Source organism: Allobosea sp. LjRoot9 (assembly GCF_964252745.1).
GTDB lineage: Bacteria > Pseudomonadota > Alphaproteobacteria > Rhizobiales > Beijerinckiaceae > Allobosea.
The window spans coordinates 1-56,802 of record NZ_CAXUPC020000007.1; the positions used below are offsets into that span (position 1 = coordinate 1).

The window sequence follows — 56,802 nt, forward strand, 5'->3', positions numbered from 1 at the left end:
GCGTAGCGCCGGATGAGGGGGCGCAGTGTCCTTTCCGGCTAGCCTTCTAAGGCAAACCAGCAATCGTCGAGCGCCCCCTCATCCGTCTCGGCTTCGCCGAGCCACCTTCTCCCGCTAGGGGAGAAGGGAAGAAAACCCACCTCCTCATCCCGGCTCCGGGCCGACATAGCGGGCGCGGGGGCGGATCAGGCGTCCGGTCTGGAACTGTTCGAGCGCATGGGCGATCCAGCCGGTGCAGCGCGCCGTTGCGAAGATCTGGAACGGCGCATCCTCTGGAAGCGCCAGCACGGAAGCCAGGGCCGTGAGCGCGAAATCGATATTCGGCAGCGCGCCGGTGATAGTCTCGATGGCGAGGCGGACCTCCTCATAGTGAGCCGGCAGGGCGAAAACCGCCATCAGCGCCCGCGCCCGCGGGTCGCCCTCCGGATAGATCGGATGCCCGAAGCCCGGGATCGGCACGCCGAGCGCGAGACGCGCGCGGATCGCGGGCTCGATGCCGTCGCGCCGGCATTCCCCAAGCAAAGCGCGAACGCGCGGCGCCATGCCGCCATGCAAGGGGCCCGACAGCGCCGATAATCCAGCCAAAGCGCAGGCGGCGAGCGAGGCATGCGTCGAGGCGGTGACGCGGACGGCGAAGGTCGAGGCGTTCAGCTCATGGTCGGCGAGCAGGACGAGGCAGCGGCGAATGAGATCGGCGCCGGTCGCGTCGCAGGTCCAGGCCGCCGCGAGGCGCTCATGGATCGGCCCATTGCCCGAGCCGCCGGCGACGGCGTCGACAAGCGCATCGAGGACGGCTGCCGCCTCGAAATAGAGCGATTTCAAGGTTCGGCCACCAATCACCGGATCGGTGGCGGCGCGGGCCGCGATCGCGGCAAACATGCGCTGATTGCCGCTGCCGGGCGCGATCGCATTGCATTGCGTCGGGAAGCGCGCATTGCCGCAGGCCCAGAGCAGGCGCGCGACATCCTCGAGCCGCGCCGTTTGCGCCAGGGCCTCGGCATCCTGCCCGCGATACCAGAGGCGGCCATGGGCGATCGTCGTGATGCTCGAGGCCAGGACGGGCTCGCCCCAGGCGATCGTGTCCTCCGCGATCGCCGCGTTGCGCCGGCCGCGCGCCTTGCGATGCTCCAGGCGCGAGACATCCGCCGCCCGGTAGAGGCTGCGTCGCGCCTCCTCAGGATCCGCCTTCGCTTCGATGCGGCCGCGGCTGACATAGGCGTAGAGCGTCTGCGGCTTGAGCCGCAAACGGGTCATCACCTCCTGCGCCGTCAGCCAGTCATTCATCTCGATACATCGCATCTCGATATATTGATTATATTGTTCAAGATTGATTATGCTGCATCGCAGCGCGATCCTCAAGGCCTTGTTGAGGGAGGATCCGATGTCGGATGGACTTGATGATGTTGTCGCTGCGGAGACGATTCTGTCGGATGTCGACGGGGCTGCCGGCCGCCTGATCATTCGTGGCCATCTCCTCGACGACCTTGCCGGCCGCACCAGCTTCGCTGAGGCCGCCGAGCTTCTGCTGGACGGCTTCTTCGAGGATTTGCCGCGTGGCGCGGCCTTCGCGGCGGCGCTCGGCCAGAGCAGGCTGGAGGTCTTCCGCGAGGTTGCGGGTCTCGATGCCGGGCTCGTGCAGGCAAGCCCTGTCGAGGCGATGCGGGCGCTGACGGCGCGGTTGGCGGATGGCGACGATGTCGCGACTGCGCTGCGATTGATGGCGGCGCCGGCGGTCTTCACGCCCGCCGTCATCCGGATGCAGCGCCATCTGGCGCCGGTCGCGCCCGATCCGGCGCTGCCCCATGCCGCCGATATCCTGCGGATGATGCGCGGCGAGGCCGCCGATCCGGCGCAGGCCGCCGCGCTCGATACCTATCTCGTGACGGTCTGCGATCATGGCCTCAACGCCTCGACCTTCGCGGCGCGCGTCGTGGCCTCGACGCGGGCCGGTTTGACCTCCGCCGTTCTGGCGGGGGTGAGCGCCCTGAAGGGGCCGCTGCATGGCGGCGCGCCGGGGCCGGTCATCGAGATGCTCGACGAGATCGGGGAGGCTGCCAACGCCCGGGCCTGGTTGGAGGCGGCGCTGCAGCGCGGCGACCGATTGATGGGCTTCGGCCATCGCATCTACCGCGTGCGCGATCCCCGTGCCGACGCGCTGAAGCGCGCGATCCGCCGGCTCGATCCGAATTCGGGCCGCCTCGCCTATGCCGAGGCCGTCGAAGCCGCGGCTCTCGCGATCCTGCGCGAGCGCAAGCCTGCTCGCTCGCTGCAGACCAATGTCGAGTTCTACACGGCGCTCCTGCTCGAGGCCTTGGCCTTCCCCCCGGAGAGTTTCACTTGCGTCTTCGCGATGGGCCGCGTCATCGGCTGGATCGCCCATGCGCAGGAGCAGCTCGCGGGAGGACGGCTCATCCGCCCGAAATCGACCTATATCGGCCCCGAGCCGAGGCAGGCTGCTTGAGGGTGGGGAGGGCGCCTTCCCTTCTCCCCTCGCGGGAGAAGGTGGCGCGCAGCGCCGGATGAGGGGGCGCCGTGCGCTGTCCGGTTAGCGTCGCAAGGCAAAACGGCAATCGTCGAGAGCCCCCTCATCCGTCTCGGCTGCGCCGAGCCACCTTCTCCCGCCAGGGGAGAAGGGAGGGCGCCCTTCTCGTCATGCGTGGCACAGCCAATCACGAGCCGGCCCCCCACTCACTCCACTTGCAGGCTCGCCCACAACTCGTCGGCGGCGTCGTTGCGGCAGTCGGGGCTGCGGAAGAGCCGGATCTCGATGGGGATGTCGAAGCGCTCCGGCCCGGCCCGGACCAGGCGGGCGCGGGCGAGGTCCTCTTCCGCCAGGGTGAGCGGTAGCCAGGCGATGCCATGCCCGTCCCGCGCCATGGTCAGCAAGGTCGCGGCCAGATGCGAGGTGAAGACGGTCGTCATCCCGGCAGCGCCCCGCGCCAGCGCCGTGTCCTGCGCGAGCGCCATCTGGACCGAGAGGATGCGGCCAAGCCCGGAAGCCTGGCTATAGGCGAGGAGCCGCGCCGGCCGCTCGCTCGTTCCCGGAAGCGGCCACAGTGGTCGACCCTCGGCATCCGGCGCGCAGAGCAGCACCAGCACGTCGTCTCCGACTCGGATGCTCTGGAAGCGCTCGGCTTCAAAACGCGTCGGCGCCTGCGCATGATGGTGGCAGAGCAGGAAATGTACTTCGCCGCCCAGCATGATCTGCTCGCAGGCTTCCAGGCTGTCCGAGATCAGGTTGAGCGTGCCGAGCGCCTCGAAGCGCATGTGTCGGCGTATCCAGCCCGGGAAGAAGGTGAAGGAGAGTGCATGCGTCGCCGCGATCGACAGCGCGCCCTTTTCGCGCTCGCCGACGGCTCTGGTCTCGCGCTGCAGGTGCTGCAGGTTGCGCAGCAGGTCCTGGGCGAGGGGCTGGAAATAGGCGCCGGCCGGGGTCAGCGTCGCGCCCTGGGCGCTGCGCAGGAAAAGCGCCACGCCGATCCAGTCCTCAAGCGCGCGGATGCGACGGCTGAAGGCCGGCTGCGTGACGTTTCGAATCTCGGCCGCGCGCGAAAAGCTCTTCTGCTCGGCCAGCGCCAGGAAATCTTTCAGCCAGTCCAGATCCATGATGCCGCTCGCGCATGGGGTGAACCGATCTTGGCATTGGCCGACCGGCAGGCGCCAGACATACAGGACAGGATATCGCCAGCCAGCACCGCAGGGAGACCGCCATGCGCATCGTCGATGTCCGCGAGATCACCAAGCCGATCGCCTCGCCGATCCGCAACGCCTATATCGACTTCTCCAAGATGACGGCGAGCCTCGTGGCGGTGGTGACCGATGTGGTCCGCGACGGGCGGCGCGTGGTCGGCTACGGCTTCAACTCGAACGGTCGCTACGGCCAGGGCGGCCTCATCCGCGAGCGCTTTCGCGGCCGCATCCTCGATGCGGTTCCCGAGAGCCTGATCAATCAGAGCGGCGACAATCTCGATCCCTACAAGATCTGGGCGACGATGATGACGAATGAGAAGCCCGGCGGCCATGGCGAGCGTTCGGTGGCGGTCGGCACGCTCGACATGGCCGTCTGGGACGCCGTCGCCAAGATCGCGGGCAAGCCGCTGTTCCGCCTGCTGGCGGATGGGAAGGGCCGGGAGGCCGATCCCCGGGTCTTCGTCTATGCGGCGGGCGGGTACTATTATCCCGGCAAGGATGACGGCGCCCTGCGGGCCGAGATGCGCGGCTATCTCGACCGCGGCTACACCGTCGTGAAGATGAAGATCGGCGGCGCCGGCATCGCTGAGGATCAGCGTCGCATCGAGGCGGTGCTGACCGAGATCGGCTCGCAGGCTCAGCTTGCTGTCGATGCCAATGGGCGCTTCGACCTGGAGACCGGCATCGCCTACGCCAAGATGCTGCGCCACTATCCGCTGTTCTGGTACGAGGAGGTCGGCGATCCCCTCGACTATGCCCTGCAGGCGGCGCTTTCGGAGTTCTATCCCGGCCCGATGGCGACGGGCGAGAACCTGTTCTCGCATCAGGATGCGCGCAATCTCCTGCGCTATGGCGGGATGCGGCCCGATCGCGACTGGCTGCAATTCGACTGCGCCCTGTCCTATGGCCTCGTCGAATATCTGCGGACGCTCGATGTGCTCGCGCAGTTCGGCTGGTCGCCGTCGCGCTGCGTCCCGCATGGCGGCCACCAGATGTCGCTCAACATCGCGGCCGGCCTCGGGCTCGGCGGCAATGAGAGCTATCCCGACCTGTTCCAGCCCTATGGCGGGTTTCCCGACAGCGTTCGCGTCGAGAACGGCCATATCGTGATGCCCGAGCTTCCCGGCATCGGTTTTGAGGGCAAGTCCGACCTGATCAAGGTCATGCGCGAATTGGCGGAGTGAGGTAGCGGGGTGGGCGGGCGAGCTGGGGCTGGTAAGGACTCACTGGAACCACACCGTCATTCCGGGTCAGGCCGTAGGCCTGAGCCCGGAACCCAGAACCGATGCGCCCGACATTTGAGGCTCGCCATGCGAGCGCCTCATGGAGAACCCGCATCGGCTCTGGGTTCCAGGCTCGATCCTTCGGATCGCCCCGGAATGACGGCGGTGTCTCCACGATCAATCCTTGCTGACGACGGTTGGACTTGGAGGCGGAGCCGCGACTTTCGGCACCGACCAGGAGCTCGTCCAGGTCTCCGTCAGGGTGCGGGATCGCGATTTCAGGAAGATGCGCAGTTCGGCGGTTTCGCCGGCGGGCAATGTCGCGTCGACGATGGCGCGGAAGCCTTTCGCTGCCGGGTTCGCGTCGACGATCGTCGCGGCGATCGTTCCGGCCGTGGTCGATGCGACGATTTCGACGCGCTTGGGGTCGGACAGATAATATTCGAGATCGCCGTCGGTGAAGTCGACGATGAAACGCTTCTTGCCGACGTCGTTGGCTTCGCCATTCTCGGTGTTCGAGCCATCGAAGCTGTTCCGGACCTGCCCGTAAGGATGCAGAGCCTTCGTCGTCGAGAGAGCCGAGATGCGATAACTGAACTGGCTGGCTTTCCTGGGCTCGAGCGGCGTGCTCGGCGTCCAGCAGGCGACGATGTTGTCGAAGGCTTCGCCGGTCGTCGGAATCTCGATGAGATCGATGCGCCCTTCGCCCCAGTCGCCGGCGGGCTCGACCCAATATCCCGGCCGGGCGTGATACTGCGCTTCGAGATCCTGATAGTGGCCGAATTCACGGTCGCGCTGCATCAGGCCGAAGCCGCGCGGATTGTTGTCGCCAAAGCTCGAAATCCGCAGCGATTTCGGATTCCGGATCGGCCGCCAGACCCACTCGCCGCCACCGGTTTTGAGCATCAGCCCGTCGGAATCATGGATCTCGGGCCGGAAATCGGTGCGCTGGCCGAGGTCGCCTTCGCCCGCGAGGAACATCGAGGTGAGGGGGGCGATGCCGATGCGGGGGATTTTTACGCGCGGGATGATCGTTGCCGTCACGGCAACGCTGGTCTGCTGCCCCGGCGTGACGATAAATCGATACGCGCCGGCGACGGAGGGCGAATCCAGCAGGGCATAGATCACGAGATCAGCGCTGTCGCGCGTCGGCTCTTCCAGCCAGAGCGCCCTGAAGAACGGAAACTCCTCCGGCTGCTCTCCGCCGACATCCAGCGCCAGCCCACGCGCCGACAGGCCATAGCGATGGCCGCGCCCGATCAGGCGAAAATAGCTCGCGCCGAGAAAGGCGATCAGCTCGTCTTGTACATTCGGGGCATTCAGCGTCGTCGTCACGGCAAAACCGGCGAAGCCCAGCGCAGGCGAAAGCTGCTTGGGAACGGGAACCTTGCCGTACTCGAACAGTCCCGTCGTGAAGGCGAGCGGGATGGCGCTACCGTCCTTGATGACGTGCAATTGCACCGGCTTGTCGTGAAGAAATCCGAGATGGAAGGGATGGAGCCGGAAGTCGGAACCGCCATCCCGCCAGAACGCCTTTTCCCTGCGGAAGCGGATTTCCCGGTAGCTGTCATAGGTCAGCTTCGAGAGTTCCGGCGGGATCGTCAGCCCCTCGGCATCGAAGGCGCGCTCTCCCAGCGCCCGAGCCTGTTCGACAACGTCGTCATAGCTGAACGGCCCGCCGCGCGGCGATGCCGGCGGCGCCGCGGAGCCGGGCCTGGCTGTGGCGAACAGGGCTGATGATGCGAGCATGGCCAGGGCCGTGCGGCGCGAATGGAGCCGCCCGGCGGGTTGATCGGAAACCATGGCGTGCACGCTTTTCGCAGCCATCGACGCGTCTCTCGGTTGGGTCATCGCGTGCAGGGGGACGGCGCGATTGCGCGCATCTTGCCCATGGCGACCGTCATCGCCACCGGCGCTCCAGCACATCTCATTCGCGTTTTCATTGTCGATCCGCCCAGTGATGCCTTGTGCATCGTGAACCGGTCAGCGTCGCTAATGTTCCTCTGCCCGGGGCGGTCAGGGGTGTCGGAGTCGGTAATTGCGAGGGGCCGTTTCGATCCATTGCAGACGTGGCGGTTCGCCACTGCAGCCTTCTCGGACGCCCAAGGCCCTTCTCGGACGCCCAAGGGGCTCCAACCGTCGGCGACATGACAACCTGCCGCTGGTCGCGCTGCCGGGAAAAGCAATTAGTCCCGGTTTCAGAGAACTCTTGTCGATGCGCTTGGCGACGGTATGCCCAGCGTTAATGGTGTGGACCTAGGCCTCGAGGAACAGCCGCGCCGATCGCTGCAGCCGTCTCGACCCCGTTACTTTTCCGCGCGCCGCCGCGGATGGTGTCGATCACGGCGCGGAGCGGCGGCGCCATCTGCCGCTGGGCCGGATAGCATAGATAGTAGCCGGGGAAGGGGGCGGACCAGGTCTCGAGCAGCACGACGAGGCGACCCTCAGCGATATGAGACGCGATTAGCTGCTGGCTGGCGAATGCAACGCCGACCCCATCGACTGCCGCCTGCACCCCGAAGTCCTTTATGTTGGAGATCAGGGGGCCGTCGATGGCGACCTCGAACCACTTACCGTTCTCCATGAACTCCCATTTGTACGGCGTCTTCTGCCCCGGCCATCGCCAGCCGATGCAGTGATGGGCGAGAAGGTCGCGTGGATGGGCCGGCGTCCCGTGTCGGGCGAGATAGTCGGGCGAGGCGACCACGGTCTGGCGCAGGTCCGGGCCGAGCTTCACCGCAATGAGGTCCTTGTCGATCACCTCCCCGAGGCGGATGGCGACGTCATAGCCCTCGGCCACGATGTTCACGACGGCGTCGTCGAGGGTGACGTCGAGTACGACCCGCGGATAGGCGTCGCTGAAGTCACGGAGGATCGGCGTCAGGTAGAGGTCCGCGGCCGCCCGGAAGCAGTGCACCCGCACGGTCCCGGCGGGATGGCCGCGGCGCTCGCGGGTCTCGCCCAGCGCCTCCGCCAGCTCCTCAACGGCGGGCTGTACCCGTTCGAACAGCTTGGCCCCTGCCTCGGTCAGGGAGACGCTGCGGGTGGTGCGGTTGAACAAGCTGACTCCGACCCGCTCCTCGAGCGCTCGGACCATCTGGCTGAGCGCCGAGGATGACACACCGAGGTTTTCGGCCGCCCGGCTGAAGTTCAGCGAACCGGCGACGGCCACGAAGGCGCGGAGCTGGTTGAAGTCTCCGGCAGACAGAAGGGAAGATTTCATGATCGCCTTCGATTGCTTAGCTCAGCTTACAAGGCTGATTAGCGTGCTCGGATTAAACATGCGCGCTCATCCTTATACTCTGATGGACGATAAATTTGAAAAGGAACCACCATGACACAGCAGCACACGTCCTCAACGGTAAACATAGATGGATTGGTCGCCTTGGCGAAAACCTACTTCGACGCCGCCTACGCGATGGACGCTGACGAGTTCGCGACCATCTTCGACCCCGCCGCCCTGGTCACCCGACGCGGCGATGGCAACAGCGTGGTGGTTACCCCTGTCGCCGCCTGGCTCGATGCGGTCCGGAGCCTAACCTCGCCGCAGGATACCGGCGGCGTGCGCGCCGACCAGATCCTCTCCATCGCCATTACCCGCGATATGGCGCTGCTCAAGCTCCGCCTGCGGATCCCGCCCCGCGAGGTGACCGACCTGCTGTCGTGCTTTTACCTCAACGGGCGCTGGCAGGTCGTCCAGAAGGTGTTCGCCGCCGAGGCGCTGGCCTGAAAGCTCTGCCATCGATCCCCGTCCCGCCAAGCCGGAAAACGAATGCTCGGCCCGCGCTCAGTTGCGGCGACTTAAGGCGATGGATGGGAATGTCAGCTCACCACTCACAGCCACCATCGCACGCAATCCGCCTGAGTGGTCAGGTCGGCCCAAAGCCAACGCCTGATCTCACACCCCGAACTGCGTCCGCCAGGCGGCGATGTCCTCCAGCGCGACATTCGAGCCGCAGAGCACGAGGCCGACGCGCTCGCCCGGCTTGAACTTGTCCTTGCTCGCGATTGCGGCGGCGACGACGCAGGCCGCCGCCGGCTCGAGCAGGACACGCCCGTTCTGCAGCACCCAGATGAGCTCGCGCACCGCCTCGATATCGGGCACGACGACGATGTCCTCCAGGAATTGCCGCGCGGCCGCCATCGTCCGTTCGGTCGCGAAGGGGGCGTTCAGCGTGCGGGCGATCGATGTCGCGCGCAGCGGCACCGGCTTTCCCGCGGCAAGCGCCTGCGTCATCGTCGTGGCGCCTTCGGTCTCGACGCCATGGATGCGCACGGCCGGGTCGAGTCCTTTCAGCGCCGCGCCGACGCCGGCCGAGAAGCCGCCGCCGCCGATCGAGATGAAGACATGGTCGAGCCGCCCGCTGGCGTCGCTGGCGAGTTCGAGTCCGAGCGAGCCATGGCCGGCGATGATGGCGGGATCGTCGAAGGAATGGATGTTGGTCATGCCCTGCGCGGCATAGTCCGCAGCCTTGCCGAAGGCTTCGATTGCGTCCTCGCAGAGCTCGACCTCGCCGCCGGCGCTCCTGGTCAGCGCGATGTTCAGCGGTGCAACATCCTTCGGCATCAGCACGAGCGCGCGTGCGCCCATCGCGCTGGCGACCATCGAGACGGCGATGGCGTGGTTGCCGCCCGAGACCGTGACGACGCCGCGTGCGAGCTCCGCCTCGCTCATGCCCATCAGCTTGTTGAAGCAGCCGCGCACCTTGAACGAGCCGCCAAGCTGCAGCGCCTCGACCTTGACCACGGTCTCGACCCCGAGCCGGGCCGACAAGCCCGCGCTGTGATAAGTCGGGGTGCGCCTGATCTTGCCGGCGATCCGGGTCGCTGCGGCCTGGATGTCTGCGAGGGTGACGTCGAAATTCATGGGCATCCGCCTTTTTGCTGGGCTGCTGCCGTTATAGGCGATCAGCGGCTGCGGGCGAGGGGGCATTTGCAGGTCGCTCACGCATCACGCGACTGAGCCGGCGCGTGGCCGGCTTGCCGCGAGCAGCCACACCCCAAGCCATGCAAAGATCGCGGGTGGCTCCGATTCGGCCAGGATGGTCAGAGGCCGCGGAATAGAACCGGAATTCGGGGAAAACCATGTCTCGGCGCGCTTTTATCATCGGTGGAACCGGCCAGATCGGCCGCGCGGTTGCCGATGAGCTGCTCGCGCATGGCTGGGAGGTGGTCCTGTCCCATCGCGGCCACCGCTTGCTTCCCGAGGAGATGGCGGCGAGGGGGGCGAAGCTGGCTGTGCTCGATCGCGATGAGCCGGGCGCCCTGGCGCGCGCGCTCGCAGCGGGTGCGGATGCGGTCATCGATACGATTGCCTATAGCGACGTGCATGCCGACCAATTGCTCGAGATCGAGCGAGCTACAGGCGCCTTCGTCGTCATCTCGTCCTGCAGCGTCTATCGCGACGCGGCCGGCCGGACACTCGACGAGGCCCGCACAGGCGGCTTTCCGGATCTGCCCTTGGCCATGTCGGAAGACCAGCCGACGGTCGATCCCGGTCCAAAAACCTATTCGACCCGCAAGGTCGCGCTGGAGCGCCGCCTGCTCGACCATGCCAGGCGGCCGGTGACGGTCCTGCGGCCATGCGCCATCCATGGCCGGCATTCCGTGCATCCGCGCGAATGGTGGTTCGTCAAGCGCATGCTCGATGGGCGAGACGTGATCCCGCTGGCCTATCGCGGCGAGAGCCGATTTCACACTTCGGCTGTCGTCAACATCGCCGCTTTGGTCCGCAGGGTGCTGGAGGTTCCCGGCACGCGCATCCTCAACGCGGCGGATCCCTCGACCCCGAGCGTCGCGGAGATCGCGGCGACGATCGCGAGCCATCTCGATTATCGAGGGAGGTTGCTGCCCGTGGATGACGACAGCTATCCGCCGCTGATCGGAGCGACGCCATGGTCGGTTCCCGCGCCGTTCACGCTCGACACCGGTGCCGCTCTCGCCTTGGGCTACAGGCCCGTCGCGACCTATCGGGAGGCGAGCAAGACCGCCTGCGACTGGCTGGTGAAAACCGCGCCCTCCAATTGGCGGGAGGCATTTCCCGTTCTGGCCAGCTATTCGCGCGATCTCTTCGATTATGCCGGCGAGGACGCCTATTTCGAGCGGGTCGCGCAGGGCAGACCCTGATCCCTGCGTTGGGCTCGGCCCCGCCCGTCACGGCGCGCGATTGACCCGGCGCTCCAGCGGCGTAGCCTGCCGGCACGAAACCTGCCTCTCGCCCGACCTTTGGAGACTGTGACCCGTGACCCTGACGCCTAAGGAGATGCTCGCCAAACTGGTTTCGTTCAACACGGAATCGCAGCGCAGCAATCTCGAGCTGATCCATTTCTGCCGCGACTATCTCACCGCGCTCGGTGTCGAGAGCACGCTGGTGCCGAGCGACGACGGGGAGAAGGCCAATCTCTATGCGACGGTCGGGCCGAAAGTTGAAGGTGGCGTCGTGTTGTCGGGCCATACCGATGTCGTGCCGGTCGCAGGCCAGGACTGGACCTCCGATCCCTGGACGCTGACCGAGCGCGACGGCAAGCTCTATGGCCGCGGCGCCTGCGACATGAAGGGGTTCGATGCCATCGCGCTAGCCCTCGTGCCGGAGATGCTGAAGGCGCCGCTGAAGCGCCCGGTCCATATCGCCTTGTCCTATGACGAGGAGGTCGGCTGCCTCGGCGCGCGCATCCTAGTCGAGGCGATGGCGGCGGCCGGCATCAAGCCCGCGGCGGTGATCGTCGGCGAGCCCTCGATGATGCAGGTCGTCACCGGCCACAAGGGCGGCACCCGGATGCGCACCACGGTCAAGGGCCACGCCGTTCATTCCAGCCGCGTCGATGTCGGCGTGCCGGCCGTGATGATCGCGGGCAAGCTGATCGAGTGGCACAACCAGACCATGGCGGAGAACAAGGCGCGAGCGAGCAACGAGAACCCCTTCGAGCCGCCCTACAGCACCTTGCATGTCGGCGTCGTTCAGGGCGGCACGGCGGTCAATATCACCGCCGAGCATTGCGTGTTCAGCCATGAGGTTCGTGTCGTGCCGGGCGATGAGGGCGTCGATTTCGTCGGGCGCTACAAGGCCAGGGTCGCCGAGATCGAAGCCGAGATGAAGGCGATCGCGCCCGAGACGGGCATCACCGTCGAGATCACCTCCGCCACGCCGCCGCTCGGCCCGGAGAAGGACGGCGCGGCCGAAGCGCTGTCGCGCCGCCTGACCGGCGATAATGGCAGCCATGTCGTCGCCTACGGCACCGAGGGTGGCCTGTTCCAGGGCGCGGGCTGGTCGACCGTGGTCTGCGGCCCCGGCGACATCGCCCAGGCGCATCAGCCCGACGAGTTCATCACAGTCGCCCAGCTCGAGGCGGGCACGGCTTTCGTGCGTGGCCTGATCGCCGATCTCTCGCGCTGATTGTAGTCGCGCCGACCCAAGGCACGGCGATTGCATCGCTGGTGACACTAGGATGGTGGCCGGGGCGCTCAGATAAAAGTTCAATATGGAACGAAAAGGCGGCGTCAGGCTGGACGCCGCCGCCAGAGCGTCTCTAAGCTGCTATCTTCTTCGATTGTCTGCCAACGCATGTGGACGGTCGGAAACCGCTCCCGGGAGGGGTGGGCGTCTTGGAGCTCCGGTTCCATTCGGAGCTCTCAACCAAAGGGGAGCAACCGGTCATGTCGTTCAAGACGAATTGCCTTGCCGCCGTGGCGGGCCTGGCGCTGATGTGCGGCGCGGTCCAGGCGCAGACCTTGCGTTACGCCAACCAGGGCGAGCTCAAATCGCTCGATCCCTACACCGTCAACGAGACGACGACGCATGCCCATCTCGGCCACCCCTATGAGGGGCTGATCCGGCGCGGCAAGAACCTCGAGATCCTGCCCGGCCTCGCCGAGAAATGGGAGGTCTCGACTGACGGCCTGACGTGGCGCTTCTTCCTGCGCAAGGGCGTGAAGTTCCATGGCGGCGAGGATTTCACTGCCGACGACGTGGTGTTCTCGGCCGATCGTTCGCGCGCGCCGGGCTCCAACGTCCAGACCCGCGTCCCCACCGGCGCCAAGGTCGTCAAGATCGACGACTACACCGTCGACTTCCAACTGCCCTCGCCCAACCCGATCCTGCATTACCAGTGGGACACCTGGTACATCATGTCGAAGAAATGGGCCGAGGCGAACAACTCGACCCAGCCGACGCCGGCCAACGCCACCACCCCGACCTTCGCCTCGCTCAACGCCAATGGCACCGGCGCCTTCAAGGTCGAGAGCCATCAGCCCGGCGTCAAGACCGTCTACAAGGTCAACGAGAACTGGTGGAACAAGAGCCCGGAACACAATCTCAAGGAGATCATCTTCACGCCGATCGCCTCGGACGCCACGCGCGTCGCGGCGCTGCTGTCCGGCGAGGTCGACGTGATCGAGCCGGTGCCGATCCAGGACATCCAGCGCGTCAACGCCTCGGGCAGCGCCCAGGTGCTGACAGGGCCGGAACTGCGCACGATCTTCCTCGGCATGGACCAGGCCCGTGACGAATTGCTGGAGTCCAGCGTCAAGGGCAAGAACCCGTTCAAGGATGTCAGGGTCCGCCAGGCCTTCTATCAGGCGATCGACATCGAGACGATCAAGAGCCGCGTCATGCGCGGCCTCTCGACACCATCGCCCCTGATGATCGCGCCGGAGCTCTTCCCCAGCACCGGCTTCACCCGCGCCAAGTTCGACAGTGCCGCCGCCAAGAAGCTGCTGGTCGATGCGGGCTATCCCGACGGTTTCGAGCTCGGCATGGATTGCCCCAATGATCGCTACGTCAATGACGGCGCGATCTGCCAGGCGGTCGTCGGCATGCTCGCTCGCATCGGCGTCAAGGTGAACCTCAACGCCCAGCCCAAGGGCCAGTATTTCGGCAAGGTGCTGAAGCCCGGCGGCTACAAGACCTCGTTCTATCTGCTCGGCTGGACGCCCGGCACCAGCGACGCCCACAACGTGCTCTTCGACATCATGGGCTGCCGCGACAATCCGGCTTCCTCGCGTGGCGAGTCCAATGTCGGGGGGTACTGCAACAAGAAGCTCGACGCGCTGACCGACAAGATCCTGGTCGAGGTGGACAAGGCCAAGCGCGACGCGATGATCCGCGAGGCGTTCCAGCTCTCGATCGACGATTTCGGCTACATCCCGCTGCACCAGCAGGCGCTGGCCTGGGGCGTGTCGAAGAAGGTCAAGCTGCCGCAGCGCGCCGACAATGCGGTGAATTTCCAATACGCCGTCAAGGAGTGAGCGGGAGCGCAGTGTTCGAGCTGCGCATCTTGCCCGTCCGGTTACCCCACGCGATCGTCATCCCGGACAAGCCGCGCAGCGGCGCTGATCCGGGATCCATCCTAGAGCTCGGACGCCCTTCGATGGATCCCGGATCTCCGCTTCGCTCCGTCCGGGATGACGCGGAGGTTCGGTTGCGAACCATCAAACCTTAGACGTTCAAGGCGTTCATGCTCGCTTTCATCCTGCGCCGGCTCTTCCAGTCGCTCATCGTCATGCTGAGCGTGGCGCTGATCGCCTTTGCGATGTTCCGCTTCGTCGGCGACCCGGTGAACCAGATCGTCTCGATCGACACGCCGCAGGCCCAGGTCGCCGAGATCAGGCGCTCGCTTGGGCTCGACGATCCCTTCCTCGTCCAGTTCGGCCGCTACATCTACAATGCGGCGCGGCTCGAATTCGGCGTGTCCTACCAGTTCCGCCTGCCGGTGATCTCGCTTCTGGGCGAGCGCGGCCCGGCGACGCTGGAGCTTGCCTTCTGCTCGGCGCTGTTTTCGCTCGCGGTCGGCATTCCGATGGGCGTCTATACGGCGCTGAGGCGCGAAAGCCCGCTCGCCAAGTTCTTCCAGGCGATCTCGCTTATCGGCATCAGCCTGCCGACCTTCCTGATCGGTATCCTGCTGATCTATCTGTTCTCGGTGACTTTGGGCTGGCTGCCCTCCTTCGGGCGCGGCGAGGTCGTCAAGATCGGCTCCTGGTGGACGACCGGGCTCTTGACCGGCTCGGGGCTGAAGGCGCTGATCCTGCCCTCGATCACGCTGGGCCTGTTCCAGATGACGCTGATCATGCGGCTCGTCCGGGCCGAGATGCTGGAGGTGCTACGCACCGACTACATCAAATTCGCCCGAGCGCGGGGCTTGAAGACCCGCGCCATCCATTTCGGCCATGCCCTGAAGAACACGCTGGTGCCGGTCATCACCATCGCCGGCCTGCAGCTCGGCTCGATCATTGCTTTCGCCATCATCACCGAGACCGTGTTCCAGTGGCCGGGCATGGGCCAGCTCTTCCTGCGCTCGGTGCAGAACGTCGATATCCCGATCATGGCGGCCTATCTGATGCTGATCTCCTTCCTCTTTGTCAGCATCAATCTCGCGGTCGACCTGCTCTATGCGCTGGTCGATCCGCGCCTGCGCGCCACGGTCGGCGCGTGAGGAACGGGGAGGGGAGCATGTCCAACTGTCCGACGGAGCTTTTGGAATGATGACGCCCACACCGTCATGGTCGGGCTTGTCCCGACCATCCACGTCTTCCCTGGCCGGGCGCGGTGTTCAAGACGTGGATGCTCGCCACAGGGGCGAGCATGACGGTGTGGCAGCTTGCGGAGCGAGGCGATGAGCGCGGCCATGCCCGAAAAGGCCCCCTCGCGCTGGAGCCGCTTCCGCGACAGCGACATCCTGGCGAGCTTCCTGAAATCGAAGGTGACGATGGTCGCAGGCCTCGTCGTGCTGCTGCTCTTCCTCGGCGCGGCCTTCTCTCCCTGGCTCGCGCCGACCAATCCGTTCGATCCTGCGACCGTCTTCCTGGCGGATTCGATGATCCCGCCCGCCTGGCAGGATGGCGGCGAGGCGCGCTTCATTCTCGGCACTGACGACCAGGGCCGCGATCTCTATTCCGCGATCCTCTACGGCATGCGCGTCTCGCTGATCGTCGGCGGGCTCGGCTGCCTCCTGGCTGCCTCGATCGGCATCACGCTGGGACTGCTCGCGGGCTATCTTGGCGGCCGCACCGATGCGTTCATCATGCGCATCGCCGATGTCCAGCTCACCTTCCCGGCAATCCTGATCGCGCTTCTGATCGACGGCGTCGTCCGCGGCGTCTTCCCCAAGGCCTCGCGCGAGGACACCGCGATCTATGTGCTGGTGATCTCGATCGGCCTGAGTTTCTGGGTGCAATATGCCCGCACCATTCGCGGTTCGACGCTGATCGAGCGCAACAAGGACTATGTCATGGCGGCCCGCCTCGTGGGGCTGCCGGCGCCCTTGATCATGCTGCGCCATGTCCTGCCCAATGTCATCGGGCCGGTGCTGGTCATCCTGACGATCAACCTGGCGCTTGCCGTGATCACCGAGGCGACCCTGTCCTTCCTCGGCGTCGGCCTGCCGGCGACGCAGCCCTCGCTCGGCACGCTGATCTCGATCGGCAACAAATACCTGTTCTCGGGCGATTGGTGGATCGTGACCTTTCCCAGCGTGACGCTGGCGGCGCTGGTGCTGGCGGTCAACCTGCTCGGCGACTGGCTGCGCGACGCCCTCAATCCAAGGCTGAGGTGATCATGGCCCCATGCAGCCGCTCGCGTCCGGAGGCCCGATGAGCGTCCCCGTCCTCTCCGTCCGCGACCTCACCGTCGAATTCATGGCGCGGCGCGGCACGCTGCGTGCGCTCGACGCCATCTCCTTCGACATCGCGCGCGGCGAGGTCCTCGGCGTCGTCGGCGAATCCGGCGCCGGTAAGTCGGTCACCGGCTCAGCCATCATCGGCCTGATCGACCCACCCGGCCGCATCGCCGGCGGCGAGGTGGTTCTGTCGGGCGAGCGCATCGACAATCTGCCGCCCGACGCCATGCGCAAGGTCCGGGGCAAGCGCATCGGCATGATCTTCCAGGACCCGCTGACGAGCCTGAACCCGCTCTACCGCATCAGTGAGCAATTGATCGAGACGATCCGCACCCATACCGATCTCAACGCGGCGGACGCCCGCAAGCGCGCCATCGCCTTGCTCGACGAGGTCGGCATTCCCGCGCCCGAGCGGCGCATCGACGGCTATCCGCATGAGTTCTCCGGCGGCATGCGCCAGCGCGTGGTGATCGCTCTGGCGCTCTGCGCCGAACCCGAATTCATCATCGCCGACGAGCCGACGACGGCGCTCGACGTCTCCGTGCAGGCGCAGATCATCGCGCTGATCAAGCGGCTCTGTAAGGAGCGCGGCACTTCGGTGATGCTCGTCACCCACGATATGGGCGTCATCGCCGAGACCGCCGACCGGGTCGCGGTGATGTATGCCGGGCGCATCGTCGAGATCGGCCCGGTGCGCGACGTCGTCAAGCAGCCGCTACACCCCTACGCCAAGGGGCTGATGGGCGCGATACCCTCGCTCGAAGGCGATGCCGAGCGCCTGGTTCAGATCCCGGGCACGATGCCGCGGCTTTCGGCGATCCCGCCGGGTTGCGCCTTCAACCCGCGTTGCGAGAAGGCGTTCGCGCGATGCCATGTCGAGCGGCCGGAGCTGGTCCAGCTCGGCGATCGCAAGGTCGCCTGCCATCTCTACGACCAGCCGCAAGCCTCGCGGGACGAGGCGGGGATCGCAGCATGAGCCAAGGTCCCCCTGAGCGCCCCTTCGTCCAGGTTCGCGACCTGCGCCGTATTTTCGACGTCTCGAAACCATGGCTCAACCGCGTGCTGGAGCGCGCGCCGCGCCAATATCTCAAGGCAGTCGATGGCGTCTCCTTCGACATTCGCCGGGGCGAGACCTTTGCCTTGGTCGGCGAGTCCGGCTCGGGAAAATCGACCGTCGCGCGCATGGTCGTAGGCCTGCTGCCACCCTCGGACGGCACGGTCTCGATCGCCGGCATCTCGATGAACGACGTCAATGTGGCGCAGGAGCGCCAGCGCCTGCGCCGGCGCATCCAGATGATCTTCCAGGACCCCTATGCCAGCCTCAACCCGCGCTGGCGCGTCGGGCGGATCATCGCCGAGCCGATCCGCGCCTTCGGCATCGTCCATGGCGAGGCGGACATCACCGGTCGCGTCGGCGAGTTGCTGACGCTGGTCGGCCTGCATCCCGACGATGCCGGGAAATTCCCGCATGAATTCTCCGGCGGCCAGCGCCAGCGCATCGCGATCGCCCGCGCGCTCGCCTCCAATGCCGAGTTCATCGTCTGCGACGAGCCGACATCGGCGCTCGACGTCTCGGTCCAGGCCCAGATCCTCAACCTGATGCGCGATCTGCAGCAGAGATTCGGACTGACCTATCTGTTCATCTCGCACAACCTCGCGGTCGTCAGGCACATGGCGACGCGCATCGGCGTGATGTATCTCGGCCGTCTCGTCGAGGTCTCGGAGGGCAAGCAGCTCTTCTCGCATCCGCGCCATCCCTATACGCGCATGCTGCTCGACGCGGTGCCCGACCTCGCCATGGTCGGCAAGGCGCGTGAGGGCGTGAAGGGCGAGATCCCGAATCCGATCAGCCCGCCCTCGGGCTGCACCTTTCATCCGCGCTGCCCCCTGGTCTTCGAGCGCTGCCGCATCGAGAACCCTCCGGTGATCGACGGGGTGGCCTGCCACGCGGTCAATCAGGGCCGCGTCGCGGCGGCTTGAGGCTAGATCTTCCGCGCGATCTCACCCGTCATTGTGAGCGCCGCGAAGCAATCCAGGAGGGCTCGCGCAAGCCTCTGGGTTGCTTCGCTGAAGCCTGTCCTCGGGCTTGCCGAAGGCAAGACACGGGTGCTCGCAATGACGATTAAAGCCGGCTCACTTCTCGGCGGCCGGCGCCAGCGGCCTGTCGTTCTTGCGCCGGTTCTGCACGTCGGCCGGCAAGGGCGCGACCGGCCGCTCGGTGCGGTATTGCCCGCGCGCGATCGCCGCAAACAGCAGGACCACTGCCGCCAGCGTCATCAGCCACCAAGGCTGCAGCGTCGCAAAGCCGAGCGCGGTCAGCGCGAAGGCGGTCGTGTAGGCGGCGACGCCACCCGCCGCCAGCGCGACGGGCATGTGCCGGGCGGCGCGGATGGCGAAATACAGGCAGGCCGCTGCCGCGGCAGCTCCGACGATGCCGAGCTCGTACCAGGTCTCGAAGAGCAGCGTCGTCGGCGTCGTCATCGGCAGGGCGCCGGTCACGCGGCCGCGCAGAACCGTGTCGAGCCCGTGGCCGGTGATCAACTGGACCGGCTCGCGGCCGACGACATCGGCCCAGACGCCGAGCGCCTGCACGAAGTCGCTGGTGCTTTCGGGAAAGCGCGAGACGATCGGGATCAGCAGGAAGGGCAGGATCGGCGCGAGCAGCATGACGCCGCCGATCAGCGCGGCGATGATCGGGATAGCCTTCTCGCGATTGGCGCTGACGGCGCCGAAGGCGACCGCGCCGCAGATCATCGCGACGGCCTCGCCATCCTCGAAGCGCGTCAGCGCGAGCAGGCCGACGACGAGGGCAAGCCCGAGCGCGCTCAAGCCCCGTGCGCGCGACAAAAGCCAGGCCAGCGCCGGCCAGGCCATGATCAGCACGACGCTGATGCCGCGCTCGACGCTGCCGATCTCCGCATCGGAGCGACGCAGCGCCGCCACGACGATGAGCGCAAGCGCGAAGATGGCGGCCAGGCCCGTGCCGAGTGCCGCAAGATTGAGGTTGGAGGCGCGCATGCGCTCGGGCAGCGCGGAGGTGCCGCAGAAGCCGAGCGCGACCGCAAGCACGAGATTGCCGGCCTTCTCCGTCGCCGAGGAGGTATAGGGGCTCCAGATCAGCGAGAGCACCGACCAGGCGACGAGGCCGACCAGAATCATGCCGGGCCGGCTCAGCAAGGCGCGCTTGAGCGTGCCGGTGAACCAGCCGGGCTCCTCGACCAGCGAGGAGATGACGAGCAGGACGACGCCGATCGGCACGAGCACGACTGCAGCGCGACGCGACACCAGCGACGCCAATGGCAGCGCGAGCGCCAGCGTCGCGAAGCCGATCCGGCGCAGCAGCACGGCGGCGTCCACGGCGGGGTCGCGAGGTCCTTGAGCATTACGGCGGATCATGACGATAAACCAGCAGCCAGCCTCATCCGGAAAAAGCGCCGGACATCAACCTGTCCGCACCCTAGCGGGCCGTCGGGCATGCGGCTGTAGGTGCGGCGCAACACTATGCTGGCATCTCGAAAGCCGGCTCCGTTGACTTGATCGCTCCTGCGACGAAAGCACGCTGGCCTTGGACGGGCCTTTTGTGGGATGAATCCTCATGACTTTGCTTGCGGCCATTCCCTATTCCCAGGGCTTCCCGATCGACGGCTTCATGGCCGGTCTCGCGCGGCGCCTGAAGGATCGCGGCATCAGGCTCGGCGGCGTCGTGCAACTCAATACCGCTGACTGCGAGAACGGTTGCGCGGCGATGATGCTGGAGGATCTTGCCAGCGGCCGGCATTTCCCGATCAGCGAGGATCGCGGCGCGGGCTCGGCCGGTTGCAGGCTCGATGCGACCGGGCTCGCAGCCGCCGGCGGCGCGATGGCGTCGGCGCTGGCTGGCGGAGCCGAGTTGGTGATCGTCAACAAATTCGGCCGGCAGGAGATGCTCGGTCAGGGCTTGCGGCAGGAGATCGCCGCCGCCTTGCTGGCCGGCCTGCCGCTGCTCATCGCCGTCCGCCGTGATTTCCTGCCGGCCTGGCGCGATTTCGCCGGCGAGGATTGGGTCGAGCTCGCGCCCGAGGAGGCTGTCGTCGAGGCCTGGGCCTCCGCGCAAGCGCGCATCGCAGCCTGACGAACCCGCCGGAGCAAGCGCCGTGGCGCAGGATATGAGCTTTCTCGACGATTACCTGGTGCGGCCAGACCCCGCCGCGCCGCGCCTGGGCGCGACCGTCTCCGGCATCGACCAGACGGGGGCTGTGGTCGAGACCCGCGTCGTTACCGAGCGGGCGCTGACGCTCTATCTGAACGCCCAGGAGATCGTCACCATGATGACGATCGGCGATCATCCCGACTATCTCGCGCTCGGCTATCTCCTGAACCAGAACATGCTGAAGCGCGGCGATGTCATCGAGGCGGTCGATTATGACGAAGAGCTCGAAGTCGTGGTGGTGCGCACGCCGGAGCGCACCAATTTCGAGGCGAAGCTGAAGAAGAAGACGCTGACCTCCGGCTGCGCCCAGGGCACCGCTTTTGGCGACCTGATGGAGGCGATCGACGAGATCGAATTGCCCAAGGCCGAATTGCGCACGAGCTGGCTCTATGCGCTGACTCGCAAGATCAACACCACGCCCTCGCTTTATCTCGAGGCCGGGGCGATCCATGGCTGCGTGCTCTGCGAAGGCGACCGGCCGCTGGTCTATATGGAGGATGTCGGCCGCCACAACGCCGTCGACAAGGTCGCGGGCTGGATGTTCCGGCACGATGTCGATCCCGCGAAGATGATCTTCTACACCACCGGCCGGCTGACTTCGGAAATGGTAATCAAGACCGTGCGCATGGGCATCCCCGTGCTGGTTTCGCGCTCCGGCTTCACCGAATGGGGCGTCGAGCTCGCGCGCAAGGCCGGGCTGACCCTGATCGGCCGGGCGCGCGGCAAGCGCTTCGTCGCGCTCGCCGGCGAGGGCAACATCGTCTTCGACCAGGACCCGGAGAGCGTCGAGGAAGAGGGCGGCAAGAGCCGGCGGAAGGGGGCGGGGAGCGATGACTGAGGGCACCCTCGGCCTGCTCCTCGCCGGCGGCCTTGCGCGCCGCATGGGTGGCGGCGACAAGCCGTTGCGGACGATTGCGGGCAGGACCATCCTTGCCCATGTCGTCGAGCGGTTCGGTCCGCAATGCGAGAGCCTGCTGATCAACGCCAATGGCGATCCGGCGCGCTTTTCCGATTATGGCCTGCCGGTCGTCGCCGACAGCGTGCCGGATTTCGCCGGCCCGCTCGCCGGCATCCTGGCCGGGCTCGACTGGATGGCGCAGCACCGGCCCGGATTGAGCTGGATGGTCAGCGTCGCCGCCGACACGCCCTTCATCCCGCGCGATCTCGTCGCCCGCCTGCACCTTGCCCGCGCGGATCTGAATGTTCCGCTCGCCTGCGCGGCATCGGGTGGCTGGACGCATCCCGTCATCGGGCTTTGGCCGCTGGCACTGCGCGAGGACCTGCGCCACGCGTTGACCGTCGAGGATGAGCGCAAGATCGACCGCTGGACGGCGCGCCACGGTTGCGCGAGCGCGGAGTGGCCGATCGATCCCGTCGATCCATTCTTCAATGCAAACCGGCCGGAGGATCTGACCGAGGCCGAGAGGCTTTTCGCGGTCTTGAACGACAGCGACTCTCCGCCCTCATCCTGAGGTGCCGCGAACGATGCTCCTCAGGATGAGGGCTGCAGGAGGCTGGGCTTTATCGCCCTTCGGCCTGCTTGATACGGGCCGCGCCGCTCGCTATCTCTCCTAGAGCATTTCCGCGTTTCTCCGAATCGCGAAAATGCTCTACCTCCTTGTTTTATCGCATTTTCTTCACGCGAACCGGTATCCACTTCGCTCGAAAATGCTCTAGGAATAAGGACAGCTTATCGCTGCCGAGCCTTGGGGGAAGATCGTGAAATCATTCGTCGCCGCCGTCATCTTCGCCGTGGTCGCCGCTTTCGGGGCGAGCCTCGTGCTGAACGACTTCTTCCAAAAGCCGGTAGAGACCGCCTATTCGACGGGCAGCGTCAGGCTCTAGAACTTTGTTTTAACGCGTTTTCTTCACGCGACCCGGTGTCCACTTCGCTCGAAAATGCTCTAACCCTCCAGCAGCGCCTTCAACGCCGCCAGGTCGCGGGCGATCATGCCGGCGTCGCGCGCCATTTCGTCGTCGGACATGTCGCGCTGGAACAGCGTGAACACGACCTCGCTGCCGTCGCCATTGGCCATGACGCGCATCGGATTGTGCATGGCCTTGCCATTGTCGGGAATGACGGCGTGATCGAGCACGCCGTAACGGTTGGGCTCGCTGAACAGGATCCGCATCCGGCCCATCGGCGTCTCGGCGACCCAGGTCATGCCCTCGACATGGCTGAAATCATGCCCGAGCCCCTCGGCCCATTTCGGAAAGTTCAGCGGTTCGGCCAGGAAAGCATAGACCTCGTCCGCCGGACGATCGATGCCGATCCCGATATGGCGCGCATGGCTCATGGACATGGGCCGCTCCTTCGGTTCACAAAGAACAAAAGAAGAACAGGGCGGCGATCATGTCAAGGGGCGCCCTGATTCCGGGCCGCGCACTCACTCGATGACGATGCGGGGCGCTGCCCTGACCGCGCCGCTTAAGCCCGCCTGCACTTGCCGCGCGATTGCGAGATAGGCCTTGGCATGGGCGCTGTCGGGGTCGCTGGCGACGATCGGGCGGCCACCATCGGAGGTCTCGCGGATCGACATGGCGAGCGGCACCTCGCCGAGGAAGGGCACGCCGAGGCGTTCCGCTTCGTGCCGCGCCCCGCCATGGGCGAAGATGTCGGAGCGGTGGCCGCATTCCGGACAAATGAAATAGCTCATATTCTCGACCACGCCGAGGATCGGCACCTCGACCTTGCGGAACATTGCGACGCCGCGGCGCGCATCGAGCAGCGCCAGATCCTGCGGGGTCGAGACGATGACGGCACCCGCCAGCGGCGTCTGCTGCGCCATGGTGAGCTGCGCGTCGCCGGTGCCCGGCGGCATGTCGACCACGAGCACGTCGAGCTCGCCCCAGGCGACCTCGCGCAGCATCTGGGTGATGGCCGAGATCACCATCGGCCCGCGCCAGATCATCGGCGTTTCCTCGTCGATCAGGAAGCCGATCGACATGATCTTGAGGCCATAGGCCTCCATCGGCGCGAGCGTCCGGCCCGAGATCAGCTTCGGTTTGCCGGTGATGCCGAAGATTTTCGGCACGGACGGGCCGTAGATGTCGGCATCGAGCACGCCGACCTTGAGGCCCAGCACGCTGAGCGCAACGGCGAGGTTGGCGGTGGTGGTGGATTTGCCGACGCCGCCCTTGCCGCTGGCGACCGCGATGATCTGCTTCACGCCGGGAACGCCGGCAGCCTTGGGAGGCGGCCCGCCCGGGCCGGATGCGGGGCGATGCGCTTGGCTGCGCGCCTGGGCCGCGGCCGAGGACGGCGCTTTGTCGGCGGTGAGGCCGACCAGCACCTGCGTCACTCCCGGCAGGCCGGAGACGGCGCTTTCCGCCTGTTTGCGCACCGGCTCCATCGCATCGGCCTCGGTCGCGTCGATGCCGATCGCGAAGATCACCTTGCCGCCATCGATCAGGATGTTGTTGACGCGGCCAGATGTCGCGAGCGATTGCCCGCTCGCCGGCAGCTTCACCAGTTCGAGCGCGCGCAGGATGTCGGCTTGGGTCAGGGCCAATTCGGCAACTCCAATGGGGGACGGCTCAGGCCGCCGCCTTGCGAATATGAAAGACGAGGAGGTCACCCTCGCTCGCGCTGCGTTCGATCGCGTCGCCGGTCTCGCGCATCAGATTGGGGATGTCGATCGCCGCCATCGGGTCGGTGCATTCGACCACGAAGAGCGCGCCGGCTTCAGCGCCCTTCAGCGCCTTGCGCACCCTGAGCGCGGGCAGGGGGCATTTCAGGCCGCGCAGATTGAGCGGGATCGGGGTCATGGAACTCGGAACTCGGCGAAAGGGCTGCGCTTCATATGATGGCTGATCGTGCTGGGGCAACTGCGTGCCTTGCCAATCCGCTTCGCCGTTCCATGATAACGGCATGCGCTTCATCGGCCTCGCCTGCCTCGGTCTCGCAATGCTTGCCGCGCCTGCCCCTGCCCAGGAGCTGCGCGGCCATGGCGGACCGGTGCGCGCAGTCGCGGTCTCGGCCGATGGGCAGTTCGCGCTGACGGGCTCCTTCGACCAGTCGGCGATCCTCTGGCGATTGAGCACGGGCAGCGCCGAAAAGGTGCTGCGCTTCCACCAGGGTGCGGTCAATGCGGCTGCGACCGTGAACGGCCTCGGCTTCGCCACGGGCGGGGAGGATGGCCGCATCGCGCTCTGGCACGGCGAGGCGAACGAGCCGGCGCGGGTGATCGAAGGGCATAAGGGGCCGGTTGCGGCGCTCGTGGTCTCGCCCGAAGGCGGGAGCATCGCCTCCGCCTCCTGGGACGAGACACTGCGCGTGACCTCGCTCGCGGATGGCTCTGCGCGCGTGCTGGAGGGGCATAAGGGGCCGGTGAACGGCGTCGCCTTCGCGCCCGGCGGGGCCGTCGTCAGTTCCGGCTACGACGCGACCTTGCGGATCTGGCCGGCGGGCGGCGGGCCGGCCAGGATCGTCACGCTGCCGGCGCCGCTGAATGGCGTCGTGGTCACGCCCGATGGCGAGATCGCGGTCGCCGCCGCCGATGGCAGGCTCAGGCTGTTCGGTCCCGAGGGAGAGGCCCGCGCCGAGATCGAGATCGGTCAGACGCCGTTGATCGCGCTGGCGCTCTCAGTCGATGGCGCGACGATCGCGGCGGGCGGCCTGCGCGGGCAGGTCGCGCTGATCGACCGCAAGACGCGCACGATCCGGGCGACGCTGCTCGGGCCCGGCTTGCCCGTTTGGTCGCTGGCTTTCCTGCCCGGTGGCAAGGAATTGCTCTCGGGCGGCGCGGACCGGCTGGTCCGGCGCTGGAACGCGGTCACCGGCGAACATATCGGCGCCGTCGTTCCGCGTGCCGGCGAGGATGTGCTGGCGGCCTTCCAGGGCGAGCGCGGCGCGCAGGTCTTTCGCGCCTGCGCCGCCTGCCACACCCTCACCCCGGCTGACGGCAACCGGGCGGGGCCGACGCTGCATGGCCTCTTCGGACGCAAGATCGCGACCGCGCCGGGCTACGCTTATTCCGACGCCTTCAGGACGATGGACATCGTCTGGAGCAAGGAGACGGTGGCCAAACTCTTCGAGCTCGGGCCGAATGCCTACACGCCGGGAACCAAGATGCCGGAGCAGACGATCGGTTCGGCCGAGGACCGGCAGGCATTGGTGGAGTGGCTGGAGAAGGTGACGGTGGTGAAGTAGTACACTCCTGATCCGACCCGCGCCGTCATCCCGGACAAGCGGCGCAGCCGCGCCGATGCGGGATCCATCGTAGGGCAGGACGCAGCCCTATGATGGATCCCGGATCTCCGCTTCGCTGCGTCCGGGATGACGGCGCGGGTGCGAAAAGCCGCTGCGCTACTGCAACGGATCCTCGCCCCGCTCGGCCCGTTCGCGCAGATAATCATCCGTGGTGCGCACGGGCGGGCGCTGCGGCGAGAGATGCGGGTCGAAGCTCTCATTGACCACGACCTCGACGCGGCAGTCTTCGCACATCCTGATCACCGAGATGCGCTTGGCGGCGTCGCCCGAGAACATCCAGTGCTTGTTCTCCAGCTTGGCCGCGATCTTCTCGATCGTACTCCTGACGCCGAAGGGCTTTGCGCAGTTGATGCAGTGGAAGGGCTCTTCCTGCTTCAGCACGCGCTTGCCGCCGGCCCAGGCGTCGAAATCGAGGCGCGGCTCCAGCGTGATCACCTTTTCCGGGCAGGTCGCGGCGCAGAGCCCGCATTGCACACAGAGGTCTTCCTGGAAGGCGAGCGTCGGGCGATCGGGATTGTCCGAGAGCGCCTGCACCGGGCAGGCGGAGACGCAAGCCAGGCAGAGCGTGCAGCCCTCGCTGTCGACATGGATCGTGCCGAAAGGGGCGAGCGGCGGCATTGCCACGGCCGCGATGGGCGTCGGTGCCGCGGCATGCATTTCCCCGATCGTCTGGCGCAGCAGCGGCCGGCCATCGCCCATCGGGCGGAAGCGGGCCGGCGTCGCGCTGGTAGTGCCGGGTGCGATCCGCGCCAGCGCCTGCGCCAATTGGTCGGGGTCATCGGTCTCGATCAACCCGGCGCGGCCCTCGCCATAGCCGAGCGCGCCTGCCAGCGCGTTGGCGTAGTCGAGATTGCGGGTCAGGCCGGAGAGGTCGTGCTTCGGTTTGGCGCGGCCGAGCACACGGATGGCGGATGCCCCGAAAGCCAGCGCCGCCGCATGGGTCTCGAGCCCCATCTGCGTGATCTCGTTGACGCGCAGCGGCAGCACGCGTGCCGGCAAGCCGTCGCCGAAGCGGGCGAGCGCGTCGATCAACGCCTCGCCATGCTCGCCGTCATGCAGCAGCACGACGGCCTCGCGGCCGCCGGCCTCAGTATAGGTGGTCAGCAGGGCGCGCAGGCGGCGCAGCAGCGCGTCGGTCGGTGGCAGGGCGTAGGTCACGGCGCCGGTCGGGCAGACGGCAGCGCAGGCGCCGCAGCCGGCGCAGATCTCGGCCGAGATCGCGACATGGTCGCCGGCGGGCGTGATCGCGCCGGTCGGGCAGAGCTCGAGGCAGCGCGTGCAGCCGGTCTTGGACGAGCGCGAATGGGCGCAAAGATCCTGGTTCAGCCGGACGTAAGCCGGCTTGTCGAATTCGCCGACGAGATGGCTGGCCTGTCCGATCAAGCGCTCGACCGCCGCTTTATCGCGCGGATCGGCGCGCAGATAGCCGGCGCGCAGATCGCCGGCCGGGAAGAGCGGCGCGCCTCCGGAAACATCGATGACGATGTCGCATTGCGAGTTCGCGCCATTACGCGCTTCGCCGAAGACGAGCTTGCCTCGCGAGGAGGGGGAGGGCGCGGCGTAATCGTTGACCGTCAGATCGAAGGCGCCAAGCCAGCCGGTTGCGGCGACGACCGTGCCCTTCAGCACCGGAATGTCGGAGAGGCGCGGCGGCGTGATCTCGCCGGGCCGCGAGAGCAGGATGGTGACGTCGAGATGTTCGGCCAGCGTCCGCCCGACCGAGAGCGCGACCTCGTCATGGCCATAGACCAGCGCCACGCCCTTGCTTTCCAGCGTAGTGAAGCTCGTCGGCGGCATTGGCTCGGCTGCGGCCGCCAGCAGAGCCGCCATCTTGGGGCCGGCCGACTTCGCCTCGCGCGCCCAGCCGCCGGTCTCGCGGATATTGGCGAAGACGAGATCGCCGGAGTAGTCGAGGTCCGCCGCGATTTCTTCAAAAAGCGGGGCCTCCTGCGTGCAGCCGACGGTGATGGCGTCGCGCTCGCCGAGCAGCTTCGTGAAGATCTCCGTCTGCGTGCGGCAGAGATGCCGCGCCGTCCTGATCTCGCCGCCCTTGCAACCACGCGCCAGCGCCTCGCCATCGAGCGGCATCGTGTCCTCGCAGGAGCAGACCATCAGCGTGCGTGCGGTGCCGGTCATTACGTTCACTTCCTTGGCGTTCTCGTCCTTGGCCGATCTGCCGGGAGCGTCTTTTCGTCTCCCTTGCGATAATCAAGGCTTATATGGAATTGGAAAGGTTCAAAAGAAACCGGCGATGAGCAATTCGTCGCGCCACCGGGGAGCAGGAGGTCGATGCCGGTGAATATCCCGCGCCCTGACGATCTGCGGCGGGAGCCTGTCCTGCCGCCGGGCTTCTCGCTGGTGACCCTGCGCGAAGCCGGCGACGCCTTCGCTCATGCTCAGGCGATCGCTGCCGAGGCGGGGGCTGCGACGCTGGTCTGGGCGCGCCGCTTCGACATCGTCGAATTCGCCGTGGTGCTGGAGCCCGACGCCGTGCTCGGCGAGGCGCGGCTCGCCCATTACCTCGCGATGAATGCGCTGGCCGACGCGCTTGCCGTGCATTGCCCGCCGGAGCGGCCGATCCTGTTCCGCTGGCCTGATGCGCTGATCTACGACCATGGCCTGATCGGCGGCGGCCGGCTCGCCTGGCCGCAGGGTTGCAGCGAGGGCGATGTGCCGGATTGGCTGGTCTTCGGCGCGATGCTGCGCGCCACCACCATGGCGCCCTTCGCGATGGGGCAGACCGGCGTCGGCATGGCGGAAGAAGGTTTCGAGGAGGTCGACGCGGTCGATCTGATCGAATCCTTCGCGCGCCATCTCATGCTCGGCGTCACGCATTGGCAAAGCGATGGCCCCAAGGCCGCGGCCCGCCGCTGGCTCGACCGGCTCGACAAGGTCGTCGGCGTTCGCCACGGCATCGAGGCGAATGGCGATCTCATCGCGACCTCGCAGAGCGGCGCCGAGCGCCGGAGGCTGGTCGATGCGCTGGGCCGGGCCGACTGGCTCGACCGCGACAGCGGCGGGCCCAAGCTGTGAGCGCGCTCAAATTGCCGCGCGCGATCCGGCTCGACCCTTCGGACAGCTTCGTCTTCCGCCGCGCCGCCGAGCCCGGCGAATGGCTGGTGACCGGCTCCTTCCTGTTCGACCCCGCTGGGATCGCGGCACTCGACGCCAAGGGGCGCACAGCCTTCCGCTCCGGCTTCCTGGGCATTGCAAGCTTCGGCTGGAGCACGTTGGCGGTGGTGAGCGAGGTGACGGAGGAGGAGCGCGAGGCAGCAATCGCGCAGCTTGCCGGCCATCTCGTTGCAAAACTCGGCGCGCCCGATCTCGCCACGGCGCGCATGGCTGCGGCCGAGGAGATCGCCTTCGCCGCCTCGCTCTGCGACCATCCGGCGCAGACGCTGATCGCCTTGCATCGGACGCTGGAGGATGGCGAAATCCGCGAGCGTTTCCGTACGCTGATCCCGCGCGGCGAGCCGGACGGCACGGGTTTCCGCGCCTTCGAGTTTATGGAGGTCGAGGGCGACGACGGGCCGCAGGAACAGGTCGATCTGCTGGCGCTGGGCAAGAATCCGGCATTGGGCAAGACGCCGGTATCGGGAAAGAAGACGGACGCATCATGATGCATTTCTGGGCGACCTCCGGCCATGTCCTGCTGGACCGCGCCGCCAGCGGCGGGCTCGTCGTCACCGATGATTTCCTCAAGGCCTATCTGGCGCGGCCCGAAGTGCTGCCGCCCGAGGACGCCTGCGCGGATGAGCGCGCGCTGCACGCCAAGCTGATGGCGACCCCCCAGGCCGAGGTGGCGGCGGCCGAGATCGCGGCGATCGCAGACGAGGATGCCCGCGAGAACTGGCGCTTCCTGGTCGGCTGGCGCGACCGGTTGCTCGCTGCGCCGACGCTGGAGGCGGCCTATGCGCGGATCATCCGCGAGGGCGTCGCGGGCGTGCCGCCCTTGTTCCTCGACCAGCTCGCCCATGTCATCCTGCGCGGCGCGCTCGATGATGTCGACGACCCCTATGTGGTGCGCGCCGCCGAGTGCCTGTTCCGGCCGCAGCGCGTCACCATCCACGAGAACACGATCCTTCTGGCCGACGCCGAGATCATCGAGGGCCATGAGGCCGATCGTCATGCCTCGCCCCTGCTCGCCATGCTGGGCGGCCCGGCCGTGACCTCGCTCGACATCCTCAAAGCCGCCAATGCCGACCGCTATTGGCAGCGCTCCGATGGCTTCGACATGGTGCTCGATCTCGGCGGCTCGCCATCGGGACGGGCGGCGCTGGCGACGGCGCTGCGCCATTGGGTGCGCGCCCTTCACGGTATCGATGTCGTCATCGAGCCGATCGAGAGCGTCAGGGATGCCGACTGGCGCTGGTTCGTCGGGCTCGATGCGCAGGCGACGGCGATCGGCAACGCGCTCTGGCAGGGCAAGAGCATCAGCGAGGAGGCGCTGTCGCGCGTGCTGGCGCTCTACAGGATGACGCTGCCGCCCGATGTGCCGGTGTTGGCGGCGGCGCAGGCAAGGCCCATCTATCTCATCATGGCGATGTCGGCCGACAAGACCCTGCGCCTGAAGCCGCAGAACCTGGTGACAGGCCTGCCCCTGTCGGCGAACGCGATGACGAATTGAGGATCGCGACATGACGCAAGCGCACATCGAGGTCGGGATCGTGGTCGAGCGGCGCGCGATCGATTCGCCCTGGGTCGACCATGCCTGGAGCCCGCTTGCCGTGCTGCCCGAGCCGCCAGCGCTCGCGCCCTGGACCGAGCTTGCCAGCGAACCCGGCCGGCGCAGCGTCTATCTCGGCCCGGCGACGCTGACGCTGCATTCGGTCGACACGGCGCATTTCCGCGAGAATTTCCAGGCCGGCCGCGCCAAGCTCTGGGTCGCAATCCGGCCGACCGGGATCGAGCCCGAGCTGGACTTCGTCGGCGTCACCGCCGACCCGTTCGAGGGCGAGGTCTATGCCGAGAATGTCGGGGACATCGTCGAGGCCCTGCCGATGCCGGCCCTGATCGCCGAACAGGTGCTCGCCTTCTTCGAGGCGCATCATGTCGAGCGCGAATTCATCAAGCGCAAGCGCAGCGAGCATGATCCGCGCAAGGGCGGCGGGTCACGTCCCGAGCCGGGCCTGCGCCGGGGCGAGGGCGAGAGATGAGCCCGCGCGCAGACGACTCCGACGACGAAGGCTTCCTGACGCGCTGGTCGCGGCGCAAGCGCGCCGTGGCGGAGCAAAGCGAGGTTCTGCCGCCATCGCCCGTGAGCGAAGCCCTGCCGGCGGAGGTTGAGCCGCAGGCCGCCGTAGCTGAGCCCGAAATGGTCGAGCCGCCCTCGCTCGACCTGATCGACAAGGATTTCGACGTCGCCCATTGGCTCAAGCAGAACGTGCCAGAAAGCTGGAAGCTCGCGGCGATGCGGCGGGCCTGGGAGAGCGATCCGACGATCCGCGATTTCGAGAATCCGGCCCGCGACTATGCGCTCGACTGGAACACGCCGGGTGGCGCGCCGGGCTACGGCCCACTGACGGAATCGGATGATGTCGAGGCGATGGTGCGCAGCATCTTCGGCGACGCTCCGGAGCCCAAGACGGCTCTGTCGGGCGCGGGCGAGGGTACGGGCGACAGCATGTCGCATAAACTTTCGTCTCATGACGAAAGTCGTAGTCATGACGCTGCGCTGCAAGATGAACAGCCTGCGGCGACCTCGGCCGGATCTGTCAGGGTGAGTGAGGCTGGCGCAAACCTGGCGGAAGAGGCCGAAACAGGCCGGATCGTGCCGGATCGGGTCTATGCTGCGGCGCAAAATAATCCTGAGCTGGACAAGCGTTCCATGCGGATTCGCAAGCGTGGAGGCGGAGCCATTCCAGTCTGAGTCTAGATTGGAATGCTTGTATTCTGGGGCGATAAGCGTTCATTATCACCGCATTGAAGCGGGCAGCGGCGAAGGAACGTCGCGCGATGAGAGGAACGCCGCAAACGATGCGTGATCCGGCACTCGAGAGAGCGATCGGGGCTGCCGGCGGGGTGCGCGCATTGGCGCGTAGCCTGGGTGTGTCGCAGCCAGCGATCTCCAGCTGGAAGCGCGTTCCCGCCGACCGCGTGCTCTCCGTCGAAGCCAATACCGGCGTGCCACGCTCCGACCTGCGACCCGATCTCTATCCCATCGAGACTGCGCTGCACCAGCCCGCTTCGATGAACGGTGGTTCGTCGCTGGCGATCGATGAGATCGACGAGGCGCGCGCCCAGGAATACCAATTGATTGGTGCGCTGCTCTGGCGGGCGCCGACGGCTGAGACGCTGGCCGTTCTGCAAGGCCTGCGGGGCGACGCCTCGCCGCTCGGCATGGCCCATTTCGCCTTGGCCGAGGCCGCCGCCGAGTTCACGCCGGAAGCGGCGCGCGACGAATTCTTCGAGATCTTCATCGGCGTCGGCCGTGGCGAGATCCTGCCCTACGCGTCCTATTACCTGACCGGTTTCCTGCATGAGCGCCCGCTGGCGCTGGTGCGCGAGGACATGGGCAGGCTCGGCATCGCCCGGGCCGAGCGCGCCGGCGAGCCGGAAGACCATATCGCCATCCTGATGGACATCATGGCGAACCTGATCCGCGGCGCCTTCGCGGGCGAGGGCGTCGATGCCGCCGGCTTTTATGCGCGCCATATCGAGCCCTGGGGCGAGCGCCTCTTCGCCGATCTGGAGGTCGCGAAGGCTTCGAAATTCTACCGGGCCGTCGGCCGCGTCGGCAGCCTGTTCCTGTCCATCGAGACGGAAGCCGGAAGGCTGCCGTCATGACGTCCGCCAGTCTGCCCGGCGCGGAGGAGACGACGATGTCGCAAAAGTCCAAAGAGACCGTGACGCCGGCCTTCGACCGCCGCAGCTTCTTCAAGGCGCTCGGCGCCGGCGCGGCGGTGGCCGCGACGCCCGCCATGGTGACACCGGCGGCGGCCGTCGATCCGGGCAAGGAAGAGACCAGGGCGCGCTACCGGGAGTCGGAGCACGTCAAGGACTACTATCGCGTCAACCGCTACTGAAGGCGCAACACCATGCTCATCAAGCGCAAATCGGCCGATGTTCAGCGCGGCAAGCTCCGGGCCGCCATGGCGGGACTGTCCTCGGGCGTGATGGACCGGCGCACCTTCCTGCGGCGCTCGGGCCTCGTCGCCGGCGGCGTCGCAGCCGCAAGCGCGCTCCAGATCGGCTCAGTTCGCAAGGCGGATGCGGCGGAGGGGCTGGGCCCGGCGAGCGGCACCAAGATCGTCAAGAACATCTGCACCCATTGTTCTGTCGGTTGCACCGTCAAGGCCGAGGTCGCCAACGGCGTCTGGGTCGGCCAGGAGCCGGCCTGGGAAAGCCCGATCAACCGGGGCAGCCACTGCGCCAAGGGCGCCTCGGTGCGCGAGCTGACCCATGGCGACCGCCGCATCAAATACCCGATGAAGCTGGTCGACGGGCAGTGGCAGCGCATCACCTGGGATGTCGCGATCAGCGAGATCGGCGACAAGATGATGCAGATCCGGGCCAAGTCCGGCGCCGATTCCGTCTATCTGCTCGGCTCGGCCAAGTTCTCCAATGAGGGCTCCTATCTGTTCCGGAAGTTCGCCGCCTTCTGGGGCACGAACAATGTCGACCACCAGGCGCGCATCTGCCACTCCACCACGGTCGCAGGTGTCGCTAACACCTGGGGCTACGGCGCGATGACGAACTCCTACAACGACATCCGCAACTCCAAGACGATCCTGTTCATGGGCTCGAACGCGGCCGAGGCCCATCCGGTCTCGATGCAGCACATCCTGAGCGGCAAGGAGATCAACCGGGCCAATGTCATCGTCTTCGACCCGCGCCTGACCCGCACGGCGGCCCACGCGACCGATTATATCCGCATCCGCTCCGGCACCGACATTGCGGTGATCTGGGGCATGATGTGGCACATCTTCCGGAATGGCTGGGAGGACAAGGACTTCCTCGCCGCGCGCGTCTACGGCATGGACGATGTCCGCAAGGAGGTCGAGAAATACGACCCCAAGACGGTCGAGGACATCACCGGCGTTCCCGAGGCGCAATTGAAGCGCGCCGCCGAGACCTTTGCCAAGGTCAAGCCGGCGACCTTCATCTGGTGCATGGGCGTGACCCAGCACTCGGTCGGCACGGCGAACGTCCGGGCGATCTGCAACCTCCTGCTTGCCACCGGCAATGTCGGCGGCATGGGCAACGGCGCCAACATCTTCCGCGGCCATTGCAACGTGCAGGGCGCGACCGATTTCGGCCTCGATATCTCGAATCTGCCTTGCTATTACGGGCTGGTCGAAGGCGCCTGGCGCCATTGGGCCCGTGTCTGGGGCGTCGATTACGACTATTTCGTCACGCGCTTCGACGCGGTGCCGGCCAAGGGCGGCCGCCCGGCCCGCACGGCCAAGGCCAATATGGAGACCTCGGGCCACACCTCGACGCGCTGGTTCGACGCCGCCAACATGCCCGCCGAGCAGGTCGACCAGAAGGACAACCTCAAGGCCATGATCGTCATGGGCCATGGCGGCAACACCATCCCGCGCATGCCCGACGCCGTGAAGGGGCTGGAGACGCTCGAATTGCTGGTCGTGGCCGACCCGCACCCGACCAATTTCATCTCGCTCGGCCAGCGCAAGAACGGCACCTATCTCCTGCCGATCGGCACGCAGTTCGAATGCTCGGGCTCGCGCACCTGCTCCAACCGCTCGGTGCAATGGGGCGAGAAGGTCGTCGATCCGATCTTCGAATCGGCCAATGACTACTGGGTCATCTACAAGCTGGCGCAGAAGCTCGGCTTCGCCGAGCCGATGTTCAAGACGCTCGAGCTGGTGCAGGGCAAATACGGCCTGGAGCCCTCGGCGGAATCGATCCTGCGCGAGATCAACAGGGGCGGCTGGTCGACCGGCTATACCGGCCAGTCGCCCGAGCGCCTCAAGCTGCACATGCAGCACCAGGACAAGTTCGACCTGGTTTCGCTGCGCGGCGCCAAGGGCTCGCCTGTTGAAAACGACTTCTACGGCTTGCCCTGGCCGTGCTGGGGCACACCGGAACTGAAGCATCCCGGCACGCATATCCTCTACAACACGTCCCTCGAGGCCAATAATGGCGGCGGCACCTTCCGCCCGCGCTTCGGCCTGACGCGCGAGCGCACCTTGCCGGACGGCAGCAAGGTCAACGACACGCTGCTGGCCGAGAACGGCTCCTACTCGCTGAACTCGGAGATCAAGGACGGCTATCCCGAATTCACCATGGGTATGCTGAAGAAGCTCGGCTGGGACGCCGACCTGACGCCCAAGGAGCTCGAGACGATCACCTGGATCGGCGGCAACACGATCGATACGGTGAACTGGGCCAACGACCTGTCGGGCGGCATCCAGCGCGTCGCGCTCAGCCATGGCTGCGTGCCCTATGGCAACGGCAAGGCCCGCGCCAATGCCTGGAACCTGCCCGATCCGGTCCCGACCCATCGCGAGCCGATCTACTCGCCGCGCGTCGATCTCGTGGCGAAATGGCCGGCGCGCCCCGACGAGCGGACTTTGCGCATCCCCAACCTCCACACCACCATGCAGAAGGCGGCAGTGGAGCGCGGCGTCGCGAAATCCTTCCCGATCGTCCTGACCTCGGGCAGGCTCGTCGAATATGAGGGCGGCGGCGAGGAGACGCGCTCGAACAAATGGCTCGCCGAATTGCAGCAGGACATGTTCGTCGAGATCAACCCGGCGGATGCGACCGAGCGCGGCATCAAGGATGGCGCCTTCGTCTGGGTTTCGGGGCCGGAAAACAATTCCAAGGCCAAGGTCAAGGCGCTGGTGACGGAGCGCGTCGGCAAGGGCGTCGCCTTCATGCCCTTCCATTTCGGCGGCTTCTACCAGGGCGTCGACCAGCGCGGGAACTACCCCAAGGGGCTGGACCCGATCGTGCTCGGCGAGTCCGTCAACACCCTCACGACCTATGGCTACGACCCGGTGACCGCCATGCATGAAGGCAAGGTCACGCTCTGCCAGATCGCCGCGGCGTGAAGAGGAACTGAACCATGGCCCGGATGAAATTCCTCTGCGACGCCGACCGCTGCATCGAATGCAATGCCTGCGTCACCGCCTGCAAGAACGAGAACGAGGTGCCCTGGGGCATCAACCGGCGCCGCGTCGTCACCATCAATGACGGCAAGCCGGGCGAGCGCTCGATCTCGATGGCCTGCATGCACTGCACCGACGCGCCTTGCATGGCGGTCTGCCCGGTCGACTGCTTCTACAACACCGCCGACGGCGTCGTGCTGCACAACAAGGACCTCTGCATCGGTTGCGGCTATTGCTTCTACGCCTGTCCGTTCGGGGCGCCGCAATATCCCAAGGTCGGCAATTTCGGTTCGCGCGGCAAGATGGACAAATGCACCTATTGCTCGGGCGGCCCGGAGGTCGATCTCTCCCCGGCCGAGTTCCAGAAATATGGTTCGAACCGCCTGGCCGAGGGCAAGCTGCCGCTCTGCGCCGAGATGTGTTCGACCAAATCGCTGCTCGCCGGCGACGGTGAGATCATCGCCCAGATCTACAAGGAGCGGGTGGTCAAGCGCGGTTATGGCTCCGGCGCCTGGGGTTGGCAGACTGCCTACAAGGAAACGATCGCCATCTAGCTCGGGGGGAGGGGCGCGTCTCGGCCGCAAGGCCGGGCGCGTTCCCCCGAGCAGGATGTCCGGTTCATCTCGCGAGAGGAATTTCGCAATGCGTCTCGGCGCTCACCTTCGTCTCCTGGTCACCGGCCTGCTGCTGAGCTTCGCAGTCGCGCTGGCGGTTCCGGCTTTCGCGCAGCAGGTCAATCCGACTGCGGACTCGGTCAAGGAACAGCAGTTCCTCGACGCCCTGAAGGGCAATCCTTCGGCCGAACTCACGGGCCGCATCACCATTCCCGACGGCAAGGCCGCGACGCTGGAGCGGCCTGCCGGGCGCGATTGGCGAGCCTTCCATCAGGGCACCATGATCAAGGTCGGCGCCGTCGTGGTGCTCGGCATGCTGCTTCTGCTGGCGCTGTTCTACTTGGTGCGGGGCCGCATCCGGCTCGAGTCCGGCTTGTCGGGCCGCACGCTGACGCGCTTCAACGGCTTCGAGCGCTTCATGCACTGGCTGACGGCCGCGTGCTTTATCGTGCTGGCGCTGTCAGGGCTCAATGTCACCTTCGGCAAGCTGCTGCTGCTGCCATTGGTCGGGCCGCAGACCTTCACCAATATCTCGGTCGTGGCGAAATGGGCGCATAACTATCTCGCCTGGCCGTTCATGCTCGGCATCGCGCTGATGTTCGTCGTCTGGATCAAGGACAACATCCCCGGCATGGTCGATCTCCGTTGGTTCGCCGCCGGCGGCGGCATCGTCGGCAAGGGCCACCCGCCGGCCAAGCGCTTCAATGGCGGCCAGAAGATCATGTTCTGGACGGTGGTGATTGGCGGCGCGGCGCTCTCGCTCTCTGGCCTCAACCTGCTGTTCCCGTTCTTCTCCGGCGGCGTGCTGGCCATGCAGTTCTGGAACGTGGTGCATGGCATCGTCGCCGTGCTGATGGTCGCCGCGATCCTGGCGCATATCTATATCGGCACGCTCGGCATGGAGGGCGCCTTCGACGCGATGGGCTCCGGCGAGGTCGATCTCAACTGGGCCAGGGAGCACCATTCGCTCTGGGTCGCCGAGGAGATGCAGAAAGGCCATGTGCCGGGCAGCCCGACGCTGCAGCCGGCTGAGTGAGCCTGTCCTGGCCAAGACGGATTGCTTGACCGCGAGAGGCAATCTGAAAGATGACAGCCGGGCGCTTTCGCGCCCGGTTTTTGTTTGGAGACCGGTTTTTGTTTGGAGACATGGCCCTCGATGCGCGTGATCGGTCTGGCGGGGTGGAGCGGGGCGGGCAAGACGACGCTGCTGACGCGGTTGATCCCGGAACTCGGCCGCCGCGGCGTCTCGGTCTCGACGCTCAAGCACGCTCACCATGCCTTCGATCTCGACACGCCCGGCAAGGACTCCTACGCGCATCGCCAGGCCGGCGCGCGCGAGGTCCTGATCTCCTCGGAGCGGCGCTGGGCGCTGATGCGGGAGTTGCGCGGCGAGCCGGAGGCGAAGCTCGGCGAATTGCTCGGACGGCTGTCGCCGGTCGATCTCGTCATCATCGAGGGCTTCAAGCGCGGCCCGCACGCCAAGATCGAGATTTACCGCATGGCCAATGGCAAGCCGTCCTTGCATCCCGACGATCCGAGCATCGTGGCGGTGGTGAGCGATCGCGCTTTTCCCGAAGCGGGCCGTCCGGTGGTCGCTCTCGATGACATCGCGGCGGTTGCCGATATCGCACTGGCGGCGGCCGAGCCCCTTGCTACCGTGCTGGCGCGGCGACACGGGCAAGAGTGAGGACGTCATGGCCCAGCTCAGCAAGGACGAGGAAGCCTTCGGCGCGTTGATGAGCGTCGAGCAGGCGGCCGAGCGCGCCGGCTCCCTGGTCGCGCCGCTGGCCGGAGCGCGGAATGTCGTACTCGCCGAGGCCGATGGCCGCGTCCTGGCGCAGGATGTCGTGGCGAGGCTCGACCTGCCGCCCTTCGCCAATTCGGCGGTCGATGGCTATGCGGTGCGCTTCGCCGATCTGGCCCCCGCTGGCGAGAGCCGCCTGCGTCTGTCGGGCCGGGTCGCTGCGGGAGCGGACGCATCGCACACCACGACGGCGGGCGTTGCTGTGCGGGTCTTCACCGGCGCGCCGATGCCGCCGGGCGCCGATACGGTCTTCATGCAGGAGGATGTCGGGCTCGATGACGGCTTCGTCAGGCTGCCGGCCGGGCTGAAGATCGGCGCCAATGCCCGCCCGGCGGGAGAGGATATCGCATGTGGCGAAACCGCCCTGAAGGCCGGGCAGCGCCTGCGGCCGCAGGATCTCGCGCTCTTGGCGGCGCTCGGGCTGATCGAAGTGAGCGTTCATCGCCGGCCGCGCGTCGCGATCTTCTCGACCGGCGACGAACTGACCGAGCCGGGCGAAGCGCTCGCGCCCGCGGCGATCTACGACGCTAATCGCAGCTTGCTGCGCGCCATGGTCGCGCGCGCTGGAGCGGAGGTCGTCGATCTCGGTATCCTGCGCGACGAACCCGTCAGCCTGGCGCAGCGTTTGTCCGAGGCGGCTGCCTCCTGCGATCTGATCCTGACCTCGGGCGGCGTCTCGACCGGCGAGGAGGACCACGTCAAGGCGGCGGTCGAGCGCGCCGGCTCGCTGGCGTTCTGGCGCATCGGCATCAAGCCCGGCCGCCCCGTCGCGATGGGGCTCGTCGGGGCCTCGCCCTTCATCGGCCTGCCCGGCAATCCGGTCGCGGTCTTCGTCACCTTCGCCTTCGTCGCGCGGCCGCTGCTCGCGCGGCTTGCGGGCGCCCATTATGTCGCGCCGACGCCGCTGCCGGTGCGCCTTGGCTTTCCCTACGCCAAGAAAGCGGGCCGGCGCGAATATGTCCGGGTCTCGCTGACGCCGGCCGCCGACGGCGTCATGGTCGCGCGCAAGCACCCGCAGGACGGCGCCGGCGTCCTGACCTCACTGACCCGGACCGACGGGCTGGTCGAGCTCGCCGAGGATCTGACACGGATCGAGGAAGGGACGATGGCGCCCTTCTTCGCCTATGGCCTGCTGATCGGCTGAAGGCCAGAGCGTTTTCGAGCGAAGCGGACACCGGGGCGCGTGAAGAAAACGCGTTAAAATAAAAGGCTGGAGCAATTGAACGATCCGGTGGGATCGGAAACGGCTCCGGGGCTCAATCCTTGCGGAAGACGACGCTGGACAACCAGCCGAAGAACAGCGCAAGCGCGACGGTCGCGAGGCCGTAGAGCAGGGAATGCTCGTAAGCGCCCGTGGCCAGGCGCTGCTCGATGCCGGATTTGACCACCTCGAAATTGGTCGATTGCCGGGCCAGCGGCACGCCGCCGGCATAGAGCACGATGTCGATCTCGTAGGAGCCGGTCGGCGCCGTGGCCGGCACCGGGATCGGCGCGCTGAATAGCGTGTTGGAGAGGAAGGTGACGCCGCGCGCCTCCTGAGAATAGAGCCCCTTCTCCTCGAGGATGCGGATCATGCCGTCCTTGAAGCGTGCTGTCGTCCGGCCGAAATCGAACCCCGGATCGGGCAGGCGCTGGGCGTTTTCGAGGCCTATCCGCTCGCGTCGCGCGGTCTCCTCGCTCATGATCTCGTTGAGCGGCCGGTTGCTCGCCACGGCAAGGAAGATCGAGTTGTCGGGAAAGCGCCGCTGCGTGCGGTTGATCCAGATTGGCCCGAGCCGCTCCTTCTCACGCACCAGGAGCATGCGCCGCGGGCCGCGCACGGTGACGATGATGTCGTAGGGATCGCCCCGCGCGGCGCTACGCCCGTCGCGCTCGACCAGCCCGAAGACCGTGAGCTGGTCGCCGGTGTAGTTGGAGTTGATCTGGATCTGATGGCTCGACATCGCCGCGATCAATGTCTCGGCGCGCGCCGGAGCGGCCGTGAGCGCGGCCAGTGTCGCCAGCAGCAGGATTGCGAGGGAGCGTCTCATCGTATGCCCTCCGTCACGATCACGGAGAAGGGCTCGGTCGGCGCGATGAACAATTCGATGGCGAAGCGCAGGCCGACGGAGAGGATCAGGAGCGCCAGCAATAGGCGGAAGGATTCGACATTGAGGTTGCGCGCCGCCCGCCCGCCGAACTGTGCGCCGATGACACCGCCCAGCAGCAGGAGAACCGCCAGGATCAGGTCGACCGACTGGTTGGTCAGCGCGTGCAGGATGGTCGCGCCGGTCATCGTCACCAGGATCTGGAACAGCGAGGTGCCGACGACGACGGCGGTCGGGATGCGGAAGAAATAGATCAGCGCCGGCACCAGGATGAAGCCGCCGCCGACGCCCAGCACCGCGCCGATGAAGCCGATCACGATCGCCAGCAGCGCGATCGGGATCACGCTGGCGTAGAGCTGGGAGCGATAGAAGCGCATCCGCAGCGGCAGGCCCATCCACCAGGGATGCGTTCCCGCCCGCCGCCGCAACCGCGCCGGCCTGCCCGCCCGCACGCGCCACATCGCCCGCAGGGCGTCGTAGAGCATCAGGCCGCCGATGATCGTGAACAGGGTCACATAGGACAAGGTGATGACGAGCTCGAGCTGGCCGAGCCTGCGCATCAGGTTGAAGAACAGCACGCCGAGCACGGTGCCCAATATGCCGCCGGCGACGAGGACGCCGCCGAGCTTGAAGTCGAGCGCGCGCCTTCGCCAATAGGTCAGGACGCCGGTGGTCGAGGAGCCGGCGACCTGCGCGGCGACGGTCGCGACCGCGACTGCGGGCGGAATGTCGAGGAAGATCAGGAGCGGCGTCAGCAGGAAGCCGCCGCCGACACCGAACAGGCCGGAGATGAAGCCGACCGCGCCGCTGAGGCCCAGCACCATCAGGATGCTGATCGGGAGTTCGGCGATCGGAAGGTAGATCTGCACCCTTGGTCCTCGCGTCCCGGCGCGCTTTTGCTGAAGCCCGGCGCCGGATCGTCCCAGATTGCACCAATCGGGTTAGACAAATCCTTATCGTTGCGAAAAAGGGAGTTTTGTCCCGGCCGGTGACTGGGGGCCTCGTCCTGTCATGGCGCTCTAACGCGTCGAAACCGTGACGTTGAAAGCGAAAACAGGCGGTAGAGCATTTTCGAGCGAAGTGGACACCGGTTCGCGTGAAGAAAATGCGATAGAACAAGAAGGTAGAGCATTTCCGCGATTCGAAGAAACGCGGAAATGCTCTTGCGCGCCTGTCGCGCCGTCGGTTCAGCCATGCGCCGGCTTGGCGGGCTTTTTGATGGTCGCGCCCGGCGCCTCGTCCCAGCCCTTGATGGGCGGGGTTACGTCGTTGGCGGTGGCTTCGAGCGCCTTCGGCTTCCAGCTAGCGGCGGCGGCCTTGGCGGTGGCGAGATCGCCGGGGCTCAGGCGCTGGGCGACCTCGTCGCGCTTGCGGCTGGCGTCCTCGTCGCCCTGGGCGGCGGCGATGGAGAACCAGAGATAGGATTGGCCGAGATCGGTCGGCGCACCGAGGCCGCGCCCGAGCAGGATGGCGAGATTGTACTGGCTGTCGCGTACGCCCAGTTCGGCCGCCTTGCGGAACCACTCCGTCGCTGTGGCGTAGTCGGGCTTGCCGGCGGCGCCTTCGGCATGCAGCACGGCGAGGTTGTGCATGGCCTTGGCGTTACCGCGCTCGGCGGCGCGCGTGTACCAGACCCGCGCAAGCGAGGCGTCGCGCGTGGTGCCGATGCCCTTCTCGAACATATTGCCGAGGCGGAACTGGGCCGGGGCGAGCCCGGCCACGGCGGCGCGCTCGAACAGGCGCAGCGCCAGCTTCGGGTCGCGGGCGGGGCCCGGGCCGTCGGCCGCGCGGCTGGCGACCTCATAGACCGCGCGTGCATCGCCCGCGAGCGCTGCCTTGCGCAGGCCCACGCTGCCGAGCCCGGTCGGGAGCTCGTCGATGCCCGTGACCGTCAGGACGGCTGTCTGGGCGGGAGGCACTAAAGCGGCCGGAAGCGGCTCCGCGGCCGAAGCTGCGCTTTCCGGGATGGTGATGGCGGCCTGGGCGGGGCTCATGAAGGAGGGTGCCGTGCTGATCGTCGGAGCAGGCACGGGCGGGAGGGCCGAGGTCTGGTCCTTGGCGGGCGCCGGCGTCGCCGGGACGGGAGCCGGAGCCGTCGGCGCTGCGGGAATGTCGACCGCCTCGGCGCTGACCGGCTTGCCCGTGCCGCCGCTGCCTTGCAGCGCGCCGGTCACGACATGGGCGGTGCCCATGGCGAGTACGAGCGCGGCGAGGCCGAGCAGGAGCGGCTTGCGGCGCTTCTCCATGATCTCCTTCAGGCGACCGCTGCCCTTGACGGGCTCGCTTGTCGCGGCCGGAGAGGTGGTGGCTTCGGTCGCGGCCTTGGCGGAGCGCCTTGCCGCAGCGATCAGGCTCTGGCGGACCGATTGCGCGTCCTGCGGCGCGGTGGTGGTGCTGACGCGCGGGCGGCCTGAGCCGGGCTCCAGCGGCAGATCGAGCGAAGCCGCGACCGGCGAGGATGCCTCGGGCTGGCCCGTGCGGGGCCGCTCGGCGGCGATGCGGTCCTCTTGGGCGATGCTGAGGCTTGCGGCCGGCTCCGGCGTACGGGCGGCGGACTGCGCTTGCTCGGCATGGCGGGGCGGCATCACCGGGCGTGGGGCCGGGCCTTGCCGCTCGGCGGCAAGCTCGGCTTCGATGCTGGCGAGCCGCGAGATTACGGTTTCAAGCGTCTGGTGGACGGCGCCGATCGCGTCCTGCGTCTCGCGCCCGGAGGAGACATGGGTGTCGCGCAGGCCCGAGAGCAGGTTGCTGATCTCGGCGATGCCGCTGGCCGGCCCGCCCTTGGTCCCCATATCGGCCATGGCAGCGCGTGCCGCGCGCTCGGCGGCGGCGGTGGTGTCCTGCCGCAGCGTCTGCAGATGGACGACGAGATCCTGCAATGTCCGCTCGATGCCGGTCTCGGCGGAGCGCGTCGCCGCGGCAGTGTCGAGCCGTTGGGCGAGGCCGGAGATCTGCTGCTCCAGCGCGTCGAAGGCGTCGGTTTCCGCACCGGGGCGGCCAGCCTCGTCGATCTTCTCGGCGAGTCCGCGCAGCATGTCCTCGATGGGGCGCAGATCGACGCGGGCGACTTGCGGGCCTTTGCCCTCGCTGATGAGCTGGGACAGGTTGCTCGCCGCAGCCAGGCTCTCGATGCGGCCGGCCAGGGCCTCGATCTGCCGCGTCACGGCGACCGGGCCCTGCTCGGCCAGGGTCTCGATGCTTTCCTGCAGGGCGTCGATGCGGCTCTCGAGCTGGTCGGGCTGTCGGCCGGCCATGTCCTTGCCAGCCATGTCCTCGAGCCGGATAACCAGCGCCTCGATGCGATCGGATAGGACGTGTGAGACGCCGCGTCCCGAGGCGTCCATTTCGTTGAGCCGCGCCGAGAGCTGCTCTGCCTGGGCGTTGATCACCTCGGGCCGCATCGCCGGCAGGGTCTCGATCTTGTCGGCCAGATTTTCGATCTGCCGCGACAGCGAGGTCAACTGCGTGGGATCGGCCTGACGGTCATGGGCGCGGTCGGACAGGATGGCGTCGCGCACATCCTCGATCGCCTGCGAGAGGCTGCGGATCTCGCGCCCGTCCGGCTGCGCTTCGCGCAATTGCGCCAGCTCCGTGGACAGCGACGAGATCTGCCGCGAAAGGGTGTCCATGCGAGGGTCGGCGGCTGGCGCCCGCACCATGTCGCGCAATTCGGCGATATCGCGCAGGACCGGGGCGATGACGCTGCGGTCACCGCCGCGCGCGACGAGCGCATCGACTTTGGCGGTGAGATGGGCGATTTCGAGCTCGAAGCGCTGATAGCCCTCGGCCGAGCGCTCCTGCGACAGGCGCGAGACATCCGATTCGATCCGCGCCAGCGGCTTCATGATCGGGTCCAGGCGATCGCGCTTGTCGAGCTTGTCGAGCCGCGCGCCGAGATCGGCCAGCATCGCCTCGATCGGGTTGCCCTGGATCGGTGCTGAAGCAGGGGCCGGAGGTTGGGCCGGCTTGGCTCGCATGCGCTGAGGCGGTGCCTCCGCCTCCGGCGAGGCGGGCACGATCCGGTTGCTCAGCTCGCGCAGATCCTGGCGCAGCGCCGCGATCCGGTTTTCCGGGACAGAGCGGTGCGCCGGCTGGGCTTGCCCGTCGACGTCGAGGGCGCGCTGGCGAGTGCGGATGTCGTTTACGGCCTCGGCCAGGCCATCGCGGCTGAAGGCGAGGCGCGGGGCCGGCATCGACTTGGCATGGGCCTGGGCTTGGGTCTGGGCTTGAGCCTGCTGCGCTTCGCTGGCCTTGCGCTCCATCTCGACGAGGCGCTCGCCCATGGTCTTGATCGCATCGGCGATGACGCTGGTCGCGCGCTCCTGGCGCTCGGCGGCGGCGCGCTCGCTGGAGGTGATGCGGCTTTCGGTCTTCTCGATCCAGCGGGTGATCGAATCGAGTGCGCCGGCCGTCTTGGCACTGGATTCGCGGGTCAGGCGCTCGACGGCGGCCGCCTGATTGATCACGGCGTCGATCTCGCCGCGCGAGAGCTCGCTGGCTCCGCCCTGCTGGGCGGCGCTGGCGGCCGCGTAGGGCGAGGTGTCCATCTGTCCCTGGGATAGCTTGGCGAGGCGTTCCGAAAGCGCTGCGATGTCGAGCTGCTCGGGGGCGGCCTGCTCGGGCTCCGTCTCGGCGGCTTCTTCGCGAATCTTGTTGTCGAGCCATTCGCCAAGCGTCATGCCGGCGCGGCGGGCTGCGGCTTTCGCTGCGTCGCGGGTGCGCGGATCGACGCCCTTGACGCTCCAGGGCAAGCTAGTGGCCATGTTGTCGCTCGCCTACGGGGCTCGTCCTCATCGGAAAGGCGCGGGCCCCTGACACCGCTGCTTTCCTTGCGAATGTGGCGATCCGTGAAGATTACGTTGCTGCTGACAGGACGCCGATCCGCAGAGCAGACTTTTGGCGACCGTGGTAAACAGTCAGTTAAGATTGTGGGGTCGGGAGTTAATTTTTTACGAACGGGCGCCGAGGCCGGCCTCGGGCAGGGCGCGTATAACGGTAACTTACCTCACGGAAGCGTCACATTACCTGACGCAAGGGGAAGCAGCCGGCTATTTGTTGTCGGACGGAAGATCGCCGCCTGCATGGTCGGCGTTCCCGAGCCCCAACCCGCAAGGAATGCACCCCCTATGTCGCGCCCAAGCTTCGCTTTGGCGGCCGCCTCGAATCATGAAGGCCGCTCGCCCAACCCTGCCGCCACCGAGACTGAATCCGTCGGTGGCTTCACCATCAGCGATCTCGCCCGCGATTTCGATGTGACCTTGCGCACGCTGCGCTTCTATGAGTCGCGTGGCCTGCTTGCTCCGGCCCGCTCCGGCATGACCCGGATCTATTCGAGCCGCGACCGCGCTCGCCTGGCCCTGATCCTGAAGGGCAAGCAGCTCGGTTTCACGCTGGTCGAGATCCGCGCGATGCTCGCCAATGAAGAGAAGAAGGGCGAGGCCACTGAGGGTTCGGCGTCCGTTGGCGGCCTGCAGCTCAGCCATGAGCAGGTCACGGAGCAGCTCGACCTGCTGCGCAGCCAGCGCAAGGAGATCGAGGAGGCGATCGCCGAGCTGGAAGCGACGCAAGCTCGCTTCCGCAAGGCCTGAGCGCCTTCGAACAGGATACGAGGCGCCTTTGAAGGGCAGCATGCGAGAAGTGGGGGCCGATTTTTCGCAGTAGCCAGCCTTCAAGGAATTCCGTCTCTCCGCAAAAAGCCCCGGGCAGCCGCCCGGGGCTTTTTGCTGTCTTGCGGCTGTTGCGCGCCGCGCCGAAGGGTGGTCCGATTGCGCATGAGGCAATTGCCTCTTTTCCAGACTCGCCTTGCCAAGCTTGCCCTGATAGTTTACATATGAACTATTCCGATGTGGCCCCCGCGGTGATCTGGCGGGCCGGCGTCGCGACGAGAGGGAGGATGAACATGCCGGTCTACAAGGCACCCGTCGAAGACACGCTTTTCCTGCTGAACGACGTCTTCAATATCGAGCGCTACAACAACCTGCCGGGCTTTGCCGACGCGACGCCCGATGTGGTCGAGGCCGTGCTGGCGGAGGGCGCGAAGGTCTGCGAGGAGATCCTCCAGCCTTTGAATCACTCGGGCGACCAGGAAGGCTGCACGCGCAACGCCGACGGCTCCGTGACGACGCCCAAGGGCTTCAAGGCGGCCTATGAGACCTATGCCGGCGCCGGCTGGATCGGCCTTGCCATGGACCCCGAATATGGCGGCCAGGGCCTGCCCTATACGCTGGGTGCCGTCATGAACGAGTTCGCCTCCTCGGCGAACATGGCTTTCGCGATGTATCCCGGCCTGACCATGGGCGCGATCGCCGCGCTCTATGTCCACGGCTCGGACGAGCAGAAGCGCACCTATCTGCCGAAAATGATCGAAGGCGAGTGGTCGGGCACCATGAACCTGACCGAGCCGCATTGCGGCACCGATCTCGGCCTGATCAAGACCAAGGCCGTGCCCAATGGCGACGGCTCCTATGCCATCACCGGCACCAAGATCTTCATCTCGGCCGGCGAGCAGGACATCACGCGCAACATCATCCATCTCGTGCTCGCCCGTATCGAGGGCGCGCCGGCCGGCGTGAAGGGCATCTCGCTCTTCGTCGTGCCGCGCAACGCGATCGGCGAAGATGGTTCCGTCGGCGAGAACAACCACGTTTCCTGCGGCTCGATCGAGCACAAGATGGGCATTCACGGCAATTCGACCTGCGTCATGAACTATGACGGGGCCAAGGGCTGGCTCATCGGTGCCGAGAACAAGGGCCTCAACGCCATGTTCGTGATGATGAACGAGGCGCGCCTCGGCGTCGCGATCCAGGGGCTGGCGCAGTCCGAGGTCGCCTATCAGAACGCCGTCGTCTACGCCAAGGACCGAGTCCAGGGCCGCGCGCTGACCGGCGCGACAAACCCCGACAAGGCAGCTGATCCGATCATCGTGCATCCCGATGTGCGCCGCACCTTGATGTCGATCAAGGCCTTCAACGAGGCGGCCCGCGCCTTCGTGATCTGGAACGCGATCAAGTCCGATATCTCCCATCGCTCCACCGACGCCGCCGAGCGCCAGGCGGCCGATGACCAGCTTGGCCTGATGACGCCGGTGCTCAAGGGCGTGCTGACCGATACCGGCTTCGACAATGCGGTGAAGGCGCAGCAGATGTTCGGCGGTCACGGTTACATCGCTGAGACCGGCGTCGAGCAATTCGTCCGCGATGCCCGCATCGCCATGATCTATGAGGGCGCCAATGGCGTGCAGGCGATGGATCTCGTCGGCCGCAAGCTCGGCCGCGATGGCGGCCGCGCCATCATGGCCTTCTTCAACGAGGTTGCGGGCTTCCTGAAGGACAATGCCGAGGATGAAGGGCTCAAGCCTCTGCTCGGGCCGCTCCAGCTCTCGCTCGGCCATCTCCAGCAGGCGACGATGTGGTTCATGAACAACGCGCTCGCCAAGCCCGACAATGCCGGTGCCGGCGCGAGCGACTACATGCATCTGCTCGGCCTCGTTTCGCTCGGCTATATGTGGGTGAAGATGGCCAAGGTCGCGCAGGACAAGCTCAAGGCCGGTGCCAATGGCGCGACCGAGCGCATGAACACCAAGCTGGTGACGGCGCGCTTCTTCATGGAACGCAGCCTGCCGGAGACGGCGGCGCATCTGGCCCGGATCACCGCGGGAGCCGACAGCACCATGGCGCTGAGCGCGGACCAGTTCTGATAGACCGACTGCCCATTGCGACTGCCCAACAACAAAATGCCGGGAGGCCCTTGATGGCTGATGCATTCATCTACGACCACGTCCGCACGCCGCGGGGCAAGGGCAAGGCCGACGGCTCCCTGCACGAGGTCACCGCGATCGAGCTCGGCACGCAGACGCTGCGCGCGATCAAGCAGCGCAACAACCTCGACACCAAGCTGGTCGAGGACGTCGTCTTCGGCTGCGTCGATCCTGTAGGCGAGGCCGGCGCCGATATCGCTCGCACCATCGCGCTCAAGGCGGGCTACGGTAAGGAAGTGCCGGGCGTGCAGATCAACCGCTTCTGCGCCTCTGGGCTGGACGCGGTGAACCTCGCCGCCGCGCAGGTGATGTCGGGCCAGAAGGAGATGGCTATCGGCGGCGGCGTCGAGAGCATGTCGCGCGTCGGCATGGGCGCTTCGGGCTTCGGCATCGCGGTCGATCCCAGCGTCGCGATCGACACCTATTTCATGCCGCAGGGCGTCTCGGCTGATCTGATCGCGACGAAATACGGCTTCTCGCGCGATGATGTCGATGCCTTTGCGGTGCGCTCGCACAAGCGCGCCGCCGCCGCCTGGGAGGCCGGGCGTTTCAAGAATTCGGTGATCCCGGTCAAGGACGTCAACGGCCTGATCCTGCTCGATCGCGACGAGACCATCCGCCCCAACACCGACATGCAGACGCTGGCTGGCTTGAAAGCCTCCTTCGTCCAAATGGGCGAGATGGGCGGGTTCGATGCGGTCGCGACCGCGGCGCATCCCGATGTCGAATTCGTCAACCACGTCCACCATGCCGGCAATTCCTCGGGCATCGTCGATGGCGCGGCGGCTGTGCTCGTCGGCTCGAAGAAGGGCGGCAAGGCGGCGGGCCTGAAGCCCCGCGCCCGCATCAAGGCCTTCGCCACCATCGGCTCCGACCTCGCCTTGATGCTGACCGGCCCGGTCGACGTCACCGAGCTCGTGCTGCGCAAGGCCGGCATGACGGTCAAGGACATCGACCTGTTCGAGCTGAACGAGGCCTTTTCCTCGGTCGTGCTGCGCTATCAGCAGGCCTTCGACATCGATGACGCCGTCCTCAACGTGAATGGCGGCGCGATCGCTATGGGCCACCCGCTAGGGGCGACCGGCGCGATGATCCTCGGCACCGTGCTCGACGAGCTGGAGCGCACCAACAAGAACACCGCGCTGGTGACCTTGTGCGTGGCGGCCGGCATGGGCGTCGCAACCATCATCGAACGCGTCTGATCGGCGAAGGGGAGAGAAACGATGAACCTCACCAATTTCCGCTTCGAAACCGATTCCGACGGCATCGCCACCGCGACCTGGGACATGCCCGGCCGCTCGATGAACGTCATCACGCCCGAATTGATGGCCGAGATCGACCAGATCATCGACAAGGTCGCAGGCGATGAGGCGATCAAGGGCTGCGTCATCACCTCCGGCAAGGAGAGCTTCTCCGGCGGCGCCGATCTCACCATGCTGCAGGGCCTGCGCGATCTCTTCGTCAAGCTGGCGAAGGAGAAGGGCGAACAGGTCGCGATGCAGAGCTTCTTCGACGAGAGCCGCAAGCTCTCTCTGCTCTACCGCAAGCTCGAGACCTGCGGAAAACCCTTCGCTGCGGCGATCCATGGAATCTGCCTGGGTGGCGCCTTCGAGCTGTCGCTCGCCTGCCAGTATCGCGTCGTCTCGGACGACGCCTCGACCCGCGTCGGCCTGCCCGAGATCAAGGTCGGGCTCTTCCCCGGTGCCGGCGGCACGCAACGCGTCTCGCGCCTGATGCAGACCGGCGACGCGCTGCAGATGATGTTCAAGGGCGAGCAGATCAAAGCCTTGCCCGCGCGCAACACCGGCCTCGTCCACGCCGTCGTGCCGCGCGACCAGCTTGTCGCCAACGCCAAGGAGTGGCTCAAAGCCAATCCACAGGCCAAGGCGCCCTGGGACGATCCGAAATTCAAGCTGCCCTCCAACAAGGTCTATTCGCCGGCCGGCATGCAGATCTGGCCGCCGGCCAATGCGATCTATCGCCGCGAGACCAACGACAATTATCCGGCCGCCCGCGCCATCCTCTCGGCGGTCTATGAGGGGCTGCAGCTACCGATCGATCTCGCTTTGAAGGTCGAGAGCCGCTATTTCGCGAAGATCCTGCGGACGAAGGAGGCGGCCTCGATGATCCGCTCGCTCTTCGTCTCGATGCAGGAGCTGAACAAGGGTGCGCGCCGCCCCGCCGACGTGCCGCCGAGCAAGCTCAAAAAGGTCGGCGTCGTCGGTGCCGGCTTCATGGGCGCCGGCATCGCCTATGTCACGGCGCAGGCCGGGCTCGAGGTCGTGCTGGTCGACCGCGACCAGGAGGCGGCCGACAAGGGCAAGGCCTATTCGCATAAGCTGGTCTCCGACCAGATCATGAAGGGCCGCGCCAAGACGGCCGACCGCGACGCGCTGCTCGGGCGCATCAACGCCACCGCCGATTATGCCGCGCTGAAGGGCTGCGACCTGGTCGTAGAGGCCGTGTTTGAGGATCCCAAGGTCAAGGCCGAGGTCATTGCCAAGGTCGAGGCCGTGATCGGCCCGAAGGCGATCTTCGGCTCCAACACCTCGACCCTGCCGATCACGGGGTTGGCCGAACATAGCGGGCGGCCGAAGAATTTCATCGGCGTCCACTTCTTCTCGCCGGTCGAGAAGATGCTGCTGGTCGAGATCATCATGGCCAAGAAGACCGGCAAGAAGGCGCTCGCCATGGCGCTCGACTTCGTCCGCGCCATCAAGAAGACGCCAATCGTGGTCAACGACACGCGCGGCTTCTACGCCAATCGCTGCGTCGGCAACTACATCCGCGAAGGCCATCTCATGCTGATGGAAGGCGTGCCGCCGGCGATGATCGAGCAGGCGGGCAAGCAGGCCGGCATGCCGGTCGGCCCGCTCTCCCTGAACGACGAGGTCGCGGTCGATCTCGCCTACAAGGTGCTGAAGGCGACCAAGGCGCAGCTTGGCGAGGGCGCGGTCGATCCGGCGCAGGAGAAGCTGCTGACCGAGATGGTCGAGACGCATGGCCGGCTCGGCCGCAAGAACAGGAAGGGCTTCTACGATTATCCCGAAGCCGGGCCGAAGCGGCTCTGGCCGGGACTGGCCGATCTGGTCGCGACACGTCTCGACCCCGAGAGCGTCGATATGCAGGAACTCAAGCACCGCCTCCTGGTGACGCAGGCTCTGGAGGCGGCGCGCACCTATGAGGAGGGCGTGGTCACTGATCCGCGCGAGGCCGATGTCGGCTCGATCATCGGCTTCGGCTTCGCGCCCTATTCGGGCGGGACGCTCTCCTACATCGACAATATGGGCGCGGCCGCCTTCGTGAAGCTCTGCGAGGCCCTGGCGAAGAAGCATGGCGAGCGCTTCAAGCCGAACAAGCAGCTCAAGCGCATGGCGAAGATGGGCGAGAGCTATTACGGGACGGCGAAGAAGGCGGCCTGAGCCTTCTCCCTTCGGATGAGGGAAGTCTCTCGACGGAAAAAGAAAAGGGCCGCGCGAGCGACCCTTTTCTCATTCACCGCGCCCGGCAGCTTCTCCCACCCATGTCGGATGTTTCCGACATGGGCATGAACTTTGCCAAGATCGGGCAAGCCCGATCTTGGCGGAGAGAAAGAATGCACTCAGGCTGCCACTGCCCGGATCCCTCGGCGCAGCTTGTCGACCAGCTCCCCGACCTGGCTTTCGGTGATGATCAGCGGCGGCGAGAAGGCGATCGTGTCGGCGGCGGTGCGGACCATCAGCCCTTCCTCGCGGAAGAGACGGTCCATCGCCTCGAAGGCGCGCTTGCCGACGCCGTCGGCCCGCGGCGCGAGATCAATGGCGCCGACGATCCCGACCTGACGGATGTCGACCACATTTGGCTCGCCCTTCAACGTCATCAGGGCGTCGGCCCAGGCCGGCTCCATCTCGCGGGCGCGCTCGAACAAGCCCTCCTCGCGATAGACGTCGAGCGTCGCCAGGCAGGCGGCGGCCGCCAGCGGATGGCCGGAATAGGTGTAGCCGTGGAACAGCTCGATGGCGTTGTCGGGGCCGTTCATGAAGGCGTCGTAGATGTGCTTGCGCACGATCACGCCACCCATCGGCACGGTCCCCGAGGTCACGCCCTTGGCGAAGGTGATCATGTCGGGAATGACGCCGTAACGCTCGGCGGCGAAGGCATAACCGAGGCGGCCGAAGCCGGTGATGACCTCGTCGAAGATCAGCAGGATGCCATGCTTGTCGCAGAGTTCGCGCAAGCGCTTGAGATAGCCCTTCGGAGCCGGCAGCCCGCCGGTCGAGCCGGCCATCGGCTCGACGATCACGGCGGCGATGGTCGAGCCGTCATGCAGCGCGACGATGCGATCGAGATCATCGGCGAAATGCGCGCCGTAATCCGGCTCGCCCTTGCTGAAGGCCTGCTTCTCGCGGTCATAGGTGTGCGGCAAATGGTCCGTGCCGGCGAGCAGGCTGCCGAAGAATTTGCGGTTGTTGACCATGCCGCCGACCGAAATGCCGCCGAAGCCGACGCCGTGATAGCCGCGCTCGCGGCCGATCAGTCGAGTCTTCGAGCCCTTTCCGGTGACGTTCCAATAGGCGAGCGCGATCTTCAGTGCGGTGTCCGCAGCTTCCGAACCGGAGCCGGCGAAGAAGACATGGTCGAGATCTCCCGGCGCCAGGGAGGCGATGCGGGCGGCTGCCGCGAAGACCTTGGGGTGGCCGAACTGAAAGGAAGGTGCGTAATCGAGCTCCTCGGCCTGGGCCTGGATAGCCTGGATGATCGGTTTGCGGGCGTGGCCGGCATTGCAGCACCACAGCCCTGCTGTTCCGTCCATCACCGGCTTTCCTTCCGGCGTGTAATAAAACATCCCCTCGGCGCGCGCGATCATGCGCGGATTTTGCTTGAACGAGCGGTTGGCCGTGAACGGCATCCAAAAGGCTTCGAGATTGTTCGGCGTGCCCAGCGGCTGCGTGGCGGATGTCATCAAGGCGTCCTCGTGGGGTTAAGCGTCTCTCAACCTAACAGTACGATCCGGGGTGTAAATCGTCGTCGCATCGGGGCATCCCTGCGCGCCACGAGAGTCGACCCGTCATTCTTTGCAAGATGACGTTACGTCGGGTCTAAGCTAATCTGAACGAGGGGAGCGACAAACTGGGCCAGACCCCAATGGTCTCAAGCGGTCATGCCGGCGTCAGGCTGGACGAGCAGAGAGCCGCAGTGATTCGCGCGGGGCTCGATCGCGTCCTGGCTTCGGACCTGTTCCGCGGTGCGCCACAGCTTTCCGCCTTTCTGACCTTCATTGTCGATCGCGCGCTCGACGGGCGCAGCGCCGAGCTGAAGGGATACACCGTGGCGGTGGAGGCCTTCGGCCGCCCGCCCGATTTCGATCCGCAATCGGACCCGATCGTACGCGTCGAGGCGGGCCGCCTGCGCAAGGCGCTTGGGCAATATTATCTCGGCGAGGGCGCCGACGACCCGGTCCGCATCGCGATTCCGGTCGGCGCCTATGTGCCGGCATTCGAGATCGATGAGCGCGCCGTGGTCGAAGCCGAGCCCGCGACCGCGGCTGCGGGCGATGCCGTGGCGCAGGAGGGGGCGCCCCGGCGTCCTGATGCTGCCATCTCGCGCCGCTGGCTGCTGGGCGCCGGCCTGGCGCTCCTGCTCGGATTGGCGTCGCTGGCCTCCTGGTATCGTATCAGGGACGACGAGCCCCCGGTGCCCGGCGCGCGCTCCTTGCAGCCAAGCGTTTTGCAACAGAGCATTCCAGTCGAGCGGGCGGTGAAGCCGACGACGTCCACCGCTGCGGCGCATCTGCCCGTCCTGGCGATCGTGATCGGCGAGTTGCCGCCTGACCCCATGGCGAACGAGATCGCGCGCCGGTTCGTGGCGCTTCTGGCCGACGCGATCGCAGGCTTCGACGATCTCGTCACCGTGAAGGCTCCGCTCGACCCGCGTGCGACGACGGTCGATGCCGACTATGTCTTCGAGCTGAGCGCGACACGTTTCGGCGATGTCACCGAGAGCGCGGCGAGACTGCGCGCGGTCAAGGATGGGCGCATCGTCTGGACCGGCTCCAGCAACAGGAAGTTCCGGTTCAATGCAGAGGATCCGGAATTGCCGGATATCGCCCGGCGCCTGGCGATCCGCCTGGCCGAGCCGTTCGGCATCATCCATGCCGATTTCAGGCAGTCCTCGATCATGTCGCCCGCGATGCGCTGCATCTTCCAAGCGCTTGATTTCCGCCTGACGATGAAGGCCGAGGACCATCTGGCGGCCCGCATCTGCCTGGAGGGTGTGCTCGAGAAGGATCCAAACTTCCACGCGGCCTGGTCGCAGCTCGCCCTTCTGACCCTCGACGAATACACCGCCGGCCTGAATCTCCAGTCCGGCCCGCCGCTCGATCGGGCGCTGAGCGCGGCGATGAATGCAGTTCGCCTGGCGCCGTCCAGCGCCCGCGCCCAGCAGGCGATGATGGACGTGCTCTTCGCGCGCGGGCAGCCCGACGAGGCGCTGGCAGCTGGCCGCGAGGCCTTGACGCGCAACCCCTATGATCCCGACATCATGGCTGATCTCGGGGCGCGTTTCATCCAGCTCAACCGCTCGGCCGAAGGCCTGCCCCTGCTGGAACGAGCGGTCTCGCTCAGCCGCGGCCGGCCGCCCTGGTATGATTTCTTCGCCTTTCTGGGCGCGCGGCTGACCGGCGCCAACAAGCATGCCGAGAGCCATGCCGCCCGGCTCCTGGCAAATGAAGGGCCGCTGAGCCTGCTTGGACGCGCGCTGCATTATGCCGGAGCCGGAGACCAGGCTGGATTCGCAGCCGCGGTGTCGGGCCTCGCCGAGGCATCCCCGTTGTTTCGCGTCGATCCGCGCCTCTTCCTCGAGCGCCGGGGTTTCAGCCCTCCGGTCATAGAACGGATCATGAGCGATCTGGGACCGACGATCCTGGACCTGATCAAGCGGCCCTGATCTGTCCTGGCGGCGCGATCCACTGTTTTTCCTGCATTTGCAGCGGCAAAGCTCCCACCCGGCGCTCGCAAGCGGCCCGACCTATGGTTAAGGTTGCGGAACGCCCGTGATTCGCCGATTCGTCCCGATCAACCCAACGCGCGAATGCTGCCTTGGCCCCTGTCCGCTTGAACGCATTGCCCCCTCTCGCCGCAGCCGTCACAGGTGTTTCGGCCGGTGCGATCACGACTTTGCTGCTACCGGGCGGATTGGGCGCAGCCGCGGGACTGCTGCTCTGCGGTGGCGGGTTGGTCGGCATGGCCCGGCTCTATGAGCGCCGCCTGCATGTGCAGCGCGAGCAGATCTTCGCCGGCCTCGGCGAGGTTAAGGTCAGGCTCGCAACCAACGCCATTCGGCTGGACAACCTGTCGCAGCGCGTCGAACAGATGCCGATGCGCGAGGCCGACGCGGCGCCGGCGCGCGCCGCGATCAATGAATTGACGGCCGAGGTCGGCCTGCTCGGCGATCTCATCCATCAGGTCGCGACCACGCTTGCCGACCACGACGCCCAATTGACCGTGGCGCAAGCGCGGCAGGCCTCGCCGCCCGCCAAGTCCGCGCCGGCACCGGCGCCGGTTCCGGTGATCGATCCGGAAGCCGCGCGCCAGGCGCGGCTCGACGCGATCGCGGCCGAACGCGAGGAGGCCGAGCGCGCCGCCGAACGTCGCGCCGCCGACAAGCGCGCTGCCGTGATCAGCACGGCCTTGTCCGAGGGCAAGGTCGAGGTGCATCTGCAGCCGATCGTGCAATTGCCGCAGCGGCGCACGCGCGGCTACGAGGCGCTGGTGCGCCTGCGGGTCGACGAGAATACGCTGCTCCTGCCCGAGGATTTCCTGTCGATCGTCGAGCAGCGCGGCTTCGGTCCGACGCTCGATGCGCTGGTGCTGACGCGCGCTCTGGCGATCGCGCGCCATCTCGGCACGAAGCAGGGCGGGCTCTTCGTCTCCTGCAATTTCAGCGAGGCGACCTGGAGTTCATCCAAGGCGCTGGCGACGCTGTCGCGCATTCTCGACAAATATCGCGAGCACAATGGCCATCTCGTGGTGGAGATGCCGCAGCGTGTCTTCCGTGCGCTGGACCCGGCGAGTCTGGGATTGCTCGGTGCGATGTCGGCCAATGGCGTGCGTTTCGCGCTCGACCAGGTTGCCGATCTGCGGCTTGATCCCATCGCGCTGTTCGATCGCGGCATTCGCTTCGTCAAGGCGCCCGCGACGCTGTTCCAGGCCGAGATGGCCGGTGAGGGTTCGCTTGACATCGCGGCTGGTGATTTGGCGTCGATGATGGCGCGGGCCTCGATCGCGCTGGTCGCCGACGAGATCGCCGACAACCCGACGGTCGCGGACATGATCGAACTCGGCATCACCTATGCGCAGGGCCTGATCTTCTCGCCGCCGCGCCCGGTGAAGCCAGAGGTCTTCGCCGAGCCGGAGGCTGCGCCGCCCACCGCTGTAAGCGAAGCCGCGCCGCAGCGTCCCACCGCCGAGGTCCTCGGCTATCCCCCACCTGCGAGCCCGGAGCAGGACGAGGCCAAACCCGAGCGTCAGTCGTTCCGTTCCGTACTGCGCCGCGCCAGCGC

General features: G+C 66.7%; 47 protein-coding genes (1 of these 47 only partly in view). 33 read left to right on the forward strand and 14 right to left on the reverse strand.

Annotated features, from left to right (window positions below; genetic code table 11):
* Positions 1-144 precede the first annotated feature (144 nt).
* Positions 145-1,284: a citrate synthase family protein gene (locus tag ACSQ3P_RS22895; RefSeq protein ID WP_436167795.1), complete on the reverse strand. Its 1,140-nt coding sequence runs from the start codon at positions 1,282-1,284 to the stop codon at positions 145-147.
* A 97-nt stretch (positions 1,285-1,381) separates the two neighbouring features.
* On the opposite strand from ACSQ3P_RS22895, the gene ACSQ3P_RS22900 reads away from it, so the two are divergent.
* Positions 1,382-2,461, forward strand: coding sequence for a citrate synthase/methylcitrate synthase (locus tag ACSQ3P_RS22900; protein ID WP_436167796.1), 1,080 nt, complete (start codon positions 1,382-1,384; stop codon positions 2,459-2,461).
* 227 nt (positions 2,462-2,688) lie between these two features.
* Here the strand turns inward: ACSQ3P_RS22900 and ACSQ3P_RS22905 are convergent, their stop codons facing one another.
* Positions 2,689-3,606, reverse strand: coding sequence for a LysR family transcriptional regulator (locus ACSQ3P_RS22905; protein WP_436167797.1), 918 nt, complete (start codon positions 3,604-3,606; stop codon positions 2,689-2,691).
* Between the two features lie 104 nt (positions 3,607-3,710).
* Between ACSQ3P_RS22905 and ACSQ3P_RS22910 the strand changes: the two genes are divergently transcribed.
* On the forward strand, positions 3,711-4,874 hold the full coding sequence (locus ACSQ3P_RS22910) for a mandelate racemase/muconate lactonizing enzyme family protein (protein ID WP_436167798.1): 1,164 nt from the start codon (positions 3,711-3,713) through the stop codon (positions 4,872-4,874).
* Between the two features lie 216 nt (positions 4,875-5,090).
* Here ACSQ3P_RS22910 and ACSQ3P_RS22915 read toward each other — a convergent pair whose 3' ends face one another.
* Together ACSQ3P_RS22915 and ACSQ3P_RS22920 are read right to left on the reverse strand one after the other, a co-directional pair.
* Positions 5,091-6,740, reverse strand: coding sequence for a glucan biosynthesis protein (locus tag ACSQ3P_RS22915; RefSeq protein ID WP_436167799.1), 1,650 nt, complete (start codon positions 6,738-6,740; stop codon positions 5,091-5,093).
* A gap of 415 nt (positions 6,741-7,155) precedes the next feature.
* Entirely contained in the window at positions 7,156-8,136 is a 981-nt protein-coding gene (locus ACSQ3P_RS22920) for a LysR family transcriptional regulator (RefSeq protein WP_436167800.1), read from the reverse strand.
* 162 nt (positions 8,137-8,298) lie between these two features.
* Here ACSQ3P_RS22920 and ACSQ3P_RS22925 point away from each other — a divergent pair, with 162 nt between their 5' ends.
* Positions 8,299-8,643 carry a nuclear transport factor 2 family protein gene (locus ACSQ3P_RS22925; protein WP_436167801.1) on the forward strand — a complete coding sequence of 115 codons (345 nt, stop codon included), beginning with the start codon at positions 8,299-8,301 and terminating at the stop codon, positions 8,641-8,643.
* 168 nt (positions 8,644-8,811) lie between these two features.
* Here ACSQ3P_RS22925 and ACSQ3P_RS22930 read toward each other — a convergent pair whose 3' ends face one another.
* Positions 8,812-9,780 carry a threonine ammonia-lyase gene (locus tag ACSQ3P_RS22930; RefSeq protein ID WP_436167802.1) on the reverse strand — a complete coding sequence of 323 codons (969 nt, stop codon included), beginning with the start codon at positions 9,778-9,780 and terminating at the stop codon, positions 8,812-8,814.
* A gap of 218 nt (positions 9,781-9,998) precedes the next feature.
* Here ACSQ3P_RS22930 and ACSQ3P_RS22935 point away from each other — a divergent pair, with 218 nt between their 5' ends.
* The 7 genes from ACSQ3P_RS22935 (at position 9,999) to ACSQ3P_RS22965 (ending at position 18,505) form a co-directional block, all read left to right on the forward strand.
* On the forward strand, positions 9,999-11,039 hold the full coding sequence (locus ACSQ3P_RS22935) for an NAD-dependent epimerase/dehydratase family protein (protein ID WP_436167803.1): 1,041 nt from the start codon (positions 9,999-10,001) through the stop codon (positions 11,037-11,039).
* A gap of 115 nt (positions 11,040-11,154) precedes the next feature.
* A complete protein-coding gene (gene argE, locus ACSQ3P_RS22940) occupies positions 11,155-12,306 on the forward strand; it encodes an acetylornithine deacetylase (protein WP_436167804.1) in 1,152 nt (383 codons plus the stop codon).
* 260 nt (positions 12,307-12,566) lie between these two features.
* On the forward strand, positions 12,567-14,156 hold the full coding sequence (locus tag ACSQ3P_RS22945) for an ABC transporter substrate-binding protein (RefSeq protein ID WP_436167805.1): 1,590 nt from the start codon (positions 12,567-12,569) through the stop codon (positions 14,154-14,156).
* Between the two features lie 209 nt (positions 14,157-14,365).
* Entirely contained in the window at positions 14,366-15,343 is a 978-nt protein-coding gene (locus ACSQ3P_RS22950) for an ABC transporter permease (RefSeq protein ID WP_436167806.1), read from the forward strand.
* A 180-nt stretch (positions 15,344-15,523) separates the two neighbouring features.
* A complete protein-coding gene (locus ACSQ3P_RS22955; RefSeq protein WP_436167807.1) occupies positions 15,524-16,462 on the forward strand; it encodes an ABC transporter permease in 939 nt (312 codons plus the stop codon).
* A 37-nt stretch (positions 16,463-16,499) separates the two neighbouring features.
* Positions 16,500-17,501, forward strand: coding sequence for an ABC transporter ATP-binding protein (locus ACSQ3P_RS22960; RefSeq protein ID WP_436167808.1), 1,002 nt, complete (start codon positions 16,500-16,502; stop codon positions 17,499-17,501).
* Positions 17,498-18,505, forward strand: coding sequence for an ABC transporter ATP-binding protein (locus ACSQ3P_RS22965; protein ID WP_436167809.1), 1,008 nt, complete (start codon positions 17,498-17,500; stop codon positions 18,503-18,505). Before ACSQ3P_RS22960 ends, ACSQ3P_RS22965 begins: the two co-directional genes overlap by 4 nt.
* A gap of 153 nt (positions 18,506-18,658) precedes the next feature.
* On the opposite strand, the gene ACSQ3P_RS22970 is transcribed toward ACSQ3P_RS22965, so the two are convergent.
* Complete coding sequence (locus ACSQ3P_RS22970) at positions 18,659-19,921, reverse strand: peptide ABC transporter permease (RefSeq protein ID WP_436167810.1); 1,263 nt, start codon at positions 19,919-19,921, stop codon at positions 18,659-18,661.
* A 199-nt stretch (positions 19,922-20,120) separates the two neighbouring features.
* On the opposite strand from ACSQ3P_RS22970, the gene ACSQ3P_RS22975 reads away from it, so the two are divergent.
* The 4 genes from ACSQ3P_RS22975 (at position 20,121) to ACSQ3P_RS22990 (ending at position 22,559) form a co-directional block, all read left to right on the forward strand.
* Positions 20,121-20,636: a DUF2478 domain-containing protein gene (locus tag ACSQ3P_RS22975; RefSeq protein ID WP_436167811.1), complete on the forward strand. Its 516-nt coding sequence runs from the start codon at positions 20,121-20,123 to the stop codon at positions 20,634-20,636.
* Between the two features lie 34 nt (positions 20,637-20,670).
* Complete coding sequence (locus ACSQ3P_RS22980; protein ID WP_436168039.1) at positions 20,671-21,552, forward strand: formate dehydrogenase accessory sulfurtransferase FdhD; 882 nt, start codon at positions 20,671-20,673, stop codon at positions 21,550-21,552.
* Positions 21,545-22,186 (forward strand): molybdenum cofactor guanylyltransferase MobA, encoded by a 642-nt coding sequence (gene mobA / locus ACSQ3P_RS22985; RefSeq protein WP_436167812.1) that lies wholly within the window; start codon positions 21,545-21,547, stop codon positions 22,184-22,186. The genes ACSQ3P_RS22980 and mobA overlap by 8 nt, the downstream gene beginning before the upstream one ends.
* A gap of 247 nt (positions 22,187-22,433) precedes the next feature.
* Positions 22,434-22,559, forward strand: a complete 126-nt coding sequence (locus ACSQ3P_RS22990; RefSeq protein ID WP_310152123.1) for a hypothetical protein — start codon at positions 22,434-22,436, stop codon at positions 22,557-22,559.
* A 59-nt stretch (positions 22,560-22,618) separates the two neighbouring features.
* On the opposite strand, the gene ACSQ3P_RS22995 is transcribed toward ACSQ3P_RS22990, so the two are convergent.
* From ACSQ3P_RS22995 to ACSQ3P_RS23005, 3 genes are all read right to left on the reverse strand, one after another.
* Complete coding sequence (locus ACSQ3P_RS22995) at positions 22,619-23,017, reverse strand: SRPBCC family protein (protein WP_436167813.1); 399 nt, start codon at positions 23,015-23,017, stop codon at positions 22,619-22,621.
* Between the two features lie 84 nt (positions 23,018-23,101).
* Complete coding sequence (locus tag ACSQ3P_RS23000; RefSeq protein WP_436167814.1) at positions 23,102-24,226, reverse strand: Mrp/NBP35 family ATP-binding protein; 1,125 nt, start codon at positions 24,224-24,226, stop codon at positions 23,102-23,104.
* Between the two features lie 25 nt (positions 24,227-24,251).
* Positions 24,252-24,482 carry a sulfurtransferase TusA family protein gene (locus ACSQ3P_RS23005; protein ID WP_092169792.1) on the reverse strand — a complete coding sequence of 77 codons (231 nt, stop codon included), beginning with the start codon at positions 24,480-24,482 and terminating at the stop codon, positions 24,252-24,254.
* A 103-nt stretch (positions 24,483-24,585) separates the two neighbouring features.
* Here ACSQ3P_RS23005 and ACSQ3P_RS23010 point away from each other — a divergent pair, with 103 nt between their 5' ends.
* The gene (locus ACSQ3P_RS23010; protein WP_436167815.1) at positions 24,586-25,866 is read left to right on the forward strand and encodes a c-type cytochrome; all 1,281 of its coding nucleotides are present in this window, start codon (positions 24,586-24,588) and stop codon (positions 25,864-25,866) included.
* Positions 25,867-26,022: 156 nt separating this feature from the next.
* On the opposite strand, the gene ACSQ3P_RS23015 is transcribed toward ACSQ3P_RS23010, so the two are convergent.
* Entirely contained in the window at positions 26,023-28,062 is a 2,040-nt protein-coding gene (locus ACSQ3P_RS23015; protein ID WP_436167816.1) for a 4Fe-4S binding protein, read from the reverse strand.
* 153 nt (positions 28,063-28,215) lie between these two features.
* Between ACSQ3P_RS23015 and ACSQ3P_RS23020 the strand changes: the two genes are divergently transcribed.
* The 12 genes from ACSQ3P_RS23020 to ACSQ3P_RS23075 all read left to right on the forward strand — a co-directional run bounded on the left by ACSQ3P_RS23020 (position 28,216) and on the right by ACSQ3P_RS23075 (position 39,564).
* Positions 28,216-28,959, forward strand: a complete 744-nt coding sequence (locus ACSQ3P_RS23020; protein ID WP_436167817.1) for a biotin/lipoate--protein ligase family protein — start codon at positions 28,216-28,218, stop codon at positions 28,957-28,959.
* Positions 28,956-29,546 (forward strand): DUF6505 family protein, encoded by a 591-nt coding sequence (locus tag ACSQ3P_RS23025; protein ID WP_436167818.1) that lies wholly within the window; start codon positions 28,956-28,958, stop codon positions 29,544-29,546. The genes ACSQ3P_RS23020 and ACSQ3P_RS23025 overlap by 4 nt, the downstream gene beginning before the upstream one ends.
* Positions 29,543-30,553, forward strand: coding sequence for a DUF6352 family protein (locus ACSQ3P_RS23030; protein ID WP_436167819.1), 1,011 nt, complete (start codon positions 29,543-29,545; stop codon positions 30,551-30,553). The genes ACSQ3P_RS23025 and ACSQ3P_RS23030 overlap by 4 nt, the downstream gene beginning before the upstream one ends.
* A gap of 10 nt (positions 30,554-30,563) precedes the next feature.
* Positions 30,564-31,082 (forward strand): DUF3305 domain-containing protein, encoded by a 519-nt coding sequence (locus tag ACSQ3P_RS23035; RefSeq protein WP_436167820.1) that lies wholly within the window; start codon positions 30,564-30,566, stop codon positions 31,080-31,082.
* A complete protein-coding gene (locus ACSQ3P_RS23040; RefSeq protein WP_436167821.1) occupies positions 31,079-31,795 on the forward strand; it encodes a DUF3306 domain-containing protein in 717 nt (238 codons plus the stop codon). Before ACSQ3P_RS23035 ends, ACSQ3P_RS23040 begins: the two co-directional genes overlap by 4 nt.
* 107 nt (positions 31,796-31,902) lie before the next feature.
* Positions 31,903-32,712: a Cro/CI family transcriptional regulator gene (locus tag ACSQ3P_RS23045; protein ID WP_436167822.1), complete on the forward strand. Its 810-nt coding sequence runs from the start codon at positions 31,903-31,905 to the stop codon at positions 32,710-32,712.
* The gene (locus tag ACSQ3P_RS23050; protein ID WP_436167823.1) at positions 32,709-32,951 is read left to right on the forward strand and encodes a formate dehydrogenase; all 243 of its coding nucleotides are present in this window, start codon (positions 32,709-32,711) and stop codon (positions 32,949-32,951) included. Before ACSQ3P_RS23045 ends, ACSQ3P_RS23050 begins: the two co-directional genes overlap by 4 nt.
* 12 nt (positions 32,952-32,963) lie before the next feature.
* Positions 32,964-35,945 (forward strand): formate dehydrogenase subunit alpha, encoded by a 2,982-nt coding sequence (locus ACSQ3P_RS23055; RefSeq protein ID WP_436167824.1) that lies wholly within the window; start codon positions 32,964-32,966, stop codon positions 35,943-35,945.
* Positions 35,946-35,959: 14 nt separating this feature from the next.
* Positions 35,960-36,556 carry a formate dehydrogenase FDH3 subunit beta gene (gene fdh3B / locus ACSQ3P_RS23060; protein WP_069690071.1) on the forward strand — a complete coding sequence of 199 codons (597 nt, stop codon included), beginning with the start codon at positions 35,960-35,962 and terminating at the stop codon, positions 36,554-36,556.
* An 88-nt stretch (positions 36,557-36,644) separates the two neighbouring features.
* Positions 36,645-37,652 carry a formate dehydrogenase subunit gamma gene (locus tag ACSQ3P_RS23065; protein WP_436167825.1) on the forward strand — a complete coding sequence of 336 codons (1,008 nt, stop codon included), beginning with the start codon at positions 36,645-36,647 and terminating at the stop codon, positions 37,650-37,652.
* Between the two features lie 120 nt (positions 37,653-37,772).
* Positions 37,773-38,303 (forward strand): molybdopterin-guanine dinucleotide biosynthesis protein B, encoded by a 531-nt coding sequence (mobB, locus tag ACSQ3P_RS23070; RefSeq protein WP_436167826.1) that lies wholly within the window; start codon positions 37,773-37,775, stop codon positions 38,301-38,303.
* Between the two features lie 7 nt (positions 38,304-38,310).
* Positions 38,311-39,564 (forward strand): molybdopterin molybdotransferase MoeA, encoded by a 1,254-nt coding sequence (locus ACSQ3P_RS23075; protein ID WP_436167827.1) that lies wholly within the window; start codon positions 38,311-38,313, stop codon positions 39,562-39,564.
* 112 nt (positions 39,565-39,676) lie between these two features.
* Here ACSQ3P_RS23075 and ACSQ3P_RS23080 read toward each other — a convergent pair whose 3' ends face one another.
* The 3 genes from ACSQ3P_RS23080 to ACSQ3P_RS23090 all read right to left on the reverse strand — a co-directional run bounded on the left by ACSQ3P_RS23080 (position 39,677) and on the right by ACSQ3P_RS23090 (position 45,270).
* Positions 39,677-40,450: a TIGR02186 family protein gene (locus ACSQ3P_RS23080; RefSeq protein WP_436167828.1), complete on the reverse strand. Its 774-nt coding sequence runs from the start codon at positions 40,448-40,450 to the stop codon at positions 39,677-39,679.
* Complete coding sequence (locus ACSQ3P_RS23085; RefSeq protein ID WP_310152176.1) at positions 40,447-41,376, reverse strand: sulfite exporter TauE/SafE family protein; 930 nt, start codon at positions 41,374-41,376, stop codon at positions 40,447-40,449. The genes ACSQ3P_RS23080 and ACSQ3P_RS23085 overlap by 4 nt, the downstream gene beginning before the upstream one ends.
* 318 nt (positions 41,377-41,694) lie before the next feature.
* A complete protein-coding gene (locus ACSQ3P_RS23090; RefSeq protein WP_436167829.1) occupies positions 41,695-45,270 on the reverse strand; it encodes a hypothetical protein in 3,576 nt (1,191 codons plus the stop codon).
* A 363-nt stretch (positions 45,271-45,633) separates the two neighbouring features.
* Between ACSQ3P_RS23090 and ACSQ3P_RS23095 the strand changes: the two genes are divergently transcribed.
* From ACSQ3P_RS23095 to ACSQ3P_RS23110, 4 genes are all read left to right on the forward strand, one after another.
* On the forward strand, positions 45,634-46,095 hold the full coding sequence (locus tag ACSQ3P_RS23095) for a MerR family transcriptional regulator (protein WP_436167830.1): 462 nt from the start codon (positions 45,634-45,636) through the stop codon (positions 46,093-46,095).
* Positions 46,096-46,406: 311 nt separating this feature from the next.
* The gene (locus ACSQ3P_RS23100; protein ID WP_436168040.1) at positions 46,407-48,203 is read left to right on the forward strand and encodes an acyl-CoA dehydrogenase C-terminal domain-containing protein; all 1,797 of its coding nucleotides are present in this window, start codon (positions 46,407-46,409) and stop codon (positions 48,201-48,203) included.
* A gap of 53 nt (positions 48,204-48,256) precedes the next feature.
* A complete protein-coding gene (locus ACSQ3P_RS23105) occupies positions 48,257-49,465 on the forward strand; it encodes an acetyl-CoA C-acetyltransferase (protein ID WP_069690079.1) in 1,209 nt (402 codons plus the stop codon).
* 21 nt (positions 49,466-49,486) lie between these two features.
* Positions 49,487-51,685: an FAD-dependent oxidoreductase gene (locus tag ACSQ3P_RS23110; RefSeq protein ID WP_436167831.1), complete on the forward strand. Its 2,199-nt coding sequence runs from the start codon at positions 49,487-49,489 to the stop codon at positions 51,683-51,685.
* Between the two features lie 179 nt (positions 51,686-51,864).
* On the opposite strand, the gene ACSQ3P_RS23115 is transcribed toward ACSQ3P_RS23110, so the two are convergent.
* Positions 51,865-53,205, reverse strand: coding sequence for an aspartate aminotransferase family protein (locus tag ACSQ3P_RS23115; protein WP_310152196.1), 1,341 nt, complete (start codon positions 53,203-53,205; stop codon positions 51,865-51,867).
* Positions 53,206-53,387: 182 nt separating this feature from the next.
* On the opposite strand from ACSQ3P_RS23115, the gene ACSQ3P_RS23120 reads away from it, so the two are divergent.
* A complete protein-coding gene (locus tag ACSQ3P_RS23120; protein ID WP_436167832.1) occupies positions 53,388-55,187 on the forward strand; it encodes a tetratricopeptide repeat protein in 1,800 nt (599 codons plus the stop codon).
* 167 nt (positions 55,188-55,354) lie between these two features.
* A protein-coding gene (locus tag ACSQ3P_RS23125) for an EAL domain-containing protein (protein ID WP_436167833.1) crosses the window boundary here: on the forward strand, positions 55,355-56,802 show its 5' portion. 4 nt of this gene lie beyond the right edge of the window; only the first 1,448 of its 1,452 coding nucleotides appear in the window; its start codon is at positions 55,355-55,357; its stop codon lies beyond the right edge, outside the window.

Bases quoted from the DNA above. Each gene is read 5' to 3' on its own strand.
- ACSQ3P_RS22895 (WP_436167795.1), bottom strand. From the start codon at position 1,284: ATGAATGACTGGCTGACGGCGCAGGAGGTGATGACCCGTTTGCGGCTC.
- ACSQ3P_RS22900 (WP_436167796.1), top strand. From the start codon at position 1,382: ATGTCGGATGGACTTGATGATGTTGTCGCTGCGGAGACGATTCTGTCG.
- ACSQ3P_RS22905 (WP_436167797.1), bottom strand. From the start codon at position 3,606: ATGGATCTGGACTGGCTGAAAGATTTCCTGGCGCTGGCCGAGCAGAAG.
- ACSQ3P_RS22910 (WP_436167798.1), top strand. From the start codon at position 3,711: ATGCGCATCGTCGATGTCCGCGAGATCACCAAGCCGATCGCCTCGCCG.
- ACSQ3P_RS22915 (WP_436167799.1), bottom strand. From the start codon at position 6,740: ATGGCTGCGAAAAGCGTGCACGCCATGGTTTCCGATCAACCCGCCGGG.
- ACSQ3P_RS22920 (WP_436167800.1), bottom strand. From the start codon at position 8,136: ATGAAATCTTCCCTTCTGTCTGCCGGAGACTTCAACCAGCTCCGCGCC.
- ACSQ3P_RS22930 (WP_436167802.1), bottom strand. From the start codon at position 9,780: ATGAATTTCGACGTCACCCTCGCAGACATCCAGGCCGCAGCGACCCGG.
- ACSQ3P_RS22935 (WP_436167803.1), top strand. From the start codon at position 9,999: ATGTCTCGGCGCGCTTTTATCATCGGTGGAACCGGCCAGATCGGCCGC.
- ACSQ3P_RS22945 (WP_436167805.1), top strand. From the start codon at position 12,567: ATGTCGTTCAAGACGAATTGCCTTGCCGCCGTGGCGGGCCTGGCGCTG.
- ACSQ3P_RS22950 (WP_436167806.1), top strand. From the start codon at position 14,366: ATGCTCGCTTTCATCCTGCGCCGGCTCTTCCAGTCGCTCATCGTCATG.
- ACSQ3P_RS22955 (WP_436167807.1), top strand. From the start codon at position 15,524: ATGAGCGCGGCCATGCCCGAAAAGGCCCCCTCGCGCTGGAGCCGCTTC.
- ACSQ3P_RS22960 (WP_436167808.1), top strand. From the start codon at position 16,500: ATGAGCGTCCCCGTCCTCTCCGTCCGCGACCTCACCGTCGAATTCATG.
- ACSQ3P_RS22965 (WP_436167809.1), top strand. From the start codon at position 17,498: ATGAGCCAAGGTCCCCCTGAGCGCCCCTTCGTCCAGGTTCGCGACCTG.
- ACSQ3P_RS22970 (WP_436167810.1), bottom strand. From the start codon at position 19,921: ATGATCCGCCGTAATGCTCAAGGACCTCGCGACCCCGCCGTGGACGCC.
- ACSQ3P_RS22975 (WP_436167811.1), top strand. From the start codon at position 20,121: ATGACTTTGCTTGCGGCCATTCCCTATTCCCAGGGCTTCCCGATCGAC.
- ACSQ3P_RS22980 (WP_436168039.1), top strand. From the start codon at position 20,671: ATGAGCTTTCTCGACGATTACCTGGTGCGGCCAGACCCCGCCGCGCCG.
- mobA (WP_436167812.1), top strand. From the start codon at position 21,545: ATGACTGAGGGCACCCTCGGCCTGCTCCTCGCCGGCGGCCTTGCGCGC.
- ACSQ3P_RS22995 (WP_436167813.1), bottom strand. From the start codon at position 23,017: ATGTCCATGAGCCATGCGCGCCATATCGGGATCGGCATCGATCGTCCG.
- ACSQ3P_RS23005 (WP_092169792.1), bottom strand. From the start codon at position 24,482: ATGACCCCGATCCCGCTCAATCTGCGCGGCCTGAAATGCCCCCTGCCC.
- ACSQ3P_RS23010 (WP_436167815.1), top strand. From the start codon at position 24,586: ATGCGCTTCATCGGCCTCGCCTGCCTCGGTCTCGCAATGCTTGCCGCG.
- ACSQ3P_RS23015 (WP_436167816.1), bottom strand. From the start codon at position 28,062: ATGACCGGCACCGCACGCACGCTGATGGTCTGCTCCTGCGAGGACACG.
- ACSQ3P_RS23020 (WP_436167817.1), top strand. From the start codon at position 28,216: ATGCCGGTGAATATCCCGCGCCCTGACGATCTGCGGCGGGAGCCTGTC.
- ACSQ3P_RS23030 (WP_436167819.1), top strand. From the start codon at position 29,543: ATGATGCATTTCTGGGCGACCTCCGGCCATGTCCTGCTGGACCGCGCC.
- ACSQ3P_RS23035 (WP_436167820.1), top strand. From the start codon at position 30,564: ATGACGCAAGCGCACATCGAGGTCGGGATCGTGGTCGAGCGGCGCGCG.
- ACSQ3P_RS23040 (WP_436167821.1), top strand. From the start codon at position 31,079: ATGAGCCCGCGCGCAGACGACTCCGACGACGAAGGCTTCCTGACGCGC.
- ACSQ3P_RS23045 (WP_436167822.1), top strand. From the start codon at position 31,903: ATGCGTGATCCGGCACTCGAGAGAGCGATCGGGGCTGCCGGCGGGGTG.
- ACSQ3P_RS23050 (WP_436167823.1), top strand. From the start codon at position 32,709: ATGACGTCCGCCAGTCTGCCCGGCGCGGAGGAGACGACGATGTCGCAA.
- ACSQ3P_RS23055 (WP_436167824.1), top strand. From the start codon at position 32,964: ATGCTCATCAAGCGCAAATCGGCCGATGTTCAGCGCGGCAAGCTCCGG.
- fdh3B (WP_069690071.1), top strand. From the start codon at position 35,960: ATGGCCCGGATGAAATTCCTCTGCGACGCCGACCGCTGCATCGAATGC.
- ACSQ3P_RS23065 (WP_436167825.1), top strand. From the start codon at position 36,645: ATGCGTCTCGGCGCTCACCTTCGTCTCCTGGTCACCGGCCTGCTGCTG.
- mobB (WP_436167826.1), top strand. From the start codon at position 37,773: ATGCGCGTGATCGGTCTGGCGGGGTGGAGCGGGGCGGGCAAGACGACG.
- ACSQ3P_RS23075 (WP_436167827.1), top strand. From the start codon at position 38,311: ATGGCCCAGCTCAGCAAGGACGAGGAAGCCTTCGGCGCGTTGATGAGC.
- ACSQ3P_RS23080 (WP_436167828.1), bottom strand. From the start codon at position 40,450: ATGAGACGCTCCCTCGCAATCCTGCTGCTGGCGACACTGGCCGCGCTC.
- ACSQ3P_RS23090 (WP_436167829.1), bottom strand. From the start codon at position 45,270: ATGGCCACTAGCTTGCCCTGGAGCGTCAAGGGCGTCGATCCGCGCACC.
- ACSQ3P_RS23095 (WP_436167830.1), top strand. From the start codon at position 45,634: ATGTCGCGCCCAAGCTTCGCTTTGGCGGCCGCCTCGAATCATGAAGGC.
- ACSQ3P_RS23100 (WP_436168040.1), top strand. From the start codon at position 46,407: ATGCCGGTCTACAAGGCACCCGTCGAAGACACGCTTTTCCTGCTGAAC.
- ACSQ3P_RS23105 (WP_069690079.1), top strand. From the start codon at position 48,257: ATGGCTGATGCATTCATCTACGACCACGTCCGCACGCCGCGGGGCAAG.
- ACSQ3P_RS23110 (WP_436167831.1), top strand. From the start codon at position 49,487: ATGAACCTCACCAATTTCCGCTTCGAAACCGATTCCGACGGCATCGCC.
- ACSQ3P_RS23115 (WP_310152196.1), bottom strand. From the start codon at position 53,205: ATGACATCCGCCACGCAGCCGCTGGGCACGCCGAACAATCTCGAAGCC.
- ACSQ3P_RS23120 (WP_436167832.1), top strand. From the start codon at position 53,388: ATGGTCTCAAGCGGTCATGCCGGCGTCAGGCTGGACGAGCAGAGAGCC.